55 protein-coding genes and 1 pseudogene (1 of these 56 running past the window's edge) are annotated in these 57,671 nt (G+C 38.5%); 40 read left to right on the top strand and 16 right to left on the bottom strand.

Annotated features, from left to right (window positions below; translation table 11 throughout):
• The 5 genes from GN217_RS02965 to GN217_RS02945 all read left to right on the top strand — a co-directional run.
• Positions 1–452: the 3' portion of a peptide ABC transporter substrate-binding protein gene (locus tag GN217_RS02965; protein ID WP_156855128.1), read on the top strand. 1,282 nt of this gene lie to the left of the window's left edge; the window shows 452 of its 1,734 coding nt (coding positions 1,283–1,734); its start codon lies beyond the left edge, outside the window; the stop codon is at positions 450–452.
• Between the two features lie 129 nt (positions 453–581).
• Complete coding sequence (gene opp3b, locus GN217_RS02960; RefSeq protein WP_156855126.1) at positions 582–1,514, top strand: oligopeptide ABC transporter permease; 933 nt, start codon at positions 582–584, stop codon at positions 1,512–1,514.
• Positions 1,511–2,530, top strand: coding sequence for an oligopeptide ABC transporter permease (opp3C, locus tag GN217_RS02955; protein WP_156855124.1), 1,020 nt, complete (start codon positions 1,511–1,513; stop codon positions 2,528–2,530). Before opp3b ends, opp3C begins: the two co-directional genes overlap by 4 nt.
• An 18-nt stretch (positions 2,531–2,548) precedes the next feature.
• Positions 2,549–3,607: an ABC transporter ATP-binding protein gene (locus GN217_RS02950; RefSeq protein ID WP_156855122.1), complete on the top strand. Its 1,059-nt coding sequence runs from the start codon at positions 2,549–2,551 to the stop codon at positions 3,605–3,607.
• Between the two features lies 1 nt (position 3,608).
• A complete protein-coding gene (locus GN217_RS02945) occupies positions 3,609–4,550 on the top strand; it encodes an ABC transporter ATP-binding protein (RefSeq protein ID WP_156855120.1) in 942 nt (313 codons plus the stop codon).
• Positions 4,551–4,735: 185 nt separating this feature from the next.
• Here the strand turns inward: GN217_RS02945 and queF are convergent, their stop codons facing one another.
• From queF to GN217_RS02925, 4 genes are all read right to left on the bottom strand, one after another.
• Positions 4,736–5,224 (bottom strand): preQ(1) synthase, encoded by a 489-nt coding sequence (gene queF / locus GN217_RS02940; protein ID WP_156855118.1) that lies wholly within the window; start codon positions 5,222–5,224, stop codon positions 4,736–4,738.
• Complete coding sequence (locus GN217_RS02935; protein ID WP_156855250.1) at positions 5,197–5,790, bottom strand: VUT family protein; 594 nt, start codon at positions 5,788–5,790, stop codon at positions 5,197–5,199. The genes queF and GN217_RS02935 overlap by 28 nt, the downstream gene beginning before the upstream one ends.
• Entirely contained in the window at positions 5,790–6,449 is a 660-nt protein-coding gene (gene queC, locus GN217_RS02930) for a 7-cyano-7-deazaguanine synthase QueC (RefSeq protein WP_255454341.1), read from the bottom strand. Before queC ends, GN217_RS02935 begins: the two co-directional genes overlap by 1 nt.
• Positions 6,450–6,880: 431 nt before the next feature.
• Positions 6,881–7,570, bottom strand: a complete 690-nt coding sequence (locus GN217_RS02925) for an SDR family oxidoreductase (protein ID WP_156855114.1) — start codon at positions 7,568–7,570, stop codon at positions 6,881–6,883.
• A gap of 335 nt (positions 7,571–7,905) precedes the next feature.
• Here GN217_RS02925 and GN217_RS02920 point away from each other — a divergent pair, with 335 nt between their 5' ends.
• Together GN217_RS02920 and rbsK are read left to right on the top strand one after the other, a co-directional pair.
• On the top strand, positions 7,906–8,877 hold the full coding sequence (locus GN217_RS02920; RefSeq protein WP_156855112.1) for a LacI family DNA-binding transcriptional regulator: 972 nt from the start codon (positions 7,906–7,908) through the stop codon (positions 8,875–8,877).
• Positions 8,878–8,893: 16 nt separating this feature from the next.
• Positions 8,894–9,805, top strand: coding sequence for a ribokinase (rbsK, locus tag GN217_RS02915; protein WP_156855110.1), 912 nt, complete (start codon positions 8,894–8,896; stop codon positions 9,803–9,805).
• 258 nt (positions 9,806–10,063) lie between these two features.
• On the opposite strand, the gene GN217_RS02910 is transcribed toward rbsK, so the two are convergent.
• The 3 genes from GN217_RS02910 to GN217_RS02900 form a co-directional block, all read right to left on the bottom strand.
• Positions 10,064–11,209: an acyl-CoA dehydrogenase family protein gene (locus GN217_RS02910; RefSeq protein ID WP_156855108.1), complete on the bottom strand. Its 1,146-nt coding sequence runs from the start codon at positions 11,207–11,209 to the stop codon at positions 10,064–10,066.
• A 343-nt stretch (positions 11,210–11,552) separates the two neighbouring features.
• Positions 11,553–12,833: an L-lactate MFS transporter gene (locus GN217_RS02905; protein ID WP_156855106.1), complete on the bottom strand. Its 1,281-nt coding sequence runs from the start codon at positions 12,831–12,833 to the stop codon at positions 11,553–11,555.
• Between the two features lie 275 nt (positions 12,834–13,108).
• On the bottom strand, positions 13,109–13,687 hold the full coding sequence (locus tag GN217_RS02900; protein ID WP_156855249.1) for a uracil-DNA glycosylase: 579 nt from the start codon (positions 13,685–13,687) through the stop codon (positions 13,109–13,111).
• A gap of 138 nt (positions 13,688–13,825) precedes the next feature.
• Between GN217_RS02900 and GN217_RS02895 the strand changes: the two genes are divergently transcribed.
• The 3 genes from GN217_RS02895 to manA all read left to right on the top strand — a co-directional run bounded on the left by GN217_RS02895 (position 13,826) and on the right by manA (position 18,913).
• Entirely contained in the window at positions 13,826–15,754 is a 1,929-nt protein-coding gene (locus GN217_RS02895) for a BglG family transcription antiterminator (RefSeq protein ID WP_156855104.1), read from the top strand.
• Positions 15,755–15,894: 140 nt separating this feature from the next.
• Positions 15,895–17,844 (top strand): PTS fructose transporter subunit IIABC, encoded by a 1,950-nt coding sequence (locus GN217_RS02890; RefSeq protein ID WP_156855248.1) that lies wholly within the window; start codon positions 15,895–15,897, stop codon positions 17,842–17,844.
• A 112-nt stretch (positions 17,845–17,956) separates the two neighbouring features.
• A complete protein-coding gene (manA, locus tag GN217_RS02885; protein ID WP_156855102.1) occupies positions 17,957–18,913 on the top strand; it encodes a mannose-6-phosphate isomerase, class I in 957 nt (318 codons plus the stop codon).
• 162 nt (positions 18,914–19,075) lie between these two features.
• On the opposite strand, the gene GN217_RS02880 is transcribed toward manA, so the two are convergent.
• Positions 19,076–19,930, bottom strand: a complete 855-nt coding sequence (locus GN217_RS02880; RefSeq protein WP_198042570.1) for an ROK family protein — start codon at positions 19,928–19,930, stop codon at positions 19,076–19,078.
• Between the two features lie 336 nt (positions 19,931–20,266).
• Between GN217_RS02880 and GN217_RS02875 the strand changes: the two genes are divergently transcribed.
• The 5 genes from GN217_RS02875 to GN217_RS02855 all read left to right on the top strand — a co-directional run bounded on the left by GN217_RS02875 (position 20,267) and on the right by GN217_RS02855 (position 25,844).
• On the top strand, positions 20,267–20,575 hold the full coding sequence (locus GN217_RS02875; RefSeq protein WP_156855098.1) for a PTS sugar transporter subunit IIB: 309 nt from the start codon (positions 20,267–20,269) through the stop codon (positions 20,573–20,575).
• A 22-nt stretch (positions 20,576–20,597) separates the two neighbouring features.
• Positions 20,598–21,881, top strand: coding sequence for a PTS cellobiose transporter subunit IIC (gene celB, locus GN217_RS02870; RefSeq protein ID WP_156855096.1), 1,284 nt, complete (start codon positions 20,598–20,600; stop codon positions 21,879–21,881).
• An 83-nt stretch (positions 21,882–21,964) separates the two neighbouring features.
• Entirely contained in the window at positions 21,965–22,270 is a 306-nt protein-coding gene (locus GN217_RS02865; protein ID WP_156855094.1) for a PTS sugar transporter subunit IIA, read from the top strand.
• 16 nt (positions 22,271–22,286) lie between these two features.
• Positions 22,287–23,675, top strand: a complete 1,389-nt coding sequence (locus GN217_RS02860; protein WP_156855092.1) for a glycoside hydrolase family 1 protein — start codon at positions 22,287–22,289, stop codon at positions 23,673–23,675.
• A gap of 243 nt (positions 23,676–23,918) precedes the next feature.
• Positions 23,919–25,844, top strand: a complete 1,926-nt coding sequence (locus GN217_RS02855) for a BglG family transcription antiterminator (RefSeq protein ID WP_156855090.1) — start codon at positions 23,919–23,921, stop codon at positions 25,842–25,844.
• A 376-nt stretch (positions 25,845–26,220) separates the two neighbouring features.
• Here GN217_RS02855 and GN217_RS02850 read toward each other — a convergent pair whose 3' ends face one another.
• Positions 26,221–27,150 (bottom strand): DMT family transporter, encoded by a 930-nt coding sequence (locus GN217_RS02850; protein WP_229782565.1) that lies wholly within the window; start codon positions 27,148–27,150, stop codon positions 26,221–26,223.
• A gap of 228 nt (positions 27,151–27,378) precedes the next feature.
• On the bottom strand, positions 27,379–28,875 hold the full coding sequence (locus tag GN217_RS02845) for an aldehyde dehydrogenase family protein (protein WP_156855089.1): 1,497 nt from the start codon (positions 28,873–28,875) through the stop codon (positions 27,379–27,381).
• A gap of 385 nt (positions 28,876–29,260) precedes the next feature.
• Between GN217_RS02845 and GN217_RS02840 the strand changes: the two genes are divergently transcribed.
• From GN217_RS02840 to GN217_RS02750, 19 genes are all read left to right on the top strand, one after another.
• Positions 29,261–30,211, top strand: a complete 951-nt coding sequence (locus GN217_RS02840) for a hydroxyacid dehydrogenase (RefSeq protein ID WP_156855087.1) — start codon at positions 29,261–29,263, stop codon at positions 30,209–30,211.
• 304 nt (positions 30,212–30,515) lie between these two features.
• A complete protein-coding gene (locus GN217_RS02835) occupies positions 30,516–31,211 on the top strand; it encodes a CoA transferase subunit A (RefSeq protein ID WP_156855086.1) in 696 nt (231 codons plus the stop codon).
• Complete coding sequence (locus GN217_RS02830; RefSeq protein WP_156855084.1) at positions 31,189–31,818, top strand: 3-oxoacid CoA-transferase subunit B; 630 nt, start codon at positions 31,189–31,191, stop codon at positions 31,816–31,818. Before GN217_RS02835 ends, GN217_RS02830 begins: the two co-directional genes overlap by 23 nt.
• Before the next feature lie 37 nt (positions 31,819–31,855).
• Positions 31,856–32,857 (top strand): TAXI family TRAP transporter solute-binding subunit, encoded by a 1,002-nt coding sequence (locus GN217_RS02825; RefSeq protein WP_370459700.1) that lies wholly within the window; start codon positions 31,856–31,858, stop codon positions 32,855–32,857.
• A 44-nt stretch (positions 32,858–32,901) separates the two neighbouring features.
• Complete coding sequence (locus GN217_RS02820) at positions 32,902–34,851, top strand: TRAP transporter permease (RefSeq protein WP_156855080.1); 1,950 nt, start codon at positions 32,902–32,904, stop codon at positions 34,849–34,851.
• 71 nt (positions 34,852–34,922) lie between these two features.
• Positions 34,923–35,768, top strand: a complete 846-nt coding sequence (locus tag GN217_RS02815) for a 3-hydroxyacyl-CoA dehydrogenase (protein WP_156855078.1) — start codon at positions 34,923–34,925, stop codon at positions 35,766–35,768.
• A gap of 10 nt (positions 35,769–35,778) precedes the next feature.
• Entirely contained in the window at positions 35,779–36,561 is a 783-nt protein-coding gene (locus tag GN217_RS02810; protein ID WP_156855076.1) for an enoyl-CoA hydratase/isomerase family protein, read from the top strand.
• Positions 36,562–36,573: 12 nt separating this feature from the next.
• Positions 36,574–37,725, top strand: a complete 1,152-nt coding sequence (locus GN217_RS02805) for an acyl-CoA dehydrogenase family protein (protein WP_156855074.1) — start codon at positions 36,574–36,576, stop codon at positions 37,723–37,725.
• Between the two features lie 12 nt (positions 37,726–37,737).
• Positions 37,738–38,925 (top strand): thiolase family protein, encoded by a 1,188-nt coding sequence (locus GN217_RS02800; RefSeq protein ID WP_156855072.1) that lies wholly within the window; start codon positions 37,738–37,740, stop codon positions 38,923–38,925.
• 76 nt (positions 38,926–39,001) lie between these two features.
• A complete protein-coding gene (locus GN217_RS02795) occupies positions 39,002–39,997 on the top strand; it encodes an NAD(P)-dependent oxidoreductase (protein ID WP_232334310.1) in 996 nt (331 codons plus the stop codon).
• A gap of 4 nt (positions 39,998–40,001) precedes the next feature.
• A complete protein-coding gene (locus tag GN217_RS02790; RefSeq protein WP_156855070.1) occupies positions 40,002–40,403 on the top strand; it encodes a PaaI family thioesterase in 402 nt (133 codons plus the stop codon).
• A 27-nt stretch (positions 40,404–40,430) separates the two neighbouring features.
• Positions 40,431–40,655, top strand: coding sequence for a hypothetical protein (locus tag GN217_RS02785; protein WP_156855068.1), 225 nt, complete (start codon positions 40,431–40,433; stop codon positions 40,653–40,655).
• Positions 40,656–40,791: 136 nt separating this feature from the next.
• Entirely contained in the window at positions 40,792–41,550 is a 759-nt protein-coding gene (locus GN217_RS02780; RefSeq protein ID WP_156855066.1) for an IclR family transcriptional regulator, read from the top strand.
• A gap of 66 nt (positions 41,551–41,616) precedes the next feature.
• Positions 41,617–41,787 carry a hypothetical protein gene (locus GN217_RS02775; RefSeq protein ID WP_156855064.1) on the top strand — a complete coding sequence of 57 codons (171 nt, stop codon included), beginning with the start codon at positions 41,617–41,619 and terminating at the stop codon, positions 41,785–41,787.
• 401 nt (positions 41,788–42,188) lie between these two features.
• Positions 42,189–43,151: an ornithine cyclodeaminase family protein gene (locus tag GN217_RS02770; protein ID WP_156855062.1), complete on the top strand. Its 963-nt coding sequence runs from the start codon at positions 42,189–42,191 to the stop codon at positions 43,149–43,151.
• 61 nt (positions 43,152–43,212) lie between these two features.
• Positions 43,213–43,428 (top strand): hypothetical protein, encoded by a 216-nt coding sequence (locus GN217_RS02765; protein ID WP_156855060.1) that lies wholly within the window; start codon positions 43,213–43,215, stop codon positions 43,426–43,428.
• Between the two features lie 15 nt (positions 43,429–43,443).
• Positions 43,444–44,886 carry a sodium:solute symporter family protein gene (locus GN217_RS02760; protein WP_156855058.1) on the top strand — a complete coding sequence of 481 codons (1,443 nt, stop codon included), beginning with the start codon at positions 43,444–43,446 and terminating at the stop codon, positions 44,884–44,886.
• Between the two features lie 133 nt (positions 44,887–45,019).
• Positions 45,020–45,610, top strand: a complete 591-nt coding sequence (locus tag GN217_RS02755) for a hypothetical protein (protein WP_156855245.1) — start codon at positions 45,020–45,022, stop codon at positions 45,608–45,610.
• Positions 45,611–45,728: 118 nt separating this feature from the next.
• Positions 45,729–46,286, top strand: a complete 558-nt coding sequence (locus tag GN217_RS02750) for a flavodoxin family protein (RefSeq protein ID WP_156855056.1) — start codon at positions 45,729–45,731, stop codon at positions 46,284–46,286.
• A gap of 74 nt (positions 46,287–46,360) precedes the next feature.
• On the opposite strand, the pseudogene GN217_RS02745 reads toward GN217_RS02750, so the two are convergent.
• Positions 46,361–47,509: pseudogene (locus GN217_RS02745) on the bottom strand (CdaR family transcriptional regulator); the annotation flags it as partial.
• Positions 47,510–47,702: 193 nt separating this feature from the next.
• Between GN217_RS02745 and GN217_RS02740 the strand changes: the two are divergent.
• The 5 genes from GN217_RS02740 to GN217_RS19160 all read left to right on the top strand — a co-directional run bounded on the left by GN217_RS02740 (position 47,703) and on the right by GN217_RS19160 (position 52,455).
• Positions 47,703–48,869 (top strand): NAD(P)/FAD-dependent oxidoreductase, encoded by a 1,167-nt coding sequence (locus GN217_RS02740; protein ID WP_156855052.1) that lies wholly within the window; start codon positions 47,703–47,705, stop codon positions 48,867–48,869.
• Positions 48,870–48,907: 38 nt separating this feature from the next.
• Positions 48,908–50,266: a sodium-dependent transporter gene (locus GN217_RS02735; protein WP_156855050.1), complete on the top strand. Its 1,359-nt coding sequence runs from the start codon at positions 48,908–48,910 to the stop codon at positions 50,264–50,266.
• Between the two features lie 50 nt (positions 50,267–50,316).
• Positions 50,317–50,718: an acyl-CoA thioesterase gene (locus GN217_RS02730; RefSeq protein ID WP_198042568.1), complete on the top strand. Its 402-nt coding sequence runs from the start codon at positions 50,317–50,319 to the stop codon at positions 50,716–50,718.
• Positions 50,719–50,895: 177 nt separating this feature from the next.
• Positions 50,896–52,227, top strand: coding sequence for a 4-aminobutyrate--2-oxoglutarate transaminase (gene gabT, locus GN217_RS02725; RefSeq protein WP_156855046.1), 1,332 nt, complete (start codon positions 50,896–50,898; stop codon positions 52,225–52,227).
• 18 nt (positions 52,228–52,245) lie between these two features.
• On the top strand, positions 52,246–52,455 hold the full coding sequence (locus GN217_RS19160; protein ID WP_156855244.1) for a dihydroxy-acid dehydratase domain-containing protein: 210 nt from the start codon (positions 52,246–52,248) through the stop codon (positions 52,453–52,455).
• Between the two features lie 520 nt (positions 52,456–52,975).
• Here the strand turns inward: GN217_RS19160 and GN217_RS02715 are convergent.
• The 4 genes from GN217_RS02715 to GN217_RS02700 all read right to left on the bottom strand — a co-directional run bounded on the left by GN217_RS02715 (position 52,976) and on the right by GN217_RS02700 (position 56,168).
• Positions 52,976–53,263, bottom strand: coding sequence for a YxcD family protein (locus tag GN217_RS02715; protein WP_156855044.1), 288 nt, complete (start codon positions 53,261–53,263; stop codon positions 52,976–52,978).
• The gene (locus GN217_RS02710; protein ID WP_156855042.1) at positions 53,251–53,706 is read right to left on the bottom strand and encodes a hypothetical protein; all 456 of its coding nucleotides are present in this window, start codon (positions 53,704–53,706) and stop codon (positions 53,251–53,253) included. The genes GN217_RS02715 and GN217_RS02710 overlap by 13 nt, the downstream gene beginning before the upstream one ends.
• Positions 53,707–53,826: 120 nt before the next feature.
• A complete protein-coding gene (locus tag GN217_RS02705) occupies positions 53,827–55,083 on the bottom strand; it encodes an Nramp family divalent metal transporter (protein ID WP_156855040.1) in 1,257 nt (418 codons plus the stop codon).
• Positions 55,084–55,229: 146 nt separating this feature from the next.
• Positions 55,230–56,168, bottom strand: a complete 939-nt coding sequence (locus tag GN217_RS02700; protein ID WP_156855038.1) for an agmatinase family protein — start codon at positions 56,166–56,168, stop codon at positions 55,230–55,232.
• Positions 56,169–56,603: 435 nt separating this feature from the next.
• On the opposite strand from GN217_RS02700, the gene GN217_RS02695 reads away from it, so the two are divergent.
• Positions 56,604–56,795, top strand: coding sequence for a gamma-type small acid-soluble spore protein (locus GN217_RS02695; protein ID WP_156855036.1), 192 nt, complete (start codon positions 56,604–56,606; stop codon positions 56,793–56,795).
• A 51-nt stretch (positions 56,796–56,846) separates the two neighbouring features.
• On the opposite strand, the gene GN217_RS02690 is transcribed toward GN217_RS02695, so the two are convergent.
• Complete coding sequence (locus GN217_RS02690; protein WP_255454340.1) at positions 56,847–57,089, bottom strand: alpha/beta-type small acid-soluble spore protein; 243 nt, start codon at positions 57,087–57,089, stop codon at positions 56,847–56,849.
• Positions 57,090–57,671 lie beyond the last annotated feature (582 nt).

Below are 57,671 nucleotides of genomic sequence, written 5' to 3'. Positions count from 1 at the left end.
CTAAGAAAACAAGTGAATATTTCCAGAGCCAACTCGAAACAAATCTAGAAGGTTTGAAACTTGAGTTAAGAAACGTACCATTTAAAGTGCGTCTGCAAGATACGACCAATCAGGACTATGACATTGTCATGCATGGTTGGGGACCAGACTACTTAGACCCAATGACATTCCTTGATCTATACGTTACAGATGGAACGAACAACAATACTGGTTATTCAAATGAAGAATATGATCAATTAATTGAAGACGCGAAAGTGAAATATGCGAATGACCCTGAAAAACGTTGGGAAGCAATGTTAGAAGCTGAAAAGCTATTGATTCAAGAGGATACTGTAGTTGCTCCAATCTATCAAAGAGGACGACTTGTTCTTATTAAACCAAATGTAAAAGGTTTTGAAGAGCATTTATTCGGACCGGACTATACATTGAAGAACGTGTATATGGAAAACTAATTTTGCTATCAAGTGAACAGCAACGGTTAAAGGAAAAGAGAGTATTCCGTAAAGATACTCTCTTTTCCTCATGTATGCACCTTTTTTATTAGAAAATTTCTATTTATTAGCATATAGGAGGAAACACCAATGGCGAAGTATCTCATAAAGCGTATAATTTATTTGGTTATTACGCTGTTTATTATAGCTTCATTAACATTCTTTTTAATGAAGTTCTTGCCTGGTAGCCCATTCCAAAATGAAGAAAAGCTCACGGAAGATCAGCGAGTAATCTTAGATGAGAAGTATGGGCTAGATAAGCCGATTCCTGTGCAATACGCCAATTATATGATGAATGTTGTGAAGGGTGACTTAGGTGTGTCGTTTCAGTTCGACAATCAACCCGTGACAAAACTTTTAAAGAATCGTATGGGGCCATCCTTACAGCTTGGTTTTCAGGCGATGTTTATTGGAACCATTATTGGTATATTACTTGGCGTTTTAGCTGCTATGTTTCAAAATACATGGATTGATTATGGCAGTACATTTTTAGCAGTCTTAGGGAAATCAATTCCCTCTTTCGTATTTGCAGCACTCTTGCAGTATGTAATCGGAGTTAAGCTCGGATGGCTGCCTGTTGCATCCTGGAATGGATTTGCTTCGTCAATTATGCCAACGATTGCTCTGGCGATATTCCCTATTGCAACCGCGGCCCGTTTTATGAGAACAGAGCTGATTGAGGTCTTTAGCTCGGATTATATTACTCTCGCAAAAGCAAAAGGGAACTCAAGAATGGAAGTATCCTTCAAACATGCTATCCGCAACGGATTAATTCCTCTTGTAACCGTACTTGGACCTATGGCTGTAGGATTGATGACGGGGTCGATGGTCGTAGAACAGATATTTGCGATTCCGGGAATCGGAGAACAGTTTGTAAAATCAATTATGACAAATGATTTTCCAATTATCATGGGAACAACCATCTTTTTTGCCTTCTTGTTGACAGTGATTATTTTAATCGTGGACATATTATATGGAATTATTGATCCAAGGATTCGTTTACAAGGAGGGGATAAATCATGATGAATGTTCCGGAAAAAATTGAAAAACATCGATTTGATCCCGCTCCAAAGGATCATTCTGATTTAGAAAAGATTGAGAAACCACAACTTTCATTCGGTAAAGATGCATGGCTACGGGTCCGGAAAAATAAAGCAGCAATTGTTAGTGCAGTCTTATTATTGCTTATAGTTGTGATGGCAATTATTGGACCGTCCCTTTCAAAATTTGACCCCTATGCGCAAAACGTTGCCCATGGGAATCTTCCTCCTCGTGTGCCTGTTTTAGAGGATATTGGGATATTTGATGGCAGTCAAAAAATCGGCGGTGTAGAAACAAATAAATATGAAGAACTTGGTATAGAAGAGTATTATTGGTTTGGAACGGACAGTCTGGGACGTGACCTGTTCTCCCGTGTCTGGGTAGGAACAAGGGTGTCACTTTATATTGCCCTTTTAGCGGCAGTAATTGACATGGTAATTGGTGTTGTCTACGGATTAATCTCCGGTTTCAAAGGCGGCAGAGTTGATAACGTGATGCAACGTATCCTGGAGGTAATATCTGGTATTCCTAACCTAATTGTCGTCATATTAATGCTTTTAATCTTAAAGCCAGGTATTATGTCGATTACAATAGCTTTGGTTATCACCGGCTGGATAGGTATGGCAAGGGTTGTAAGGGGACAAGTGCTTAAGTTGAGGAATCAGGAGTATATACTTGCCTCAAGGACACTCGGAGCAAGTAACTTCAGATTATTATTCAAACATTTACTACCCAATTTATCCGGGGTTATTATCATTAATACCATGTTCACGATTCCTAGTGCCATCTTTTTTGAAGCCTTCCTAAGCTTTATCGGAATTGGTTTACAAGCACCAGAGGCATCTCTTGGTACACTAATTGAGGATGGATATAAAACATTTCAGTTCTTACCTCATTTAATGGTTATTCCGTGTATTGTTATTTGTATTATCTTAATAGCTTGTAATTTAATGGGAGATGGACTTCGTGACGCGTTTGATCCAAAAATGCGTGATTAATAAATGAGGTGAAACGACATGAAAAAGATATTGGAAGTTTCAGATCTGCATATTTCTTTCCATACATTCGCAGGGGAAGTGCAGGCCATCCGTGGCGTGAACTTTGATCTTTTTGAAGGAGAAACACTTGCTATAGTTGGAGAGTCTGGATCTGGAAAATCGGTAACAACGAAGTCGATCATGCGATTGTTACCACCTGACAACTCGGAAATAAAAAAAGGGAAAATTCTTTTTAAAGATACAGATATTGCTCAAGCAACGGAAAAACAGATGCAAAAAATTCGTGGAAAAGATATTTCAATGATCTTTCAGGATCCCATGACCTCGTTAAATCCAACGATGACAATTGGAAAGCAGATTATGGAACCACTTTTAAAGCATCAAAAGTTGAGTAAAGACAAGGCAAGGGAACGGGCTTTGAAACTGCTTGATCTTGTAGGTATTCCAAAACCGGAAATTCGTATTAAACAATACCCGCACCAATTCTCAGGTGGAATGAGACAGCGTGTTGTAATTGCGATTGCACTTGCTTGTGCTCCGAAAGTGTTGATTGCGGATGAGCCAACAACGGCCTTAGATGTTACCATTCAGGCGCAGATATTAGATTTAATGAAAGAATTGCAAAAACAAATCGAAACATCGATTATTTTTATCACACATGATTTAGGTGTTGTTGCTAATGTTGCTGATCGTGTAGCTGTCATGTACGGGGGTAAGATTGTAGAAATTGGCACCGTAGATGAGATATTTTATAATCCACAACATCCTTATACATGGGGGTTAATAAGTTCCATGCCAAGCTTGGATTCAGGAGATGAGGAGTTATTTGTAATTCCTGGTACACCACCAGATTTACTGCATCCGCCAAAGGGAGATGCGTTTGCTCCAAGAAATCCATATGCTATGAAAATAGACTTGGAGGAAGAACCGCCAATGTTTCAAGTTTCGGATACCCATTTTGCTGCTACCTGGTTGCTTCATCCCGATGCACCTAAAGTAGACCCTCCAGCAGCAGTCAAAGAAAGAAAGGCTATATACCAAGCGAAACAAGCGGCTTCTTTAAAGGGGGGACAGTGAAGTGGCGGAATCAGAAAAGTTGTTAGAAGTTAAAAATCTTAAGCGACACTTTAACGTTGGCAAACCAAGTGAAGTCAGAGCAGTGGACGATGTCACTTTTGATATATATAAAGGAGAAACATTAGGACTTGTTGGCGAATCAGGATGTGGCAAATCAACTACTGGAAGGACCATTATCCGTTTGTATGACGCAACAGACGGTGAAGTGCTTTATAGAGGCAAAAATGTACATGGGAAAAAGTCAAATTCGGAAATGAAGGAATTCAACCGTAAAATGCAGATGATTTTCCAGGATCCTTACGCCTCATTAAATCCAAGGATGAAGGTATCAGACCTGATCGCTGAGGGGATTGATATCCATCGTCTAGCCAAATCGCCTAAAGAGCGTATGGAAAAAGTTCATTCGCTTTTGGAAACAGTTGGTTTAAATCGAGAACACGCGAACCGTTTCCCGCATGAGTTCTCCGGGGGACAAAGGCAAAGAATAGGTATTGCGCGGGCATTAGCAGTGGAACCGGAATTTATTATCGCGGATGAACCCATTTCGGCTTTGGATGTATCAATCCAAGCCCAGGTAGTTAACTTACTCAAAAAACTACAAAGGGAAAAAGGACTAACTTATTTATTCATTGCCCACGATTTATCGATGGTGAAATATATTAGTGATCGAATCGGTGTGATGTATTTTGGTAAATTAGTCGAACTTGCGCCTGCCGAGGATTTATACCGCAATCCGATGCATCCATATACACAGTCATTACTTTCCGCAATCCCGTTACCGGATCCGGACTATGAACGCACCCGTAAACGGCAATCATACAATCCTGCAATTCATCAGTACGCTGAAGGTGAAGAAGTGACCATGCGAGAGGTTGCTCCAGGACACTTTGTCAATTGTTCGGAAAAAGAATTTGAACAGATCCAGAAAGACTATAAAATTTAATAAGCTTTGAGCGTGGTATCCACTATGATCCGTGCCACATTTTAGTAAACTTGATTGTTAGCTAGATTCCTCGAAGTTTATTCGCTAAACATAAAATACCTCCATCAATAGGATGATGGAGGTATTTTATGTTTAAGCAGATTCTATATCTAACTGCATGTAGAATAATAAATGGGGATTTCACTTCATCTATTATCTACTTTCTCCGGATACATATCATGCTTAAACATTCGTTCTCTTGCCATTTCTTCATATATCGTATTGGGCTTTCCGTAATTGCAATACGGATCAATGGAGAGTCCTCCGCGTGGGGTGAATTTTGCCCAGACTTCGATATACTTCGGATCTAATAATTTAATCAAGTCTTTCATGATTATATTTGCACAGTCTTCATGGAATCCTGGTTGGTTCCTGAAACTGACCATATACAGTTTCAGTGATTTGCTTTCCACCATCTTAACATCAGGCATATACGAAAGGTAAATCGTGGCATAATCCGGCTGTCCTGTCATCGGACAAAGGCTTGTAAATTCAGGGATATTGAATTTAACGAAATAATCATTTTCTCTATGTTGATTTTCAAATGTTTCCAAAATGTCGGGATTGTATTTGTAATTGTATTCCGTATTTTGATTTCCTAGTAATGTTAAATCGTTTGTGTCACTTTTTCGCATGCTTTATCCTCCTCTAATTTCCTATCCGTAATATTCGGTTCATACAGATCCATTTTTATAACGACTTTCCTAATTCCACCAGCAACTACTAATTGCATCACAACCTTGGCAACCCATTGACCTAATATGGCATAGGGCACTAGATTCCACGGAACGAATTCCAGTCCAAGCGGTCCAATACCGATAATGACAAAGATTGCTGAATCCAAAAATCCTGCAACGATACCTGAATACATGACCCTTTTTACAAATGGTAATTTAAACCGTGTATAAATTTCGGTGTCGGCTGTCTCGGAAATAATGAAGCTTAATGTACTTGCAAAAACGACCCATAATGGATCCCCTATTAAATAGCTTGAAAGAGCTGAGAGTAACAGGGCTAGCCCAATGAGCAGATAGGTCCGTAATCTGCCGAATCTATTTTGCACCATATCTCTCATGACAAGGGTTAATCCGATCAGCAAGGTACCATACGGGATGATGAGTGGACCTAGTTCCAAGGGAGCGAATCTTGCAGTAATGACATTGGCTAAAATGATAGATAATAGGTAGATAGCTATTCGAATCATACTACATGTCGCCCTTGTAGATAGGTTTCTAACCCATCATTTCTTAGTTTACAAGCAGGGCATTCACCACAACCATCCCCGATAATCCCGTTATAGCATGTCAACGTGTTTTCCCTAATATACGCTAGGCGATCCATCCGATCTGCCATTTTCCAAACCTCTGATTTATCTTTCCACATGAGAGGGGTGATTAATTTAAAAGGAAAATCCATTGCAAGATTTAACGACGTGTTGAGTGATTGAATAAAAACATTTCGACAATCCGGATATCCGCTGGACTCTGTTTCACTGACCCCGGTGATAATATTTTTTATGCCCATTGATTTTGCATAAATGGCAGCAAATGAAAGGAAGATATGATTTCTTCCTTCTACATATGTATTTGGTATTGTTCCTTCTTCTATTTCCATATCTTTTCTCGTTAAGGAATTTTCAGTTAATTGATTCAGTAGATCCATCTGAATAATTTTCTGATTGACACCGAGATCCTTTGCTATTTTCTTCGCGCATTCGACCTCCGATTCATGTCTTTGCCCATACAAAAAAGTGACGGTTTCCACTTGATCGAATTCTTCCAATGTCCATAACAAGCATGTGGTCGAATCCTGTCCGCCACTAAATACAACCATTGCCTTTTCCATTGTACATTCCTCCATAGTTTTTATTTAAGAGGGGATGGTTTCGAACCCTCTATGAGTAGTTAGAACGAGATATCCATTATTGTTGGTCTTCCTATTCTAACCGTTTCCTTTATAGGATGGATAATAAAGTAACCAAATTTTTATATTCACCATTATAAGGAAAGAAAAGTGGAAACGCAATAGTAGTAAAAAATTGTATGGAGTTGTGTTAATTCTGGCGTTGGGTGTACTGAATTATCGAGGACGCTGTCGTAAGTTAAATTTCTAACTCAAACCTTCTGCGTCTGCCCCGAACCCTAGCATTCTCTTTTCGTTTTTTCAGTATGGATAACCATCTCGCAGTTATCCGTACTGGTTATATAATTAAGGATTGTTCAGTAAACCCTTCCTAAAACATTAAATCCTATTCCTTTAAAAGCTTATAAATACAACACTGTCCACTACTACTATTTGTTAGTAATTGTGATCTCCGTTACAGTCAAATTATCACGCGGTTCAACATTGTTCATAATAATTTCTGCTACGTCGTCCGGATTCATTAAGTGTTTTGTTTCTTCTTCCGTATAAATCCCATCCCAAAATTCAGTTTTCATGCCTCCCATGTATGCAGCATAAACATGAATATTCGTATTTTTTAATTCGGCTACTAGGCTCTCTGTAAATCCTCGTACTCCAAATTTGCTAGCACAGTATACCGATTCGTTTATTTTACCAGTCTTTCCTGCTGTTGAGACAACGTTAATAATTCTTCCTTGGTTCCTTGCTTTCATCTCTTTTAGGGCTTCTTGCGTACAAAAGATGGTTCCTTTCAAATTAATATCAATCATTTGGTTTATATGGGTTTCTTCGATATTTTCAGCGAGATCAAATACACCTAGCCCAGCATTATTTATTAACAGATCTATGGTACCGACTTCACGCTTAATGGAATTAAAGACATTTACTACCTCTGTTTTAGAGGAAACGTCAAGCTCGTAAATTGTATAATCTGATACGAGTGACTCTGAAACCTTAAGAAGCTTCTGTTTCGTGCGTCCTAATAAAACAACATGAAACCCTAATTTCGAATATTTTATTGCTAAAGAGGCACCTAGTCCGCTTCCTGCACCTGTTATGATCACATTCTTTTTCCTCATCTTTACATTCATTCTCCTTTGTGAATAAAGTATTTTAAGTAATATACGTTTGTTTTTAATCGCTAGCCTATGTCAAAATAGAATAATGTGTAACCCTTTACACATATATGATAAAATACTTCTAATTTGATTTCAACTCTCTAATGTAATTGTTTATAATTATTTATTTCCAGTTGAACATGGAATGATTCAAATTTAAAATAAGTATCTGCTCGTAATATCATCATATCGTATTGCAATAATGTTTTATAACAATATATAGCTTATAATAGAGATTAAACTATGATCCTATCTTACTTAGTCTTTACATAGGATCTAAATAGGTGGGGGTTTGTATGGTTACGATAAAAGAAGTGGCAGAAGAAGCAGGGGTTTCGGTTGCAACTGTTTCCCGGGTAATCAATCAAAATGGTTATGTTAGTGAAGAAACTTTGGAAAAAGTAAAAAGTGTAATTGACAAATTAAATTATAAGCCGAATTCAATAGCTAGATCACTTTATCATAAAACTTCAAATATGATTGGTCTCATTATTCCTGACATAACTAACCCTTTTTTTCCAGAATTGGCAAGGGCAGTTGAAGATGTTGCAATGATGTATGGATTTAAAGTTGTACTTTGCAACTCAGATCAAAACCCAGAAAAAGAAATGAAATATCTCGATTTGTTTAAGGAAAAATATGTTGATGGCATTATCTTTACTACACAATCACAAGAATCAACGGTTTATTCAGATTTAAATGTCCCTATAGTTGCTTTGGACCGTATTGGAGATACGACGATCCCTTCCGTTGTTTCAAATAACTATAAAGGTGCTAAGAAAGCTACTGAGCTATTGTTGCAAAAAGGTGTAAAAAATATTGCTCATATTAGAGGTCCAAAAAATATCGCACCTTCAGAAGCACGTTATCACGGTTTTATCGATGCCGTGGAAGGAAAAGGAGTTAATTATACGATAAGTGAAGCTGAATTTCAGCTGAAAGATGCGGAAAGAAAAGCCGAGCAATTCTTTGAAACTCACACAGGTATAGATGGAATTTTTTGTAGTAATGATACAATTGCAGCTGGGTTTTTGAAAGTAGCTTTAAAAAAAGGAATTAAAGTACCCGAAGACCTTCAAATTGTTGGATTCGATGGATCGTTTTTTGGCGAATTTATTTATCCAGAATTAACGACTGTATCCCAGCCTATATATGATATGGGAGCAGTAGCTACTCGATTATTAATAAAAATAATTCAGGGCAATCAACCGGAAAAGTTACTATATGAAATGCCAACGACAATTATAGAGAGAGGTACGACCAGATAGTAATGGAGGAGATTGTATGAAGAAACCAGTGGTTTCAGTAGTTGGAAGTATAAATATGGACTTAGTGGTGAGTGCCTCCAAGCGTCCCACAGCCGGTGAAACAATCTTAGGGAATGACTTCCATATTATTCCAGGCGGGAAAGGGGCGAATCAAGCTGTTGCCATTTCGCGTCTTGGAGCTGAAGTTCATATGATTGGAAGAGTTGGAGAAGATACGTTTGGTGCCAATTTAATAGAATTTCTAGAGAAGGAAAGTATATTCTTAGGTGGAGTAGAAACATTACCTGATATATCTTCAGGAGTAGCAGTTGTTACTTTAGCAGATCAAGACAATGATATTATTGTCGTACAAGGAGCCAATAAATATGTAACACCTGATTATATAAGAAAGTTCGAAAAGCAAATTGCGGAAAGTGACGTTGTGCTTGCCCAACTAGAGATTCCTATTGGATCAGTAGACGAGGCTGCAAGGCTTTGTCATAAGTATGGAACTACATTTATCTTAGATCCAGCTCCTGCCCAAGAACTTCCTTCTTCATTAGTAGAATATGCGGATTATATTACACCTAATCAATCAGAGCTTTCTCAGTTAACGTCAGAAGGAATGATGAGTTTAAAACAATACCCACAAAAACTGATTGTTACAGAGGGGAAAAGTGGAGTTATGTATTTTGATGGAAATGATATTATTAAAATAGCTAGTTACCCTGTTAAAGCAGTAGATACTACGGGTGCCGGTGATACGTTTAACGGAGCATTCGGTTATGCTATCAGTCAAAAATACGATATACAAACTGCTTGTGAATTTGCAAATGCAGCAGCAGCTTTATCTGTTACGAAGCTGGGAGCTCAAGGTGGAATGCCAACGATGGATGAGGTTAAAGAATTTCTTTATAAAAATGGAAAAGGAGATATTGTAATTGCTTGAAATAATTAAAAGAGAGAAGTACTAAAAGTGTGGTATCTAAATTATTCTATTTACATAGCATTTTGTATGTAAAAAAGCTAGAGTCAATGAAAGTTTTTCATTGACTCTAGCTTTTGAATTTATTTTCCCTTTAAGCACCAACTACTATCTCTTCGGGGCCAGTTTACGATAAAGGCATAAAGTATACCAATTAGAAGCAACGATGCGGGAATGTTAAGGGAGGGGGGAACGAGAGTCCCCGACATTCCCCCATGTAACTTAATTAGTTTTCGTTTGAGCTAAATTCATAATCGTCATATCATCCATCGGCGGATTATGAAGGCCGGCACGAACATCGCGGTAATAGCGTTGTAATGGATTATTCTCTGACAGACTTCGGGCACCGACAATACGCATCGCTAGATCCACTACATGAATTGCCTTGTTGACAACGGATAATTTTACGGCGCCAAGCTCTGGCCCCATTGTTTGCCTCATGCTTTCATCTGCTCCGTCCCATTTTCTAGCTACAGAGAAAAGGAAGTGTTTTGATTCTAATATCGCTAATTCCATTTCTCCCATCTTCTGTTTGACGTTTGGCAAGTCGGAAATCGTTCCAGATATGCTGTTAGGTGAATAGGTTCTTGCAAATTGATTAGCATAATCCTGAGCAGCGCGGGCGATACCGAGATAACAGGCTGGAATATGAAGCAGCCAGCCCGTTGCCTTTCTCTTTCCACCTGTGAGCTCTTCCACGAGATCATCCTTTTCTACCTGCACATTTTCGAGGACGAGGTCGTGACTGCCTGTCCCTCTCATAGCAATGGAATCCCAGGTTTCATCAATGCTTACTCCTTTAATATCATGTTTAATTAAAAAGTTACCTATTTTCTCCGTCCCATCAATTGAGGCACTTACTACAAAATAATCAAGAATTGGAGCGAGGGTCGTGAATGTTTTTCTGCCATTAATTACCCACCCTCGTTCGGTTTTCTTGGCATACGTTTCCGGCTTTCCTCCACGTGTCGGACTGCCAGTGGCCGGTTCGGATGCTGCATTATTCAGCAAGGAACCAGCTGCAACCACGTCTTTTGCTACGCTTGCAAACTTATCCTTATCCCAGATATTATTTTCGCCAAGATGTTTCATGATTCCCATATGCCAGCCAATGGAAAGGGCTGTTGACCCGTCTGCTTTACCGATAATCGCTTGCAGGTAAAGCATTTCACTGAGAGAAATCTCGCCACCACCATACTTTTTAGGTAATGTAAGAGCTGGATAACCGATACTTTTTAGTGCGTTGAAGTTTTCATAAGGAAAAGTGCCTTTCTTATCATACTGTGCAGCTCGTTCTGTAAAGGGAGCAACTGTTTTCTTGAGTAAATCAGCACGTTCCTCCATCGTTTGTAGCTCTGTGATTTTCATTCCATATCCCTCCGTTAGTTTGAGTAACCTTCCGTAAGTTGTAATCCTATTAATTTACTTGGTTTTATACAATTTATTATGTCATTAGGAGGTAGAAAGTTCAATAAATAGGTGGATTGGTCTCCCGTGATGGTAAGCAAAGTATGCCATTGACACGTTATATTTACTTAGGATGCTAACACGAATTCGTGGTGAATGTGAATTCGTGTATTAACTATATATTTAACTAACAAAATCAACACATACATAAACTGAAACTTCATTCAGTGAAAGAAAAACAAAAACTCCGACTGAATGAAGTTTCAGTTTATAAGAAGGTACATGGATACCTTTGCCTAATCGTTTACTTATTCAACACACTTCCCTTTTCATAAGCAAGTGGTGTTACTTCCTTCTTGTTTCGGATTCTTCTTATATCTAGTCGTATCCATAAGGAGAGTGCTAAGGCGATGACGAATAATAAACTAAAAATCATCATGGTCAGATCGTAACTATTGGTGGAATCATAAATCAGGGACAAGAGAAGCGGTCCAGCTAAACCAGCCATTGCCCAGGCAGTCAAGATGTAACCGTGTATAGCGCCCAGCTGCTTTGTACCGAATAAATCTCCAATATACGCTGGAATCGAAGCGAATCCTCCACCATAACACGAAAGAATTGCAAACAATAAAACTTGGAAAACGATTGGGTTGCTTGCAAAAGGTAATACAAAGAATGCAGCAACTTGAATAACAAAAAATACGGTGTATACATTTGGGCGTCCAATATAATCACTTAACGAGGCCCAGCCCAGTCGACCGGCGCCATTAAACACACCCATGATACCGACCATCGTAGCTGCAGCAATCGCGGTCATCCCTGTGATCTCCTGTGCCATTGGAGATGCAACTGCAAGAATCGCAATGCCACATGTAATATTGATAAATAACATGAACCAAAGAAACCAGAAACGTCGTGTTTTAATTGCTTCATTTGCTGTTAACTGAGATAGATCGGGTTTGATCTTTTGGTTACTAGATTTCTTTTCCTCAAATCCTTTTGGTACCCAATCTTTTGGTGGCGGCGCTAAATAAAGGGAGGAAAGGTTCATGACAGTAAAGTATATTACTCCTAATATAAAGAAGGTGGCGGGAATATTGATTGCGTCAATTAACGCTGCAGCAAGAGGACCGGAAATCATTGCCGCAAATCCAAATCCCATAATAGCCAGTCCAGTAGCAAGCCCCCTGCGATCCGGGAACCATTTCACAAGTGTAGAAACCGGTGCGATGTAACCAATTCCGAGCCCAATCCCACCAATAACACCATAGAATAAGTATAATAATAGTAAGGATTCTGTTAATGTAGCAAGTCCCGAACCAGCGACTCCAACGCTGAAAAATAAGGCAGAAAGCATCCCGGATTTTTTAGGACCATGCTTCTCTACAAATCTACCCATAAAAGCGGCGGACATTCCTAAAAAGAAAATTGCGATACTGAATGCTGTAGATACCTGCGCCGTGTCCCATCCGTACTGCTCGACCATAGGATTTGTAAACACACTCCATGCATAAGCAGAACCAATGGAAAGATGAATACCTAAGGCTGAAGCAGCAATTAACCATCTGTTTTTAACTTTTCCCATCTAACATCCTCCTTTTTTAATATATGGAAAATTCTTGGTTGATATAATATTCTCTATCTATTAATCTAAAATATACACCAATTTGTAAGCGATTTCAATTCCGGATTTTATTTTATTTTTGTCTGTCCACAGCTGAATAATGATAGACCTTTCTGTAATAATTAATGGTGAATTCTATGATGAAGAAGTTAAACTCGGATTTTTAGTTGGAAAGGAGGTCGGCAAGCCTGTTTTATTCCGAGCAAGGTTTTACAGTAAAGAAATGGATTAGGTCTTCAAGACTGCATTTTACGGTAGTGATTGGCAATAAAAGTTAAATCCTCAATGAATAATGAGCGTAAATTCGGGCGGCGTCTGACAGCTAATGGATGATAAGCCACCGCTGTCTTAAACCCATGTATTTCATGCATGAAGCCGCGCAGTGATTTTACATCTACATCGGGATCTTGGAAAAAAGATTGGACTGCAACATTTCCTAAACAGAGAATAAAATCTGGCTGTTTAAGTTGAAGCTGTTGAGTCAAGTGCATCATGCAGACTTGTCGGACTAGCTCTTTATCATAAGCACGTACCGGCCTTCTTTTTAAAATGTATGTAATATACAATTCCTCCATTTCTAGTCCAACCTCTTTGGCACCCTGCTGAAGTGTCTGCCTTGTGCCACAAACAAATGCATTACCTTCACGATCTTCACGTGCACCAGGATTATCAAGAATAACCATAATAGGTGCATTTGGATGTCCTTCACCCCACACCATACGTGAGCCTTGTAGGTATAACCCGCATTCCTTGCACTCTCTAACGTCTTTTGGGACCGGTTCCTCAGGCCACGGCATCGGACAAAAATCAGACAAAGAATTCGCCTCCTTTTGCTTGCAAAATGTATACATCTTAATCTGCCCAAATATCCTCAGTTCATAACTTCCCCTGTAGATATTCATTGCTTCTTCATCACCTATTAGTCTAAACTCTTACATAGGAGTAGATAAACTATGAATGAAAGACAAAAAGAACTTCTAAAAATACTTTTAACTGAATATCAAGTCCCGCTCCTTATCCAAGAACTTGCCTCGCGACTAGATTGTTCAGAGAAGACAGTGCGAAATGATTTAAAACAAATTGATTTATATTTAGTCGAGGTGTCAAATGGCAGTATCGAGCGAAAGCCAGGTGTTGGTGTTACGCTTGAAATGGATGAAACGGAACGTATAGAAGTATTGCACTTGCTTTTATCAACGTCTCCTTTTCAAGGTAAGGGAGAGCGAATTATAGAAATTGCTTTTCAATTACTTACAAGTAATAATCCGGTTACAATCCAAGCCTTTGTAAATAAATATTATGTGGCAAAGACTGTGATTAAGAAAGAATTGGACAACATACAGCATTGGTTAGCGTCTTTTGACCTGGAATTGATTTCTAAACCAGGGCTTGGGCACATGATTAAGGGGACAGAATTGCAGAAACGCCAAGCATTATCACGGCTGCCGCTACTAGTTTCAACGGCCGATCGAAAATACGTCCTTGATTTATTTTTGCCCCATGAGATTACGACAATTAAGAAAGCGTTGCGTGATCTGCGGCTGAACTATCGTTTATCTTTTACAGATGAAGCAATGGAGAGTCTCCTTGTACATGCTCTCATTATGCTAAAGCGTACGAGACAAAAATCGCCTGTGCTTGTTAATGAAAAAGAAAAAGTACACGTTTTTGGTCAGGAAGAGTATCGCTATGCTGTCTCTTTTTTTGAACAACTGGAAGCCGTATTTCGAATTTCTTTTCCTGAAGATGAACGTGTTTATTTTACTTGGCATCTTATAAGCAGTAAGGTGACTGAAGACGGTCTAAATGATAAATTAAGTTCCGATTCCTTTTTACTGGAAGTAGTATCTAATCTAATTAGGAAGCTAAGCAAACTAACATTGTTTCCATTTAAAAAAGATGCGGTACTAGAAAAAGGATTAGTTGTGCATATGCATTCTGTGATTAATCGCATCCGATATGGTTTTCCCATTACGAACCCAATGTTACTTGAAATTAAAAAGATGTACCCGTACATGTTTAGCATGATTATTTTGGCATTGGGAGAGATAAGGCAAACATATAATCTTGATATTAAAGAGGATGAGGCTGCATATCTCGTTTTACATTTCCAAGCCTCTATAGAAAGAATGGAAGGATTCGAAAATGAACGTAGGAAAACTTTAATTGTTTGTCATATGGGTGTAGGGATGTCCCATTTACTTGAGGCTAAAATTGCTCAAAATTATAAGGGAATTGAAATTGTCGCTTGTATAAGTAGAGCAGAGATAGATCAAGTTTTAAAGACAAAAGAAGTAGATTTTATTATTTCTACCGTTCCACTAGAAAAAGTGGAGGTACCCTTTATTGTTATTTCTCCTTTGCTGGAGACAAAAGATAAGGAAAAGCTTAGTCAGTTTTTGGATGAGCTAGATCATAAGGTTGAAAAAAGTAGCGGTTCTTTAATTCAAAGCTTCATCTCTAAAGATTTGTTCTTCCTCGAAGTGGACAGGGAACATCGTTATGAAGTAGTTGAGTTACTCGGAAATGCACTGATTCAAAAAGGATATGTAAAGGAAAACTTTACTCATAGCGCACTACTTAGAGAAAGAAAATCTGCAACCTCAATTGGCGGAGGTATTGCTATACCACACGCTGATCCTGTTCTTATAAAAAAATCGGCGATCGCAGTAGCTGTTTTGAAGGATCCGATTGAATGGGGAAATGAATTTGTCTCTGTTGTCTTCATGCTTGCAATAGCAAATGCCGATCAAAAAATAACTAGGGAAGTTATCGGACAAATTGCAGCAATCAGCGAGGAACCGTTAATAGGGAAGGAACTAGCAAATGTGCAAAACATGCAAACATTTATAGACGTTTTAGAGAAGAGAGTAGGTTATTAAGCCTGCTTTCTTTTTTATGTATGGTAAGGTCTAATTGATCATTTATTACCACTAGTTCCGGTAAAAATAAAAACTTATTCATGGACAAGCTAGAGTTATAATAAGTTTAGAACGCAATTACTTTTCAAGGAGGATACATGATGAAAGTATTAGCTGTGACAGCTTGTCCAGTTGGAATTGCTCATACGTACATGGCTGCAGAAAATTTACAAAAAGCAGGCGAAGAAATGGGTATTGACATAAAAGTGGAGACGCAAGGATCAATTGGTGTAGAGAATCCATTAACGGAACAAGATATCGAAGAAGCAGATGCAATTATTATTGCTGCTGATAAAGAGGTATCAAAGGAACGTTTTGTAGGGAAGAAACTGATTGTGACAGGTGTACAGGATGGAATTCGTAAACCAAAGGAATTGATTGAACAAATCCAAAGTGGTGATGTAGCTATTTATCGTCCTGCATTAAGAGATGCAGAAAATATTAAGAACGAACGTAAGAAAAAGGAAAATCCTATTTATAAACATCTAATGAATGGTGTTTCCTATATGGTGCCATTTATTGTTGTCGGTGGTTTATTGATTGCGATTGCATTGACACTTGGTGGAGAGCAAACTCCAGGTGGAATCGTGATACCGGAAGATTCGATCTGGAAACAAATTGAATCTCTTGGCAGTACAGCATTTATGTTTATGGTTCCGATATTAGCTGGATTCATTGCTGTAAGTATTGCTGATAGACCGGGCCTTGTACCAGGTATGATTGGTGGTTATATTGCTGCTAACGGAAGTTTTTACGGTAGTGAAGCTGGCGCAGGTTTTATCGGTGGGATTATTGCTGGTTTTCTAGCTGGTTATGTTGCATTAGCTATTAAGAAAATTAAAGTACCAAAAGCTGTTCAACCTGTTATGCCGATCATATTTATTCCAATTATTGCATCCTTTATTGTTGGATTATTATTTATCTTTGTTATCGGTGCACCAGTTGCACAAATCTTTGAGGCGTTAACGGTATGGCTTGCAGGTATGGAAGGATCAAGCTCGATTTTATTGGCACTTATTCTTGGTGCGATGATTGCGATAGATATGGGTGGACCATTCAATAAAGTTGCTTTCTTATTTGGATCTGCCATGATAGCAGAAGGTAACTATGAAATTATGGGACCAATTGCTGTTGCTATTTGTATCCCACCAATTGGAATGGGACTAGCAACGATGATGAATAAGAAAAAATATCTAGATAATGAAAAAGAAGCTGGAAAAGCCTCTTTTACGATGGGCCTTTTTGGCATTACAGAAGGTGCGATACCATTCGCAGCACAAGATCCACTTCGTGTAATACCAAGTATTGTTGTTGGTTCTATGGTTGGATCCGTTATTGCGATGATTGGTAATGTAGGTGATCGGGTTGCCCATGGTGGACCAATCGTAGCTGTGTTAGGTGCGGTAGATAATGTAGCGATGTTCTTTATTGCATCCATTATTGGAGTTATTGTAACGGCATTTATGGTTAACTTCTTGAAGAAAGACGTGGTTGACGAGTCAACTCTTGCAGTGGCAGGTGGAGGTACGATCGGTGATTTAAATGAGGAAGTTCAAGAAGATGCTGAATCCGAGGAAGTTGAAATAGAAGAAATCAATAAACTAACCTCTATTACGAATGTTGATTTAATTGAAACGGATTTAGCTGGTGAAACTCGTGATGATGTTATCGATGAGCTTATTGGAAAGTTTGATGCATCCGGAATTTTAAATTCGAAAGAGGTTTTTAGACAAGCAATTTTAAATCGTGAAAGTCAAAGCACAACAGGACTCGGTATGAATATCGCAATTCCGCACGGCAAGTCAAACACAGTGAAACGCCCTGCGGTTGCATTTGGTATTAAGCGAGACGGTGTTGACTGGCAAAGTTTAGACGGAACGAAGGCGAAGCTCATCTTTATGATTGCAGTACCAGAGGAAAGTGCTGGAGACACTCATTTAAAGATTTTACAAATGTTATCCCGTAAATTGATGGACGAAGAGTTTAGAGAGCAGCTTTTGAATGTGCGCAGTTCAGAAGAAGCTTATGAGCTGTTAGATACGATAAGCTAGTTTGAGGGGCTATCTACTAAAATGACAGAAGGGAACCTTGTGTTTTCTTCTGTTCCTCTTATGATAGAATGACACTGTACATAAAAGAAAAATTAGATTAATGGAGGTCACTATGTATAACGAACCTATTTTTCTACAACCTGTATTTCAAGAAAGAATCTGGGGTGGACAAAAACTAAATACACAATTTAATTATGACATTCCTTATGAACACACTGGTGAGGCTTGGGTTGTCTCTGCTCATCCTAATGGTCCAAGCATTATAGAGAATGGTCCATTAAAGGGAAAGACTTTAGCAGATGCTTGGATGTCGCATGGTGAATTATTTAATAGGCGTAAAGACTATGAGGGTGATTATCCTTTATTAGTAAAAATTTTAGATGCAGCTGATAATCTGTCCGTGCAAGTACACCCGAATGATCAATTTGCACAAGAAGTAGAAGACGTACCATATGGAAAGACAGAGTGCTGGTATGTTTTAAGTGCAGAAGAGGGTGCGGAGCTTGTGTTAGGACATCATGCAACGACACAAGAAGAACTTGAAGATATGATCAATCGTGGTGAATGGGATCAATTGTTACGCCGTGTCAGTGTAAAGGCCGGAGATTTTGTATATGTTCCAAGTGGTACGATTCATGCAATTGGAAAAGGTATTGTAATCTTGGAAATACAACAAAGTTCAGACATTACGTATCGAGTATATGATTATAACCGAACAGATGTAGCGGGGAATAAGCGTGAACTGCATTTAGAACGTGCAAAACAAGTAACAACAGTTCCACATCAAGATGCAGAGGTAGAACAAACGGAAAATGTGGTAGGCGATTTAACAGTTAAGAAATTGGTGGAAGAGAAGTATTTTTCTGTGTATCACTGGGAGTTAAACGGTAATGCTTCACTTACAATGGATAAGGACTTTTTACAGGTTAGTGTCATTGCAGGTCAAGGAAAGCTAACAGTGAATGGTCAAGATTATAAAATAGAGAAGGGGAATCACTTTGTAATCCCGCATAGTGTTGAAACTTATGAGCTTTCCGGTGAAGCGGAGTTGGTTGTTTCTCATACTTAAATGGAATAAGCCTTATTACATAGAACAGTAATAAGGATGTATGAACAGAAACCAACTGATAGTTCATGAAAATCACCCTACAAAAAAGGTTCCGTCACAAATGATCGGAGCCTTTTTTCGATACTCATGACTGTTTATGGGCTATGTCTCAGTTTTTCCCATTCACTCCAACAAAGCCAGTGCAATAGCACCTTTAATCCCCTGTTCATCATTTAATGTAGGTGCTACAATCATTTCATCCAAATTTTCAAGCTGCATGTATGTATTCGACAATGCCATTACTTTTTTACGAATAAGTGGATATAGCTGCTCCTGTTTCATTACGCCACCACCAATGATTACTTTTTCAGGAGAAAGAATAAGAAGATAATTAATGATAGCTTGTGCTAAATAGTCTGCTGTCATTTCCCATGCAACATGATCTGTTCCTAATAAATCTCCTTTTTTACCAAAGCGCTTTTCAATCGCTGGGCCTGAAGCTAAACCTTCTAAACAGGTACCATGGTAAGGACAGTTTCCTTCAAAATTATCATCTTTTCTTTGCTGAATAAAGATGTGTCCCATCTCGGGATGATTTTTGCCAATATAAGTTTGGCCGTCTTTCACAAATCCGGCTCCAATACCTGTGCCTACAGTGATATAAAGGACACTAGCAGCATTTTTTGCAGCACCATATTTGAATTCTCCTAATGCTGCAGCATTGACATCCGTATCTAACGTTATTGGTATATTATAATCTAGTTTTAGCTGATCTAATAGACGGTACTGCTTCCATTCTAGCTTCGGTGTGTTTAAAATCCTGCCAAATGTTTTACTTTTTTTATTCAAGTCAACAGGGCCAAAACTTCCTACGCCTAGTGCTTGGATATTATAATTGTTGAAGAATTGCTTTGCTTCACCCAGTGTATTTACAGGGTCTTCTGTAGGGAATGTTACCTTGTCTAAAATATTTCCTGATTCATCTCCAACAGCACATACAAATTTGGTACCACCTGCTTCAATCCCACCTATAAGCATGTTTCTCATCTCCTAAGTACTAGTTTTCTTACTCAATATAAAATAACATGAAAGCGCATAAAGAAAAAGAATAACTTAGGTGAGAAGTGTTTTAAAGAAACTACCAAGAAGAATCTTTATGATTTGACTTGGAGGCATTGCACAAGCAAAAAACTAAAACAGATTGTTATTATGCGGAGTCTGTTATAAATTTACGAGAAGTGAAAAAGTAGTGAGAGCGTTTAATAACTTCCCCTTCCTAGAGGAAAAACAATGCGTGTTAATGAAATCGCTTTAGCGTTACTATAAATAATAGATAGGAAATAAATTACATTAGAAACTAGGAGGAATTATCAAATGAAAAATATATTATTAGCATGCTCGTCAGGAATGTCAACAAGTCTTTTAGTTAACAAGATGAAAGAAGCAGCTGCTTCTAGAGGAGTAGAAGTCAATATTTGGGCTGTTGCACAAGATAAAGCACCAACTGAAATCGAAAAGGCTGATGTTCTTTTAATCGGCCCGCAAATGAGATTTATGAAGAAGAAATTCTCAGTAGTGGCAGAGAAGGCTGGAGTTCCATTAGATATTATTGATCCCATGGCTTATGGTCGTGTAGATGGAGAAGCGGTTTTAAATAAAGCATTGGAGCTAATTGGTGAATAATTATTAAGAGGGGGAGCAAAAAATGAACAGGTTTATGGAAGTCTTGGAAAATATACTGTTACCAATTGCAGACAAACTTAACAATAATAAATATTTGACGGCATTACGTGACGGCTTCATGGTTTCATTACCATTAATTATTTTTGGTTCAATATTCGTTGTGCTCGCAAATCTGCCATTTTTAGATAAATTGATTGGGGAAAAAGCATTTGTAACCTATCAAGATGCATTAGGGCCTGCTTCAGCCGCAACCTTAAGTATTATGGGTTTGTTTGTCATTATTGGTATTGGATATAAGCTAACCGAGCAATATGGTTTGGAGGCTATTTATGGTGGGGCGGTTGCTTTAGCTTCATTCTTAATCTTAACACCGCAAGTGGTTGAGGGAGTGTCAGGTGTTATTCCAACAGTAAGCTTAGGTGCACAAGGGATGTTCTTAGGAATCATTACAGCATTCGTTTCGGCTGAACTATACCGGTTTTTTACACAGAAAGATTGGACAATCAAAATGCCACCAGGCGTTCCAGATGCAGTTTCTAAATCATTTAGTGCGTTAATTCCAATCACATTAACATTATCATTCTTTTTAATCATTCGTATTATTTTTAGCTATACACCATTTGAAACCATACAGAACTTTATCTATACCATCATTCAACAGCCATTGACTGCTCTAGGTAGTGGCTTGCCAGCAACTATTGTTGCAGTACTTTTAATTCAAGTTTTCTGGTTCTTTGGTTTACATGGTCAAATTATCGTAAACTCTGTATTTGATCCAATTTGGTACGCATTAAACGATGAAAACCTACAAGCGTTCCAAGCTGGTCTTGAGTTGCCAAACGTTGTAACAAAACAGTTTATTGATACTTTCTTGGTTGGTATGGGTGGGACTGGTATGACGTTAGCGGTCATCATCCTTATCTTTATGATTGGGCGAAGCAGGCAGTTAAAAGAGTTAGGAAAGCTTGGTGCGCCAGCGGGTATATTCAACGTAAACGAGCCAATTATCTTTGGATTACCGATTGTTATGAATCCATTAGTTCTGATTCCTTGGATTATCTCTCCGGTTGTTATAACAATTATTACGTATATTGCGATGTCAACTGGAATCGTACCGAAGCCAGCTGGAATTATTGTCCCCTGGACTACACCACCGCTTATAAGCGGATTTTTAGCAACAGGTAATGCATGGCAAGGTGCGGTACTGCAGGCATTTAATATAATGGTCGTAATGGTAATCTGGTGGCCGTTTTTGAAAATTCTAGATAAAAACTATTATGAGAAAGAGAAAAGCGGGAATAAGTAAATAAAAAAATGGCCCGATTTTTAAAATGGGTTTCATCTTATTTGGGATGTATGATGCTAGCAACTTATGAGAGGTGAAGGAGTATGGACAACATAACAGAAATTGCATTTCAAATCATTTTATATGCAGGAAATGGTCGTTCTAGTGCGATGGAGGCTATTCAAGATGCCAAAGAGGGGATTTTTGAAGAGGCTGATCGAAAAATTGTAGAAGCGGGTGAAGAACTAACGAAGGCACATGATTTTCAGACAAAGCTATTACAAGAGGAAGCTAATGGAGGAGGGGCGAATGTGAATGTTATTTTAATTCATTCACAGGATCATTTAATGAACGCTATGACTATACGGGATCTAGCAGTAGAATTCATTGAAATCTATCGCAGAAAATAATAAGGAGGCACATAAAATGTCAATTCAATATAAGTTCCCAGAAGGATTTTGGTGGGGAAGTGCAACCTCGGCAACGCAAATGGAGGGGGCTGCCAATGAGGAAGGAAAGGGAAAAAATATCTGGGATCATTGGTACGAAATTGAACCAAATCGCTTTTTTGAAGGCGTAGGACCAGAATCTACTTCTGACTTTTATTACCGTTATAAAGAGGATATCCAATTAATGAAGAAAATTGGTCACAACACATTCCGGCTATCAATCTCTTGGTCTCGGCTAATCCCTGGTGGACGAGGTGAAGTCAATCAAGAGGCTGTGAATTTTTACAATAATGTTATTGATGAACTACTTGCTAATGGGATTGAGCCTTTTGTAAACCTATACCATTTTGATATGCCATTTGAGTTACAAGAAGAAGGTGGCTGGGAAAGCAGATCTGTTGTTGATGCATATGCAGCATATGCTAAAGAGGCTTTCCATCTATTTGGTGATCGTGTTTCGAAATGGTTTACTTTCAACGAGCCAATTGTGCCAGTTGAAGGCGGTTATCTATATGACTTTCATTATCCTAATGTAGTGGATGGAAGACGAGCGGTACAAGTTGCTTACAACACAATGATTGCTCATGCAAAAGCAGTGGAAGTTTTCCGTACATTTGCGATTAAAGATGGAAAGGTAGGTATAATTTTAAATCTAACGCCATCTTATCCGCGTAGTCAAAACCCTGCTGACTTAAAAGCATCTCATATTGCAGATTTATTTTTCAACCGTAGCTTCTTGGATCCAGCAGTCTTAGGGGAGTATCCTGAAGAATTAATCGAAATTTTACGGGAACACGGTCAATTACCTATTACAGAAAATGGAGATAGTGAGCTAATTAAAGCAAATACTACTGATATTCTGGGTGTCAATTATTATCAACCACGTCGTGTAAAAGCAAAAGAGCATTTGCCAAACCCACATGGACCTTTCATGCCTGATTGGTTCTTCGATAACTATGAAATGCCGGGGCGTAAAATGAATCCTTATCGCGGCTGGGAAATTTACGAAAAAGGTATCTATGATATTATGATTAATTTAAAAGAAAACTATGGCAACATTGAATCCTTCATCTCGGAAAATGGTATGGGAGTTCAGGATGAAGAACGCTTCTTAGAAGAAGGAGAAATTCAAGACGACTACCGAATTGACTTTATCCGTGAGCATCTAAAGTGGTTGCATAAAGCAATCCAGGAAGGGTGTAACGCAAAAGGCTACCACCTCTGGACATTTATGGACAACTGGTCTTGGATGAACGCTTATAAAAATCGATATGGATTCTTTTCAGTCGATGTAAAGACAAAGGAACGCACACCGAAGAAAAGTGCATACTGGATTAAAGAGGTGTCCGAGCAAAACGGGTTTTAATAAGAATCAAGTAGTATTTCTTTTGTTAGTAAAGTCAATATTAGTAAAATAAGAAGAAGGTATTGATGACTCTATTATATTAGTATTTTTTCTAAAAGGTTCTGGCTCGAGATGTGTATCAGAGCCTTTTATCACGTATTAACGGTCTGTAATCCCCACTGAATGAATTTCACTTTACGGTTAAAATAATGATAAAGGAATCATGTTAATAGGAACTGGTACACCGGAAGAAGGTGGAATAAGATGCTAGAATATAGAACAAAAACGATATTACGAGAATTAATCGCAGTTGAAGCTCCCGTTACCGGTAGTTACTTAGCTTCTTTAACTCAAGTAACAGTTCGAACCACGAGGGAAGATATTAAAAATCTTTCGATGCTATTAAAGGGAAATGGGGCTATTATTGAGTCATTAAAAGGGAAGGGGTATCAGCTGAAAATTATAGATGAACAACTTTTCCGAGACTTTTTAACAGAAATATCAAGTAATAGCCAATCAATGAACGAGTTTGTTCCAGATACACCTGAGGAAAGAACGAAATATATCATTATACGACTTCTACTTAATAAGAATTATATTAAATTAGATGATTTAGCGGATGAGATGTATATCAGTAGGTCTACTATTCAAAATGATTTAAAGCAAGTAAGAAAAATATTGCTTAAATACGAACTTAGCTTAGAAGTACGTCCGAATTATGGTTTGAAAGTGAATGGAAATGAAATGAAACTTCGCTTTTGTATGGCTGAATATATTTTTGACTGGAATGAAGATATTGGGGAGCAACTGATGGACCCATATCTCGCTTCCTTTGATCAGAAAGTACTTGATGTTTTTTTGAAGATTATCATAGAGCAAATTAATTCCCATTCTATCACTCTTTCAGACATAGCGTTAAATAATTTACTCGTTCATATTGCCATTGCTTATAAGCGGATAAAAAGTGGTAATCATGTGAAATTATATAATATGGACTTACAGGATATTTTGAACCAAAAAGAATATAAAGTTGCGCAGGAGATCGTAGAAGAGATAGAAGAAAAGTTCCAAGTTGAATTTCCGCAATTAGAGGTAGCCTATATTGCCATACATTTACTTGGGACAAAAATGCTTTCTCAGGCGAATCATGCTGTTGAAGAGGTAATTGATAAGGATATCTTTCATCTTGTTAAATCGGCGTTGAATAAAGTCGAGCAAGAATTGAACCTTGGAATTGATGAGGATAAGGAGTTAATATTTGGGTTATGTCTTCATTTAAAGCCGGCTGTTAATCGGTATAAGTATGGCATGAATATACGGAATCCAATGCTGGAAGATATTAAAAAGAATTATCCATTGGCATTTGAAGCGGCTGTCTATGCCGGAATAATAATCGGAGAAGAAACAGGAACTGAAATAGATGAACCTGAGGTTGGCTATATTGCCCTTCATATAGGAGCAGCGATTGAAAGAAGGAAGTTGAAAAGTGGACCAAAGCGCTGTTTAATCGTATGTGCGTCTGGCTTTGGAACAGCACAATTAATCTATTATAAATTGAAAAATCAATTCGGTGAGGATTTAGATGTTGTTGGGACAACGGAATATTATAAATTACGTGATTATAATTTGTATGATATAGATTTTATTGTCAGTTCGATTCCAATTCAAGATAATATTCCAGTACCAGTTATTCAAGTTAATGCCATTTTAGGAGATCGCGATTTAACGAAGATTGGACGATTTGTGGGAGAGCAAGGCCAATCGATGAATCGTTATTTTAGTGAGGAGTTAACGTTTCTTCGGAAAAAACACCAAACCATGGATGAGGTTTTGAGTTTTCTAAATGATGAATTGCTTAAGAGAGGTATAGTAGACGAGACGTTTCTAGAAGCGGTTTACGAAAGAGAAAAAGTGGCTCCGACTTCATATGGCAATTTAGTAGCAATACCACATCCGATAACACCAAAGACTAAAAAAACCTTTCTAACTATATGTACTTTAGAAAAGCCAATAAGATGGGAAGACAAACCGGTTCAATTTATTTGCCTTCTATGTGTTAAGAAAAATTCCCAAGAAGACCTACAGGCAATGTATGAAATGCTTGGTGAGATAATTGACAGTAGCACAATGGTTGAAAGGCTGATTAAAGCTAGAAATTATAAGGAGTTTGTTGGGAGTTTTTTAAGCTAAGGGATGGTGTTATAATGTGCCCGAGCGAAATATCACTCTGCAACAAGTTTTCTCATTTTCATTTCGTTCTCACCCATCCAAATCAACTGCATTCCCCACATAATCCCGTAAAAAAAATAATAGAAATACCATAGAGAGAGGTATACACTGCAGTATAAAAAACTACCTAATTAGAAGATAGCACGATAATTAGGTAGTTTTATAGTCCAGCGCTCCTCATCGTACAACTCGCGAAGTTAAGAATGATATTCATTTCATCAATTTTTCGGGTAAACAATCGAAATTCAAGTTGATAAATTTGTAGGAAATATATTCTTGAGGTAGAGGGGGTATATTACTTTAAATCCCTCCTTATCCTTCCCAGTTCTAGTTATCATCATCGTTTCTTGAATATATGCTTTCTTCTTCGCTGAATCATCCATGCTTCCAAACCTCCGGAACCAAAGATTACACCTGAAACAATAAAAATGAGTCCGATAAAATGCGAAAATAGTATGGCTTCATTTAGGAAGATTGCTGCCCCAATAAGGGAGAAAAATGTATTTAAATTTAAAAATATAGACGTTTCCGCTGGTCCCAATTGACTAATGGCATAATTGTAGGTCATATGGCCAACTCCAGTTGCAATAATAGCTGAAAAAAGAAACACGAGCCAGATGGAGTAATCAACATTGCCTAAAGAAGCGATCCCCTTTGGCTCTGTCCCAAGACTAATCAGAAATAGAACGATAGAGCCAATCACTAACATGTAACCAGTCAGCAGTCTTGGATCCATTGTTTCTGCTGCTTGCTTGATGACGATAAAACTAAGTGCCTGAGCAAGGATCGCCAATAAAATATAAAAATCGCCGATGTTAATTGTATTTAGTCCTCCATTTCCTGCTAACACTGTGAAGCTCACACCGATAAAACCTAAGATAAAACCGATAAATTGAAGTATCGTTGGTTTTCGTTTTAAAATGATCGTTGCAAAGATAACGGTTAAAACTGGTCCCATACCTAAAATCAACCCAGCATTTGTCGCACTTGTCATCGTTAAGCCGCTTGCTAAGAAATAATGATGCATGACCACACTAAAGATAGATCCGCCGACTACATAAAACCATTCTTTATTCTTGGGAAGTCTTACCAACTTTGTAAAGGTTAATATGATAAATACAACCAACCCAGCAGTTAAAATTCGTAAGGAGGTAATTGTAATTGGCATAAAGTTTTCAACAATTACTTTAAGGGCAGATACATTTATCCCCCACATAAGCATGACGAATATAACGACAAGATACGTATTGCGTGTCTTCTTATTCAATCTTGAAGCACCACCTGAGGATTTAATAGAATCAACTACCAACTACCAATCTGTATGGGCAGGATATGTTTTATGTTAGTCTATCATATATTATTTGGATTAGAGAAAAAAATACAAAAAAAGGCCAACGACCGATACCTGTTCAATAACCAAAATCAGGTGTTGATTGTTGACCGTTAAAGCATAGGTTGTTTGAATTTATCCGCGTGTGCAATTACTTTTTAAAAATTACTCTACATCAATCTGGGCACGTTGTAATTTACCGCTATAATCTACATAGACTGCTTTCCATTCTGTGAAAACATCTAAAGCTTGAACACCAGAGTCACGATGACCATTTCCAGTACCTTTTGTTCCACCGAACGGCAGATGAATTTCTGCTCCAGTTGTTCCTGCGTTTACGTATACAATTCCAGTATCTAAATCTCTTTGCGCCTTAAATACTTTATTCACATCCCGAGTGAAAATAGAGCTGGATAAACCGTATTCCACACTGTTATTGACTTCTATAGCCTCTTCAAACGATCTAACCGGAATTAATGATACAACTGGACCAAAAATTTCTTCTTGAGAAATCCTCATATCAATTGTTGCATCCGTAAACACAGTTGGTTCAAAGTATAAACCTGCAGCATACTCATCCCCAGTTAGTTCATTTCCCCCAGCAATTAGTTTTGCGCCTTCATCTTTGCCGATTTTTATATAGGACTTAATTTTTTCCAAACCAGCTTTATTGATGATTGGTCCGACCTTAACGTCATCATGCAAGCCATTTCCAATTTTTAACTCTTTTATTTTCTTTAATATGAGTTGTTCGAGGTCCTCTTTCACAGCTTCATGTACAATTACACGGCTACATGCTGTACATCTCTGTCCGCTCGTACCGAATGCACTCCATACGATTCCTTCTGCAGCAAGTTCCAAATCTGCATCATCCATCACAGTTACTGCATTTTTGCCACCCATTTCAAGGGAAACTTTTTTCAATTGCTCTCCGCATTTAGCTGCGATGCGTCTTCCTGTATCATTCGAACCTGTAAATGAAATGACCCGAATATCTTTATGGTTCACAAGAGCATCTCCAACTGTTCCTCCAGATCCAAATACAACGTTTAAAACTCCCTTAGGAAGACCAGCCTCGATAAAAATCTTCATCAGTTCATTCGCCATTAAAGGTGTTTCTGTTGCGGGCTTCCAAACGACAGCATTACCTGCAACAATTGCCGGAAAGGATTTCCATGTAGCAATTGCAATTGGGAAATTCCAAGGTGTGATCAGACCAACAACACCAATTGGGGCTCGTACACTCATTGCGAATTTATCTTTTAATTCGGCATTTGTTGTCTGGCCAAAAAGACGACGTCCTTCCCCAGCCATATAATATGCCATATCGATTCCTTCTTGAACTTCTCCACGAGCTTCTTCGAGTACTTTTCCATTTTCCATCGTGAGCAGCTTAGATAAATGTTCTTTCTTTTCTTTCATGATCCTGCCCACTTCAAATAAAACTTCTGCTCTCATAGGTGCTGGCACGAGTGCCCATTCTTTTTGTGCAGCTTTTGCAGCTTTCACTGCCTGATCCACATCCTCCTGAGAAGAAAGAGGGACTTTAATAATACTTTCTCCAGTTGCCGGATTAATTACATCTGTTGTTTCATTCGCTTCAATCCACTCACCATTAACATAATTCATCAGCACTTCTTTATCTAACAATTTTTCTGTCATTTACACCTCTCCTTATCCAACTTTGTATTACTTTACCTAAAGATTTTAATTCACCATAGCGCACATTCCTTTTAATTTCTATGGTTATTATGCACAAATAATTAGGAGAAGGGGCAGAATCTGGTTTCGAATTAGCAAAAGAACGGAAAAAGGGAGCTGTTCCTCTGTTCTAAAATTAATTGTATGAGTTACACAAAATATCTAGCGATAAAGTGAAACTTCATTCGGTTGGGGTTTCCTTCCCTCCTGTTTAGAGGTAGGGGTATTACAGACCGTTAATGCGTGATAAATAATATACGTTGTCAAATTGAAAGTTGGGCAGTATAATAAAAAAATGATACATAATTTACAGATAATTCTATCATAAGAGGGGAGAGGGAGTTACATGAAAATTCTTGTAACAGAACTAATGTGGGAAGACGGGATTGAAGAATTGAGAAGAAAGGGATATACGGTGGATTACGATATGGAATTAAGCCGGAAAAGAGAGGAATTGCTGCGTTTACTTCCGGGATATGATGCCTTAATCGTTCGTAATGAGACGAAAGTAGATACAGAGTTTCTTGAAGCTGCAAAGAAAACGCAGGTAATTGGCCGTCTGGGTGTCGGGCTTGATAATATCGATTTGCAAGGTGCGAGGGAAAGGGGTATCCCTGTAATCTCTGCTCGGAATGCAAATGCTACTTCTGTTGCAGAATACGTAATGGCGGCGATGCTTGATGCTTCTCGACCACTTGCAGCTGCGGATGCAGATGTACGTGAGGGAAACTGGAATCGTAAATTCTTCACAGGGTATGAACTGAGTAAACGGACACTTGGACTTGTCGGTATGGGGGAAATCGCTCATCGTGTAGCGAAGCGGGCAAAAGCGTTTGGAATGAACGTGATTGGTTATGACCCGTTTATTGCTCCTTTTGATCATGTCATTCAGGAAACCGGAATCAAACAAGTGGAAATGGATGAGTTACTAAAGGAGTCCGACTTTGTTTCCATTCATGTACCGTTGAACAAAGCAACAAAACACCTGATTAATCGTAAAAAGTTCCCGCTAATGAAGCCACATGCATATGTAATTAATTCAGCAAGAGGCGGAATTATTCATGAAGAAGATCTGGTCGAAGCAGTGGAGGCAAAACAAATTGCTGGTGCTTACCTTGATGTGCTGGAAAAAGAACCAGTGCAAAAAGATTCTCCGTTAGCAAGGGTTGACTCTATTAAGCTTTCGCCACATATCGCAGGGTTAACGATTGAAGCCCAATCTCGGACAGCGATGCTAATTGCTGAAGAAGTAGATCGGGTAATGAATGGCGGACAGTCACTTTGTCGAGTAAATTAATTAAAGTAATATGAAAAAGCAGCCGATGAAAGGCTGCTTTTTTATTACCAAACTTTCGCACTGATTAACTTCATAAAATGATTTAATCTTTAAATAATCCCTTTATAAAGATTTGTTAAAAAATTTTGACGAGTCATTGACATTTTACAAATCGATGACTATAATAAAATTTAACATAATGTAGAATAATCATTCCGTAAAGTGGAATAAAATCTAATGCTATTTTCTATTAAAGATCAAGTGACGATGAAGTGTTTCAATGATTCATAGGATATGAGATTTTAGTAATGAAGGAGGAAACTTAGTGAATAAATTAATTGATAAGTCGGAAATAAACAAATACATAAAGGACGGTGATACTTTACTTGTCGGTGGTTTCGGACTATCAGGAACACCATTCACACTAATTGATGAGTTAGCGATATTAGGGAAAAAAGAATTAACAGTTGTCAGTAATAATCTCGGTGAAAAGGATAAAGGACTTGGAATACTTTTGCACACGGGGAGTTTGAAAAAAGCGATGGGCTCCTACTTTACATCCAATCGTGATGCAGTGAGTGAGTGGTCAAAAGGCAATTTGGAAATAGAATTAATTCCACAAGGAACATTGGCGGAGCGAATCCGTTGCGGTGGAGCTGGGATTGCAGGGTTCTATACGAAGACAGCTGCCGGAACGAAGCTTGCTGAAGGAAAAGAGGAAAAGGTTTTTGATGGGGAAACTTATATATTAGAAAGAGCAATTAAAGGGGACGTTTCCTTAGTTAAAGCTTTGAAAGCGGATACACTCGGAAACTTAATTTATGACCATACCGGAAGAAACTTTAACCCGGTAATGGCAACTGCAGGAAAAATCGTGATTGCTGAAGTTGATGAAATTGTCGAAGTCGGTGAATTGAAACCTGATGAAATAACGACTCCACATGTATATGTTGATTATCTCGTGATGAATGAATATGAAAAGATAGGGGGTAAATACGTTGTCCCAACAAGATCGAATTAAAATAGCTAAACGAATTTCAAAGGAATTACCGGATGGCGCTTCCATTAATCTAGGTGTTGGGATTCCTACACTTATTCCTGATTACCTTGGCGATAAAAAAGTAGATTTACATTCAGAAAATGGACTTCTTGGAATGGGGCCGACACCGGATGAGGAAAATATAAATATGGATTTGATCAGTGCAAGCAAGAAACCGATTACCATGGATAAAGGCGCTTGCTTATTTGACAGCGCAGATTCGTTTGTTATGATTCGTGGCGGTCATATAGATGTAGCTGTTATGGGAGCGCTGCAAATTGATCAATATGGAGAAATTGCAAATTGGGCGATTCCTGGAAAGGATATTTTGGGTGTCGGTGGTGCGATGGATTTAGTTGCTGGTGCGAAGAGAATTATTATTGCTTCCATGCACCAGGCGAAAGACGGTTCACCAAAGTTTGTAGAAAAACTTACTTTCCCAACTAGTGGTAACGGAAGAGCAGATTTACTTGTTACGGAACACGCGGTATTTAAGTTTACTGAAAATGGCGCAGAACTAGTAGAACAGTTGTCAGATTTGAGTTTAGAAGAGTTAAAGGACATAACTGGTGCAAAGTTCACCTATTAAAAAAATTAGATTGCTAAATGAAATGGAGGAGATGAAATTGAGAAAGAAGATTTTCCTATTTATAGTTTCAATACTTTTGTTAGCGTTAGTCGCATGCGACAACAATGGGGATGAAGCAAAATCAGATAACACGAAGGAAAATGGAAATATTACAACTCCGGATTCGATTGGATTCGGTGCTGCTAGTGTAGGTGGATTCTGGTATACGCTAGCAGGAGCGATGGGCGATCAAATGAAAGAAATATTTTCAGATTCAACGGTTTCTATTGTAGAAGGTGGCTCAATTGCGAATCTAATGGGACTTGGAAATGGTACGTTCGATGTAGCTTTTACGAATAGTGAAGCAATTTCTGAGGCGAATAATGGGGAGGGTGAATTTGATGAACCGATTGATAACTTCAGTACGATTGCAACATTGTATCCGAACCCACTTCAAATTGTAGTGCGAGCTGATTCTGATATCTATTCGATTAAGGATTTGAAAGGAAAAAAAGTGAGTCCAGGAATTAAAGGATATAGTGGAGAAATTGCTTTTCAGAAAATATTAGGCTTAGTTGGTATGAGTTACGATGATTTAAAAGGAATTGAATATATCGGGACAGAAGATGCATCTGAGTTAATGCGTGATAACCACCTTGATGCTTGGGTAGGAGTGCTAGATACACCAGCTGCTACTTGGCAAGAGCTAGATACGACAGTAGGTATTCGCCTTATCTCATTAGAACAAGAGACGATTGACGGATTGAATGAGGATAATCCAGGTTATATCCCTCATACGATTGAAGCAAGAACCTATCCGAATCAGGATGAGGATGTTGAGACGGTAGCACCTTACACTGTACTTCTGGTAAATGACGATACGATGTCAGAAGAAGATGTATACAATTTGACAAAGTTAGTAGTGGAAAAAAAGGAAGTCTGGCAAAATCTATCAGCTACATTTAATGACTTTAATGCAGAGTATTCGGTAGAGAACAACGTAGGCGATATGCACCCAGGTGCAGTAAGATACTATGAAGAAATCGGGGCGATGGAATAATCGGTATCTAGGATACGTATCTAAGTAAAGGAAGGTGAAAATAAATGGAAAAGTCGAATCAACAAACACAATTAGATGTGGAAAAACACGAAGATTATGATGATGATGGACAAGCAAAGCTTCGATTACTGGGGGGGAAAGCTGGCCTCATTATTTCAATACTTGCAATTGCAATGTCCTTATTCCACTTATACACTGGATTATTCGGTGTATTTGAATCGATACTACAAAGGTCTGCGCACCTTGGGTTCGCATTGATGCTAGTCTTTGCTATCTATAAGCCAGCATCTAAAGCCGCCGATTCAAAAAGTATTCCATGGTATGACTGGTTACTTATTTTATCATCTGGTTTGATTTATAGTTACTTTGTATTTAATGCAACAGATATTGCAGCTAGAATGACTTATATTGAACCTCTATCTGGGCTGCAGATCGGACTTGCTATTGTAGGTGGATTGATCTTAATTGAAGCTACAAGAAGAGTAATTGGGAATGTACTTGTCATCATTATTGCTCTATTTTTACTTTATGGCATCTTCGGGGATAAACTACCTGGGCCAATCGCGCATGGTGGATTCGATTTGCAATGGATTACCGATCATTTATTTTTCACAACGACAGGTGTATTTAGTACACCACTTGGAGTATCCGCTACCTTTATCTTTCTGTTTATTTTATTCGGGAAATTTCTGGAAGTATCTGGTGCAGGTCAATTTTTTATCGACTTATCTGTATCAGCGATGGGGAGATATCGTGGGGGCCCAGCTAAGGTTGCTGTTGTAGCAAGTGCTATCATGGGAACAATTTCAGGGAGTGCAGTTGCAAACACAGTTACAACAGGAGCTTTTACCATTCCTATGATGAAAAAGACAGGGTATAAAGGACACTTTGCAGGAGCAGTTGAATCAGTTGCCTCTACAGGTGGACAAATAACACCACCAATCATGGGTGCATCAGCATTTATTATTGCAAGTTATTTGGGAGTTCCATATATTGAGATTGCTATTGCAGCAATTATCCCTGCAGTACTGTTTTATATTAGTGTGTTTATGCAGGTCGATTTACGAGCAAAGCGAATAGGATTACACGGCCTTAACAAGGAAAATCTAGAAAGTATGTGGTCAGTATTTAAGAAAGGTTTCATTTTCTTCCTGCCTCTTATCGTTATTGTTGTAATGTTAGCTGGTGGTAGTTCTCCAATGAGAGCGGGTTTATTTGCTATCGGTGCCACGATACTAGTTGGGATCATTAACCGTATTGCAAAAATGGATCTCAAATCCATTGTAAAGGCATTGGATCTTGGAGCAAGAGCTTCATTAGAGACAGCCATTGCATGTGCTGCCGCTGGTTTAATTGTAGGAGTTATTGGATTTACAGGAATTGGGCTACAGTTTAGTAGTCTTATTATCAGTCTTGCTGGTGGAGTACTATTAATTACATTGGTACTAACAGCGATTACAAGTATTATTTTAGGGATGGGGCTTCCAACAGTAGCAGCATATATTGTACAAGTTCCATTAACCATTCCAGCTTTAATAGAACTAGGAGTTTCGCCACTTGCTGCGCATTTCTTTGTATTCTACTTTGCGTCTATTTCAGCAATTACACCACCCGTTGCACTTGCAGCATTTGCAGCATCTGGAATTGCTGGTTCAGATCCAATGAAGACTAGTCTATCAGCTTTAAAACTTGGTATTGCTGCATTTATAGTACCTTTCATTTTTGTATATGGGGAACAACTTTTATTAGTTGGAAGTCCAGGGGATATCATTCTCGCAACGGTTACTGCAATAATAGGAATTATCGGAGTTGCGGCAGCTGTTGAAGGTTGGGTGTTAAGAAACGCTTTCTGGTATGAACGAATTCTCTTGTTTATAGGTTCAATCATTATGATTATGACTGGAATTTGGACAGACTTAATAGGAATTGTCATACTGGCAGGTATCTATCTATTGCAACGTTTTTATCGCAAAGATTTATTAACAGGTATATAAAAGTCTGTTAATAGCTGTAAACTTCAGTTTGATTTTGAGTTTTATAGAAGATTATATAAAAGGATGATTACATGAGAAAAGTTACCGTTGTCGGTTCGGGAGTAATGGGAACAGGAATTGCCTATGCATTTTCCATTAGTGGGTATGATGTATGTGTCAATGATATAAATGAACAGGCTTTAAATAAGGCAAAGGAAAATATTTATGCATTAATGGATGGGAGTGTTAAAAAAGGCTATTTAAAAGAAGAAGTCTATCAATCCGCAAAAAATAATTTGAAATTTGAATCTGATTTAAAAATGGCAGCCGACGGAGCAGAACTAGTAATCGAGGCTGTTTTAGAAAGAATGGATGTAAAGGTTGATGTGTTCAAGCAATTAGATGAAATCTGCGGTCCTGACACGGTACTTGCAACAAATACATCCACGATGAGCCCAACGGAAATTGGTGCACAAACATCGAGGCCGGATAAAGTAGTTGCGATGCACTTCTTCAATCCAGTGCATAAAATGAAGCTAATTGAAGTTATTCGCGGATTGGAAACATCGGATGACACGATGAAATATGTACATGATACAGCTGCAAAAATTAATAAAACTACCGTTGAAGTCAACGAATTTCCGGGATTTGTCACTTCTCGCATGAATTGCTTGATCGGCAATGAAGCAATGAATCTATTAATGGAAGGTGTAGCTTCAGCGGAGGATATTGATAATGCGATGAAGCTAGGACTAAATCATCCAATGGGTCCTCTAGAGCTTGCAGATTTAGTAGGGCTCGATACGAGATTAAGAAACATGGAATACTTATATGAAACCTTGGGTGAGAAATACCGTCCATGTCCACTCTTAGTGAAATATGTGAAAGCAGGCCGTTTAGGTAAGAAGTCAGGTCGCGGCTTTTATGAATACAGTTAGGAGGAAAAACATGAGGACTGAATATAAAAGTGTGAAGGTTGAATTGGAAGACGGAATTTTTTGGCTAACATTGAATCGTCCAGAAGCACGGAATGCATTAGATGCAAACATGCTTTATGAAATAGATGCAGCGATACAGGAAGCTGAAGCACATAAGGATGTAAAAGTGATTGTCATTCAGGGAGCTGGCGAAAAGTCATTTGCAGCAGGAGCCGATATTCGTCAGCTAAATGAAAGAGACCCACTGGAAGCACTTGTACCGGGGATGCAAGGCGTATATAGCAAAATTGAGAGTTGCACGAAAGTCACCATTGCTGCTGTTCGCGGCTTTGCATTGGGTGGCGGCTGTGAGCTTGCGATGGCATGTGATATCCGTCTGGCAACAAAAAATGCTAAATTTGGATTGCCAGAATTGAATTTAGGGATTGTTCCGGCAGCCGGCGGTACACAGCGTTTGTCACGTATGGTTGGAAAAGGTAGAGCATTGGATATGATATTAACCGGAAAGATTATTGATGGTGAAGAAGCGGAACGAATTGGACTTGTATCGTATTTCGTTGAAGAAGAAGCGCTTCAGGAAAAAATTCAGGAAGTAGCTGAACAGACGTTGAAAAAAGGTCCTGTTGCAGTAATGCTTGCAAAACGCGCTGTACATAAAGGTTATGACATTGATACAGATACTGCGCTATGGATGGAAAAATTGTCCCAAGCTGTAGCTTTCGGGACAGAAGATAAGCATGAGGGAACATTGGCTTTCCTCGAAAAAAGACAAGCAGAATTTAGAAATCGATAAGGAGAGGTTAGGATGGACTTTAAATTTTCTGAGGATATTGAGTTTTTAAGACAGAATGTACGTAAATTTGTAAGAGAAGAAGTAGAACCTGTTGCTATGGAAATCGAGGAGAAGAATGAAATCCCAGAAAGAATTGTTGAACAGTCAAAAGAAATGGGGTTATTCAGCTTAGGAATCCCTGAAGAATATGGCGGACTTGGTTTAGATATGGTAGGAAAATGTGCGATTTACGAAGAGCTTGGTAAAACACATAACGGATACACAACATTGATCGGAGCGCATACGGGGATCGGTTCCGTTGGTATTGTGGAACTTGGAAATGAGCAACAAAAAGAAAAATTCCTGCCAAAATTAGCTTCAGGTGAATGGATAGGATCCTTCGCGCTTACAGAGCCTAGTGCTGGTTCAAATGCAGCTAATATGAAAACAACGGCCGAGAAAAAAGGCGATAAATATGTCATTAACGGTTCAAAGCACTATATTACGAATGCAGTAGATGGTCATGTATTTACTGTCATGGCAGTGACCGATCCTTCAAAAGGCGCAAAAGGGATTACATCATTTATCGTTGAAAAAGACACACCAGGGTTTATCGTAGGTGCTGTGGAAGACAAAATGGGACTTCGTGGTTCCCATTCTGCAGAGCTTTTCTTTGAAGATATGGAAGTTCCTGCAGAAAACATACTTGGAGAAGAAGGAAGCGGCTATGTAAACGCGTTAAAAATTTTAGCAAATGGCCGCGCAGGTCTTGCAGCGCGTAACCTTGGATCAAGTAAACGTCTATTGGAGCATTGCTTGGATTACGCACAGGAACGTGAGCAATTCGGTAAACCAATCATTGAAATGCAGGCGATCCAGCATATGCTTGCAGAAATCAGCAAAGAGATCGCTGCATTAGAAGCTCTAACGTATAAAGTTGCTTGGATGACAGATCAAGGTCAGCGTGTTGTTAAAGATGCAGCAATTGCAAAATTATATGGTTCGGAAGTTTACAACAAAGTAGCTGATTTAGCTGTACAAATTCACGGGGGAATTGGTTATATGAGAGATTATCCGATTGAGCGTTATTACCGTGATGCACGAATTACGAAAATCTATGAAGGAACATCTGAAATTCAAAAAAATATCATCGCTGGTGAATTAAAACGCGAATTGAAGAAATAGGAGTGTTAGGGAATGAATGAATCGTATATTGTTGGCTCAGTAAGGACAGCTGTCGGTAAAATGGGCGGGACATTAAAGGATGTACCTGTTGATTATTTAGCTGAAAAAGTAATTCGTGAATTGATGGAACGAAACGGTTCAGACATTAGCGTAGATGAAGTCATTCTTGGCCAGGCAAAACAGAGTGCAGATACTTCCAATTTGGCACGTCTTGCTGCATTGCGCGCTGAATTACCGGTTGATGTGAGCGGCTATACCGTTCACCGCCAGTGTGGTTCAGGACTGCAGGCAATTAATAATGCTGACATGCAAATAAAACTTGGATTATCTGACGTCGTTATTGCTGGTGGGGCGGAAAGCATGAGTACGGCACCTTACTATTTAAGGAATGCTCGCTTTGGTTACCGTGCTGGAAATGGCGTCTTGCTTGATCCGAACACAGAGAGCCAGCCATGCTCTCAGCCACAGGAGAAATATGGTAATCTGACAATGGGTCTCACTGCTGAAAATCTGGCGGAGCAGTACAAGATATCCAGAGAAGAGCAGGATGAATTTGCACATCGCAGTCAAACATTGACAGATGAGGCGATTAAAGCGGGACGTTTTGAAAAAGAAATTGTTCCTTATGAAGTAAAAGAACGTAAAAAAACAATTATCTTTGATACAGATGAACATCCATTCCTGACTTCACTGGAAAAACTTGCTACATTACCAGCCGTGTTTAAAAAAGGTGGTTCTGTAACTCCAGGGAATGCAAGTGGGAGAAATGATGGGGCTTCCGTTGTTCTCATGATGAACAAAGAGAAAGTGAATGCGTATGATCTAAAGCCAAAAGCAAGAATTATTGGTCAGGCTACAAGTGGTGTATCACCTGAGATTATGGGTATTGGACCAGTTGAGTCAACCTATAAAGCTTTAAAACAAGCAAATCTTAAAATGGAAGACCTTGGTTTAATTGAATTAAATGAGGCTTTCGCGGCACAATCACTTGCGGTGATCAGAGAAGCGAAAATGGATATCAATAAAGTGAACGTAAATGGCGGGGCAATCGCACTTGGCCACCCAATCGGTGCAACAGGGGCTATTCTGATGACAAAGCTTCTTCATGAAATGGAAAGAAGAGGGGAAAGATACGGTCTTGTAACACTTTGTATTGGTGGAGGGCAAGGGATTTCCACAGTGATTGAATATCTGGGTTAATTCATTCGGATGGTGATTCAAACGAATCACCATCTGATTTATAACAAGGATATATATAAATCAAGGAGGTAACTTTGTGAAATCCATACATATTGTACAAATTCTCTCTATGTATCATACAGACGGGGAAGATGTTTTAAATGAAAATGCAAAGGTAACAAAGTTTGATACCTTTGATGAGAAGGAAATTATATCATTCTTAAATAATAACAAAGTCGATGGCATCATTCTTCGGGCACCAGCCCGGATTACGCCTGCTATTTTAGATGCATGTGAAAATGTGAAGGCGATATCCGGAGCAGGAGTAGGACTGGATAATATCGATGTTGATTATGCAACAAAAAAAGGAATCCGCATCCTTCATGCGCCAAAAATCAACACCAATTCGACGGCTGAACATGCGGTAAGCTTGATTCTTGCCGTAATGAAAAATATTGTAAAGTTCAACGATGAAATGGAAAAAGGAAACTACTCCTATCGGGATGGAAAATATACGAGCGAGCTGAAAGGGAAGACCCTTGGGCTTGTCGGATTTGGCTCTATTTCACAGAGAGTAGCCAAGATTATGAAGCATGGATTTGAAATGAATGTAACAGCATATGTGAGAAGAATTCCGGAAGAAAGGCAGAAAATAGCAGATGCAATCGGGGTTGAACTTACAAAAGATATGGGAGAAGTATTTAAGAATAGCGATGTAATTAGTTTGCATATCCCATTAAATGAAAATACAGATGGCAGTATCGATAAAACATATTTTGACATGATGAAGTCAGATGCGGTGCTGATCAATACGGCACGTGGTGGTGTGATTAATGAAGGTGATCTGGTAGCTGCAATTAAAAATAAACAAATCCGTGCTGCGGGTGTAGATGTGTTCCGAGTCGAACCGGCTCCGGCAGATCATCCATTTCTTGGTGTGGAAGAGATCATCAAAACACCTCATATTGGTGGCATCAGTCTGGAAGCAGCGAAACAAACAAGTACAACGATAGCCTCCAATCTGATTAAAGCAGTTGAAGGGGAACAATTACCGACAATCGTCAATTGGGATGAGCTGTCTGCAGGAGAGTGAAAAAATGGATACTGAAAAAATATTACAGGATTTTGAAGGAAGTAATTTTTGGCAGTTTATTGGTCTAGAAATGGAAAAGGTGGAAAAGGGAAGTGTGACACTGAAGCTTCCTGTTATTCCTTCATTTTTTAATGTAAAAAATTCCGTACATGGTGGAATTTATGCTTCAATCCTTGATACTTCGATGGGGTTCTCAGCTCGTTCTCTTGGATTTGATGAAGTAACGACACTGGAAATGGATGTTCATTTTTTAAAGGGCGTCAAAGAAGGAACAATTTATGCGACGGGGAATGTGATTCATCAGAATCGTTCCACCGTGCTGGTCGAGGCCGGATTATATGATGAAGAAGGCGATAGACTTGCCCATTCAACAGGAACGTTCCGCGTTGTGAAATTTGCTAAATAAGCCAAGTGAATTTGAATTAAACTCAGAATGACAAAGATCATGCAGGAAGAGCTGGTTGATCAATGTTTCGTTATATTATTTTCAGCAGGTATACTTATTCATTACTTTTACGGAAACAGTGGGCTCGATTTATTGGAAGGTCTTACGCAAAATCTTGCCATCTTGTCTACTATTTTACTTACTCCGCTGATTTTTCTACCGCTTGAAGGGGAAGGAGTAATCAGCACAGAATCAGCTCCTGCGTGCATGTAAATGGAATAAGAGTAGGGATTGGTGGAATGGGAAATATTTTCTGGCTACCTTTATAATAGCAATGGGATATATCTCAATTATAATATAGTTTCAAGCATGTTATTTAGTATCAAAAAAGTAACTGAGGTGGTTAATATTGAGCAAAAGTTTAGTAAGAGCGATTCAAGTACTCGATTGTTTTTTAGAACAGCCGGTCATGACAATTAATGAATTGGCTGAAAGGGCGAATATGCCCAAGACCACAGTATTTCGGCTAGCTGGCGGATTAGAGGAAGCTGGATTACTGATAAAAGACAGAAAAACAAGTCATGATGTAACCTACCGGATGTCTCTGAAGTTCCTTACATATGGTAAACATGTAAGTGAACAGCTGGAATATAATAAAATCGCACTTCGTTATATGAAGGAATTAAATGAAGAAATCGATGAGCTTATCCACGTTACGATCATGGAAGGTAATGAAGCAGTTTATGTAGAAACAGTGAATAGCTCCAAGCCAGTGCGCCTCGTCGTAAAAGTTGGTGCGAGAGCGCCTTTATATGCTGGTTCAGCTCCAAAATTGCTCTTATCAAGTATGACCGATGAAGAATTAGACGTTTATTTAAACGAGGTCGAACTGAAAAAGCGTTCATTAAATACACTGACAGATAAAGAAAAAATAAAAGAAGAAGTAGAAAAAATAAGGAAGCGTGGCTATTCCATCAGTTATTCGGAAAACTTCGAAGCGACAGTTGGGATGTCTTATCCAATTTATAACTACGACGGAAAAATGGTTGCAGCAATCGGGATAAGTATTCCGGATATAGACCATACGAAGGAGAGGGAAGAATTTCTGTTGGATAAACTGGAGAAAACAGCATGGAAAATATGGGAGGAACTTGGTTATACAGACTAATAGTTTAAGCAGGCTCTTGAAACTGTAACCCATTGTATTCTTATGGAGAGGAGTCTGGTCTGAAAATTGAAAGTATCTGCATCTCGTCTGAAAGAATTTTACGCAGATGTTCCAGAAAAAAATCTGATACGTGCAAAAGAAGCAGAAGTGATTGCTGATAGTCTTGTTGATGCTGATTTAATCGGGATCAAGTCACATGGTATAACAAAAATAAAGTTAGTCATGACGGAAGAATAGACCGGGAACACGTTGGGAATAACGAACTGAAACTGAGGTGTTCTCATCAGGATACCGATAGCTCCAAACAGATATCCGAAAATATATGTAGCTTTGGAGTTATGCGCGTATTCCTGATGGAGCAGGCATTCGTCTGGCACCTGTTTAACTATCTTTATTTTTGCAAGCGCTTCCAATTCGATGTGTGCAAAATGACCAATAATTTATTTCGTTTTATTTTTTCTGTTATGGTGTTATTTCAATTTGTATCTTTGAAGAACAAAAATTAACGAAGTATTTAAGCGTTTTTTTTAGGCAAACTGACTATAGAAATGTTATCTGAAATGGGTTATAAATTAAAATAGTTCAACAATTCCAATGAAACGTTATCTAACTGATTAAGTATATAGGGAGGTTATATTTTGTTGTATTTAAATGAACAAGCTATTCGAGATGCGGTTACGATGAAGGATGCAGTAAATGCAATAGACACAGCCTACAAGCTTTATGAAAAAAATGAATTTCAGATGCCGGAAAGACTGCAGGTGAAGGAAAATGACAATACATTGTTGTTAATGCCAAGTATTATCGAAGGTGCAATCGGGACCAAGCTTGTCACAATATTTCCAAATAATATAGAGCATCCAACACTGCACGGGCTGGTTATTTTAATTGACAGTAAAACAGGTCAGATTAAATGTCTAATCGATGGTTCTTTCCTGACAGGATTGCGGACAGGCGCAATAGGAGGATCAGCAGTTAGAAATTTGACAGATGAAGGTGTTTCTAAACTAGCTGTTATCGGAACAGGAGTACAAGGTTTGTATCAAACAATTGCAGCCTGTATTGAAAGAGAATTTAAAGATATATATTTATACAATAGAAGTCCTGAAAAGATTCCAGCATTTCAAGAGGAGTTACGAAGCTGGCTTGGGGAGGACATTCGGTTGCACGCAGCAGATTCCCGGGAAGCAGCTGTACGAAATGCAGAAGTAATTATTACGGCGACCACTTCGGATAATCCAGTTTTACCTGATGATAAAGAACTTCTAAAAGATAAAGTCGTCATAGGCGTTGGTTCATTTCAGCCGACCATGCGTGAATTTCCAGAGTCTCTCTATGAATTAGCGGATAAAATATATTTGGATACAGATCATGCCATAGAGGAATCTGGTGATATTATTCATCCGTTGGAACAAGGCTGGATTAACGAAGAGAAACTAGAAAATATGGCATCCTTTATAGCGGGTTCAAAGAAAGTTAATAAGGAAGCAGGAAGGAGTGTTGTCTTTAAATCAACAGGTATGGCGTTATTTGATGTGGTTGTCGGAAAGTTGGTGTATCAAAAGGCGCTGGAAAAAGGGGTTGGTATGAAACTGGATTGACAGATAAGATTCAGTTCCATTTAACATTTGGATACTAAAAAAATGCAAGGGGGAAAGTGAAATGAATTCAAAGCTGAAAGACCCTGGAATTATTTTATTGTATGTACTAGTAGCAGTGGTCGCAATCGTACTGATATGGTGGCCAACGGACATTTATCTATTGGGTATTTCTTTAGCTGGTTGGTTAATGTTTTCCACTTATCTCATCTGGTTTTTATTAGCTATCATTTATGTGTTATGGATAGAAAGGGTACAAAAAGAAAATGAAAATGAATAGATAGGGGGGACGACAATGCAATTAACTGAAACAATTATATTGGTGATCTATTTAATCTTAATGACGTTAATGGGTATTTATTTTACAAAACGTGCTCATACATCTGAAAGTGATTATTGGACAGCAGGTAGACAAATAAATACATTTGTCGGTGCATTTGCATTATTTGCCGCACTTGCAAGCTCTAGTTCATTAATGGGAGCGGTTGGATCAGGAGTCTCACTGGGCGTTCCGTTCCTTTTTGCCTATGGTTTTGGTGCGGTAGCTATTCTTCCATTTACAATGTTTCTCGTTTCTGGGCAAATAAGAAGGTCTGGTGTTGCTACATTACCGGAGTTTTTTAAACAAAGATATGGGAATAAGGTACAACTATTAGCTGTAGCGATTGTAGTTATCGGGATGACATTTTACATGGTGCCGCAATTAACCGCTTCCGGATTAATTGGTTCATATATACTTGGTGTTGAATATACAACCGCAGTTATTGTACTTGGTATCGGCTTCACGCTTTACGCTGCCCTTGGAGGTATGTGGGCAATCACTTATACCGACCTCGTCCAGGGAGCACTTATTCTTGTAGGTATGTTCATTCTGTCAATTATTATTTTAATACAGCATAATGGTTTTGGCTCGCTTTTACAGGATGCTCTGGCGGTTACACCCCATTTTGGAGATATAACACAACCATGGATGTCCTATTTTGGTTTGTTTTTAGCTTTCCTTTGGTTTGGTATTGTTTCCCCATCCGCGGTTATGCGCAACTTCGCTTCACGCGATGCTCGAGTAGCCCGTCGCTCGGCAATGTGGGCTTGTTTGCTCTATTTGACCATATTTATCTTTGGATTCATTGTTGCTTCTGCAGGAGCTACTCTAGGGATTGCTGAGAGCCTGACGAATCAGGATATGATTTTTATTTCAGTGATTGAGCACTATATGACACCAATACTGGCCGGAATCATGTTTGCGGGATTGATTGCAGCTATTATGTCGTCTGCTGATGCAATGCTACTAGCAATTTCCGCTGGTGTCGCCCGCGATATTTATAAAGAATATATTAAGAAAGATGCCTCGGAAAAACAGGTTACAAGGTTAGGTTTCGTTGTTATGTTCATTGCGAGTTTAATAGGAATTCTTATTGCTATCAATCCTCCTCAGCTGATAGCAATTATGGTTGGCTGGGTTGGTGGAGGTCTTCTTTCCACATTTGGTTTTCCGCTTGTTCTTGGTATCTGGTGGAAACGGGCAAATACAGCTGGTGCACTTGCAGGAATGATTGGTGGAGGATTGACTTTTGTTATTCTCGTTATTACGGAGCCGTTTGGAGTAGTGGCCGAGCCGATCATTGCAGCACCTGTTTCGTTAATTTTATTAATAGTTGTAAGTTTAATGACACCACCGCCACCAGAAGAAACGCAAAAACAGGTAGATCGTTATCATGGCGAAAGAATAGTATCTTAAATTGTTTTGCTTTTGAAAGCTAAATTGGGATAAAGCCTGTCTTCGTGAAAAGTATGGGGCAGGCTTTATTTCTAAAAGTTTCCATCTTTCGTTTCATTACAGCTTGTTGCAGGAAAAGAAAGGAGAAATAATGATGCAAGCAACTGAAATATCTACAAAAAAAATTCAGCGTATCGGCAGTGAAACAATTTCCGATAAGATTCTTTATAAAGCAATCTATAAAAGTATTGGTGTGAAGAGAAGATTTAACAAGACATGGAGCCCCGATTATATTCGTAATCACCTTGTGAAAAAGGAACTAATCTATCACCCGTTCTGGATCGTAAAAAACTTAGTGGTTGCAGCACGCCCGCCATTTCCTCCTAAAAAAACTCCAAATATTATTTTTATTGATGCCGTGTCAGGATACCGTGGTTTGTTTACAAAAATTCCTCCAATAAAGGACGAAGAAGTGGAGATGGATGCACTAGTAACAGTGCAGCTACCAGAGGAAGAATTAGATAAATATATAAAAAACGTGCAGCAAAAGCAAATCAATCGTTCCTATGTTTTAAAAAAACCGCACCATGAAGTGAAGGAGGTTTCCCTTGTTTATTTGCCGATATGGAAGGCGAAAATAAAGGGTGATCAAATAAATGAAACCTTCTATATTAATGGGAATTCTGGTGAATCGGAGAAATATATGAGCGAACGGTGGAAGAACAGAAAGGATTTGCTTGAATAATTACTGTGTGAAAAGGCCTATATGGATATTGAATACAAGAAATTGTGACTTTGTATTTAATATCGATTGTCATTTACTCTGGAACTAACAGGATAAAATCAAGCAAGGAGGAATGATAATGAAAGTATTTGCTCTATATGGCAGTTCTCGAAAAAATGGTAACTCTGATTTGCTTGCTGATAAGGTGCTCTATAATATCAAGCATACCAAGCGTTATCTCACTGATTATAATATTACACCAATTGACGATAAGAGACATGAGCCGGAAGGGTTTTTAGAACGGGTGAATGATGACTATAATGAGTTGGTTTCTGAAATGCTTGATCATGATGTTGTCATCTATGTTACACCTCTGTATTGGTATGGGATGTCTGGTCTGATGAAGAACTTTATTGACAGATCTACAGAAAGCATGCGTATTCCGGAACGCAACTTTACGGAGAGAATGAAGGAGATGAAACATTATGTAGTTATTGCGGGTGGCGATTCGCCTTATGAAAAAGGAAAGCCATTAGTGCAGCAATTTGCATATATTTTTGATTTCATGGGTACCAGGCTGGAAGGTTGGATTATTGGTGATGGAAATAAGCCTGGAGAAGTATTGGAAGATAAAGTTGCCATGGAAAATGCAAGTAAAATGAATGCAGAGGTTAAACAACTATTCTCACATAAATAAAAAAGCGGCAGGAACGATACACATATATATGGAAGCTGTGTAAACGACCTGCTGCTTTATTTTTTTAACGCCAAGTAGAGAAGTATGCAGTCCTGAAAATTACTCGTGTTGAGCCCAGTCATTTCCTCTATTTTCTTTAATCTGTAAATAAGCGTATTTCTGTGAATGAACAGTACTTTTGCTGTTTGGCTAATATTCATATTGTTTTCGCAGTATGCTATAAAGAGATCCGCCATTTCCTTAAATCGATCATGTTCCATAAGAGTATGGATCCGAAATTGAATTTTGTTACGATATTCTTTAGATGTTTCTAGTGGTAATTGTTCTAAAATGATTTCCCAATCAAATATGGTATGTATGTTTGATTCGAGGCTACGTTCTTTGGCGAACTGTATTAGTTTCACTGCCTCATGGTAAGACTCACTTACTTGTTCAATAGCAGGTGAAAGACTACCAGCTGCAATTGAAGGGTCTTTAATTGAATATATCCTATATAATCTGATTAATTCCCTGCTTTGTTTCTCAAATTGCTGCAGGAGCTCCCTGTATTCCCCCTCACTCCCCACTTGCCTCACAACAACTATTTTTTCGCTATTTAAAAATGTAGCTAACCCACAATTAGTGCATATATAGGCTTCCTGAGTGCATCTTAACAGGTTATCTTTCAGCTGGTCGATGGAAATATGTTTTTTAGCGCTGTGCAGTAAGGAATTGCCAATATCAATGACAATACAAAAGCTCTTTTTTCCATAAGGAATGCCAAGCACCCCACAGTATTGTTTGACCCTTTCTGTTTGGACTACTTCATTTAACAATATATATTGTGCAAATGTTTCCCTGGTTTTTGCCTTCATATCCGTTATTTGCCGATGAAAAGTTTCCTGCCACATTATTTCAACATAATTTTTAATTAATAATCCATAAGGTTTGACTTGAGCGGGCGGCCCAATTATTCCCAAGACTCCAACTGTTTTGTGATCAAATTGAAGCGGAAATGCGATGCCCTCATACACATTAACCATATTTTTTATTTGTACTTTATCAAATATAATGTGATCGTTCTTTTCAATTACTTCTTTTGAAGGCAAGTGGTAGGTGCCAACCCTGCTGGAGTCCGTAGAACCAATAATATAACCATTGTGATCGCTCAGGCTGATAGCAAATGGTGAAATTTTTGAAACCGCTTCCACCACTTTTTGTGCAAATTGTACTAAGAGGTCCACTACACACCACCCTTTCAATCTTCTGTTTTTGTATTTATATCATATCATAATAAAGATAAATAGATAAGGTTAAATATTTAGAAAGCTTAAATATTTAGGCGGATTGTCCATAGTATAAGAGAAAAAAATAAGGTATAACTAATGAAAATTGTAAATAAACAATGGATATTATTCTTACTGAGAGGTGGTTTATATGTCAAAGAAAACAGATATTATAATTGTTGGTGGTGGTGTCATTGGTTCCAGTATTGCTTATAATTTATTGAATGACGGATTTACAGGTGAAATTACCGTATTTGAAAAAGATAAAGTATACGAGTTTTCTTCGACTCCAAGAAGTGCCGGAGGGATCAGACAGCTATTTACAACAGGAATTAATATACAAATTAGCAGGTATAGCTTAAAAAAATATATGACATTCGCGGAAGATATGGCGATAGGAGGCGAAAAAGCGGAAATTGATTTTAAAAATCCGGGTTACCTTTTTCTCGCTAAAAATGAAAACATCAGTCAGTTAAAAAGGCAGATGGAGCTGCAGCGAAGTTTCGGGGTACCTTCAGAGTTTCTTGAACAAGAAGAATTGTTATCAATCATCCCAGAATTAAATAATGAAGATTTGCAGGGAGGACTTTATTGCGGGGAAGATGGATACTTAGATCCGTATTCTGTCATGCAGGGTTATGCTCGAAAAGCAAAAGAGCTGGGAGCAAATTATGTGTATGAAGAGGTCGATGTTGTTACGACGGAGAGCGGAAAAGTAACTGGTGTGCAATGTAAAAATGGAGAGAGATATGAGGCCCATACGGTAATAAATTCAGCAGGTCCATGGGCACCTGAGCTAAGTAAAAAGATAGGACTGCCAATTCCGGTAGTTCCGCTCAAGAGACAAATCATTCAATTTGATATTGCTGAACCGTTGAAAAACAAATTGCCGTTAACGGTAGACCCGACCGGTGTTTATTTCAGGCATGAAGGATCATCGATAATTTCAGGATTTGGTGAGAAGGTGAAGCCGGGCATTGATTTCAGGTGGAATCGTTCTTTTTTCGAAGAGCAGCTATGGCCGGTATTGGCTACGCGGATATCCAATTTTGAAAGAGCAAAAATAACCGCTGGATGGGCGGGTATGTACAGTCATAATACAGAAGATCAAAATGCGATTATCGGAGGTCACCCGAAAATGAAAGGATATTTTATGGCAGCTGGGTTTAGTGGTCATGGCATGCAGCAAGCGCCAGCTGTAGGGAAAGGTTTGTCTGAGCTGATTCGAACAGGAAAATATGAAACATTAGATCTCAGTCCACTTCGATTTGAACGTTTTGCGGAGAATGAATTGATAATTGAAGGCGCAATCGTTTAGTTACTAAGTATACGAAAAATAATAGGGAGGGGAATTTCATGAGTGATCCTACAACGGATAAAAAAAGAGAAACATGGGGATCAAGATTTGGGTTTATCATGGCCGCTGCAGGATTTGCCATTGGTTTAGGGAACATATGGCGATTTCCCTATTTAGTAGGTGAAAACGGTGGTGGAGCTTTTCTATTAATCTATATTGCTATTATTATTGTCATTGGGATTCCCTTATTTTATGTTGAAGCAGGTCTTGGTAGAAAAGCACAGTCTGGTGCTATTACCGGTTTGCGTAAACTAACTAAAAAGGGCAGTACTTGGGTATCGATAGGATGGCTTGGCGTGTTTACGTCGTTACTTATCTTTTCGTACTATCTGATGATCATGGGCTGGCTATTTGCTTATTTTGTAAAGGTAGGTCTTGGTACATTTCAAGGGGTTACATTTGATCAGGCAGCCGATATTTATGATAAGTTTGTCGCAAACCCATGGCTTGTTACTGGATACGCAATTATCCCAATGTTGATTCTTGCGTTTGTAGTAGTGAAAGGATTGAAAGATGGCACAGAAAAATTTGTGCGACTATTAATGCCTTTACTCATCATCATGTTACTAGCTCTAAGTGTATTTTCACTTTCTTTAGAGGGTTCATGGGAGGGGGTTGTATGGTATTTGAAACCAGACTTTTCACAAATTAGTGGAGATTCTGTACTGCAGGCTTTGGGGCAGGCTTTCTTCTCCATTGGTATTGGGATGGCTGCTGCCTTCACTTATGGAAGTTATCTGAAGAGAGAGAAGTCCAATCTAGTTGTAGACGGAGTGTGGGTAATTTCGCTTGACACATTTGTTGCTTTTATCTCAGGAATGGTCATATTTCCGGCAATATTTGCTTTTAATGTTGCCCCAAATTCAGGACCAGGTTTGATTTTCCTGACATTGCCGACTATATTTGATCAAATGCCTGGTGGAACAATTTTTGGTCTTTTATTCTTCTTCCTGGTTATAGTAGCCGCACTTACAACGGGGGTTGGTTTTGTGGAAACATTAGCAGCTAATGCATCCGAATTATTTAATCTGAATCGTAAAACAAGTGTTTGGCTTGTGAGTATTGCTAGTTTGGTGTTGGCAATTCCGTCTATTTTATCACAGGGACCATGGTCAAACATTCAGATTTTCGGTATGGATATATTCACATTTATTGATTACTTCTCTGGCAATATAATGCTTGTCGTTGGTGCACTTTTGCTTTCTTTGTATGTTGTATTTAAGTGGAAAACGGAGAACTTCATCGATGAAATCAATATTGGAACAACAGGAGTGAAAATTCCTTATGCTGTTAAACCAATCTTTGCTTTTGTTATTCCGGTGGTAATCGCTGTAATTTTCATAACTGGTATTCTATAAAGAACTAAAGTTTTAAATATAAAAAATGGATTGCTGGGGAGAGAGATATTTTGAATATTGGAGAAAAACAAATTATTGTAAGTGAAAAGGATATTGATGGACTCAACCATGTAAATAATAGTGTATACCTTAATTATCTGGAGAGCGGAAGAGAAGCATGGTACATAAAGTACGCTGGTTATTCTTATGATGATTTTCATAGAAATAACCTTGGGACGGTCGTTTTGAGGATTGACATTATGTATAAAAAGGAAGCGGTAATTCACGATCAGCTTCAAGTGATTACGATACCGAAGGAGCTTGGGAATACGAGTTTTGTATTTGAACAAAAAATAATGAATCAAAATGAAGAAGTGGTCTGTGAAGCGACAATTACGAAAGTGATGATCGATTTCACTACAAGGAAAAGCAGACCAGTGATTGAAGAGATTGCACGGAATTTTAGGCAATAGAAAACATAACCTAAATAGATAATAGCTATAGTCCACATCAAAAAACACTATTACAAGTAAAACGTATCTACGTGATACCATTTGCGGGAAAATATTGATATCAAATTGCGTATCAGGTTGAAAGTTCTAATAAAAAGCTTTATTAAATAAGAGTAAATAACATGTGGGGGGATAGTAATGGGTTATATAGAATTAAAAACAGAAATTCCAGGACCAAGGTCAAAAGAATTATTAAAGAAGCGTGAAGATTCTGTTGCGAGAGGTTTAGCAACAAATTTATCCATAGGAATTGCTGAAGCTGATGGAGCTATGGTAATGGATATAGATGGGAACTGTTTAATTGATCTTGCGGGAGGTATTGGAAGTTTAAATGCCGGACACACCCCTAAAGCAGTAGTGGATGCACTAAAGAGACAATTGGATCATTATATAAATCCGGTATTTCCCGTCGTTTTGTATGATTCCTATATTCAGCTTGCAGAAAAACTTAATCACTTAGTTCCCGGTAATTTCTCAAAAAAAACCGTTTTATTTAATAGTGGTGCAGAAGCGAATGAAAATGCTATAAAAATTGCGCGGAGATATACAAAACGTTCAGGGGTCATTTCATTTGAAAGAGGATTTCATGGAAGAACCTTTATGACCATGTCCATGACAAGTAAGGTAAAGGGTTTTAAAAAAGGATTTGGTACAATGGCGACGGAAGTATATCATTTACCTTACCCATATCCTTACCGGGATACTCGGACGACAATAGAATTATTAGATGCTATTGACAATCTGTTTCAAATGACAGTGGATCCATCGGAAATTGCAGCTATTGTAATAGAACCAGTCCAAGGGGATGGGGGGATTGTTGTCCCTAATAGAGAGTTTTTTGAAGGCATACGAAAATTGTGTACGCAACATGGAATCGTATTTATAGCTGATGAAGTGCAGACCGGATTTGCACGTACAGGTAAGTTCTTTGCAATGGAGCATTTTGGAGTAGCTGCAGATATTACAGTAATGGGAAAATCGATTGGTGCTGGAATACCTTTATCTGCGGTGACAGGTAATGCGGAGATAATGGATGCTCCGGAGAAAAAGGAGTTAGGTACAACATTGGGTGGGACCCCTTTAGGTTGTGTTGCTGGACTTAAAGTAATTGAGGATATTGAGAATAACAATTTGATGGATAGAGCTCAAGAAATAGGAAATAAAATTCGTTCTAAACTAACATTCCCATCAAAATTTGTTGGTGAAGTTCGGGGACTAGGGGCGATGATTGGTATAGAGTTTGTAAAAGATTTGGAGACAAAAGAACCCTACCCGGAGTTAGTGAAGAATGTCGTTCGAAAATGTCACGAAAACGGGGTGATTGTAATTACCGCAGGATCTCGTGGTAATATAATCCGTTTACTTCCACCATTAATCATTAATGATAAACAATTGAATGAAGCATTAGATGTAATAGTTAATGTGATTAAACAAATAGAAAATGAAGAAACATTAACACATATAGAATAGGTTATGATTCAATAATTTATCCCAGAGAGTCTTACTTGTCGTTTATTTTTAACTTCCCAAAATAAAGTCGAAAATCAACAAAAATCAACATATGATCCTATCGTTGATGTAACGGAAGATCATATTATTGTTTTACAAAATGCTGGACCAAAGGGCGGACCTGGAATGCCGGAGTGGGGAATGCTCCCTATACCGAAGAAGCTTATTAAAAAAGGGGTGCGACTTTGATTATTTAGAAACAGGATTTGGCGCCCCGACGAGAGAACCAGAGATCAATTAATCATATATTTGAATTGTAACATGAAATTCCGGAATAAAGACTGGATAAAGTAAATTGTGAGGTTAACATGTATAAAGCCATTAGTGTTGCATAAACAATAAACTCAGTATCAAATATTAATCGAATGAGTTTGTGCCAAGCCTTTCTCAGTACCCTTTTCACCCTAGTGTTTCAGACATTCTATTTTTGTACGCTTTTTCAGCTACCGCGCGAATGTCTTCGCTTGGTTCCCGGTCATTTTAAAGTTACGTTCTAATATCAAGAACGTAACTTAAAATGCGAGGATGGTTATCTAAAACTTTTGGCTAGCTTCCCAATCGCGGATGAATGAGGTTTGTATACACCGATTGAATCACCTGGATACCAATGCATGCCTCGCTTTTTCATACGGCAAGTAACGCGACGTTTGTTGGATTCCATTTGGTGACTTCCGGTGGGTGGTGAGGGGGTGTCTTCCAATTTTACAGCTTACCCAACGAATGCAATAATCCCCGCCTCATCATCTAATTCCAGTTTAATCCCTGCGAAAGGATCCTCATTAAGGAATTCATCTAGCCATAACCGTAGTGCTTCGATAATGTTTGACATTACGAGTACTTGTTTCCTGCCATTCCAGAATGATTCTGCAGAAAAGCCAGTATCATCGTCATACATTAATTCCACCTCGACTTCTTCTGGTTTTATGTGTTTTTTCCGAGAAACATAAACGCAAATTGCGTTAATAATATCTTGTTCAGGAAGGACTAATTTCTCCATACATTAGCTTCCTCTTTTCTTTTCCTTTTGAAAAAGTGATAAATTTTTACTGCCACTGAGATCAAGAAAATAATTGCGAGACCGTTGATTAACAAGCCTAGCATAGATCCTAAGATACCCATGTTACCAAGCAGCCCACCGAATAATAATCCAGCAAGCCCACCGAGCATGAGGCCCTTCATTAGACCACCTGACATCATGCCGCCTTTATTGTTCGTATTTTGTTTTGTCGTGGATTTGTTCACTTTAGAATCTTTTTTATTATTTTGGAAGAAGGAATTATTGTTGTTAGAGTTGATGCCGCTATTTCCTGGGTTAAATGACTTTTTCCCGGATTTATAACGTTTCGCCTCCACCGTTGTGTCCTGATCTTGGAAAACAACATCTCCAATTGGTGAAAATACTAGTGCGATGGCACATAATGCTACGATAATTTTCTTCATTAATCTTTTTCCCCCTGATGATATCTTTGTATAGTCATCCTCCCATTATAATATAGCTTTTTCCTTTTGTCTGTTTGGAGGAAGGAAATGGCTTTATATAAAAGAACGAAATCCGTTCCATTAATTAAGAAAAGTTAGGATAGCATCAACCAAACTGTAGGTACCAAGTCCGGTACAAATCAGTGCTACTATTCCGCCGATAATATTAGCCTTTAAAGAGTTTGTATAGTTGCCGAGACGCTTTTTGTTATTCATGATAACAAGGAGAGTAATTGCAATCACAGGGAGCAGGATACCATTCAAGGCTTGTGCGAATAGCAGAACGCTCAGAGGATTAAGTTCAAGGGCCGAGCAGATGATCCCAATTGATATAATGATGACAAACACGATTTTAAAGCGTTTGTCTTTCATATTGTTGCCCCATTTTAAGACACTGCTTACTGTCATCGCTGCACCAAGTGGAGCGGCAAGCGCAGAAGATAAGCCAGCTGCAAATAAACCGATACTGATGAAAATCAGTGCCCACTCTCCCATGATTGGTTCGAGCTGAAGTGACAAGTCAGCGCCACTTTGTATTTCCATACCTTTGATCGTCGCACCAGCTGTAATCAGTACCGCTGCAGTAATCAATCCTCCCACACAAATGGATATGATCGTGTCCCATCGCGAATCTTTTAAATCAGACGGCTTGTTCCAGCGTTCCTGCACATTTGAAGCATGAAGAAAAAGGTTGTAAGGGACGACGGTTGTACCGATTAATGCGATAATCATAATGATGGAACCGGGAGGGATGTTTGGGATAAAAGTTCCATTGAATAATTCTCCAATAGCCGGCTGTGTCATAAACATGGTCGTAATAAATGTAATAGACATAATGACGATGAGGAAAATCATCAATTTTTCTATCAGTTTATAACTGCCGGAAAGGCCGAGAAATAAAATAATGACTCCTACAATTGGTCCAAGTACATTCGTTGGTATTCCGGTAATAGTGGAAATGCCTAGTGATGTGCCGAGCAGATCACCCGCCATATAAGCGGCACAGCCAACACTGATAGCAATAATCACAAGCCACATGGAGCCGTATTTCAATATTGGATTTATGAATTGTTCGCGGACCGCATCCCCAAGCTCTTTCCGCGTAATGATTCCGAGCCTTCCTGTCATTTCCTGAAGCACAATTGTTGCGATAATGGAAAAAACGATCGCCCACAACAATGCGAAGCCAAATGATGCTCCTGCTCGTGTCGCAGTTGTTACGGTGCCAGGACCAATAAAGGAAGCAGTGACAATTGCCCCTGGCCCAATGATATTCAATCTATCTTTCCATGTTCTTTTCCCTGAATCAGAGTTACTTATTCTATTAGGTATTGCCATATTTTTTCTCCTCCACCTTCATTTCATCTTCGGTTCTGTTACTTTTCGACCCCAGCAAATATTATTTAGCTCTTCTCACTGGGGCGTCTATATTTAAAAACAGCACAAGTATCCTTGTTTATACTTGTGCTGAACTGCCAATATCACTATTTGCTATTAATCAAACCCGCGAGCGCATATAAAATAACTGTAGAAACAAAGTGGGCAGAATTTTGATTTGCGTCCTGCTGCGGATATACTTCCACAAAGTCCATGCCAATGACGCCTTGCTTGCAGATTTCGTGGACGAGTGTTACAAGTTCAAAAGAAGTAAGTCCATTTCCATCAACAGGACCGCCGGGATTAAAAGCAAAATCTAAAACATCACTGCAAATGCTCAAGTACACACAGTCCACATCTTCCTTCGCTTGGGCATGAAGTTCACGGGCAAGCTCCGATAAATCATGATGCTTTCGGATATCGTTGATTGTTACCGTAACAGCACCTGCATCGCGGGCATTCCGACCTGCTTCAGGCTGATTTCTCGGTCCATGAATACCTGTGTGAATAATACTTTCATTGCGTACACCTTCCTGTTCATATAAACGGGCAAAAGGACTGCAACGCGCATACTGGTCACCTTGATGGGAAGGAAGGTTGTCGAAGTGCGCATCCAGATGAATGATGCCGACTTTCTTTCCTTGTTCTGTAAGTGCCCTTAAGATGGGGTAAGTGATGCCATGATCTCCGCCGAGACCGATTAGAAATTTCCCGCTCTCCCAAAGCTTACCCGAGAAATTTGTAATTCGTTGCATCGTTTCTTCCACATCAGCGGGAACAACATCTACATCACCAACATCCCCAAGCTCGATATGTTCGAATACGTCAATATGGTCGAGCTCCGGCAAGTAGCCACTGTACCTTGCAGATGTCAGCCGTATTACTTTCGGTCCAAGTTCACATCCTGTGTAATCGCCCCATGTAACTGCACCTTCCCATGGAACTCCGTATACGATAGCGTCAATGTCTCCTAATGAATCGAGAGAAGAAGAAAGATTCTTTGCCCCGAGAAAAGTTGGTGTGTTTCCGTAAAGATAATTATTCAACGTGTATCCCTTCCTTTTTTGAATAATGGAGCAGGCTGATTCACGTGTAACGATTCACCTGCATCATACTTGTTTGGTTGGCTGTTTCATTAATAAGTATTGCTTGTTAAATATCTGGTTTCCCTTCCATTAAGGAGATGAAACTCGGAAAGGCTCATATCCCCACCATTTGGCTTGGAATATGAATATTTATATGATTGAGAAAGGGAAATATGAGGGAATTCGTCCGTTGAATGGTGAGGTTTTTGAAGAGGTCTTCATTTAAAAAATGATAAACCGCATGAAATGGGATAACAACCAATTCATGCGGCTTTTTTAGATAATACTAAAATCGATTTATACCCATTCTCAGTCAATGGTTATAGGTAAATGTTTCCTTTATAAATAAAACATCTCCGCAAAAACTAAGTTCACCGAAAAAAGCGAGGTGACTTTATGGAAAATAATACAAAATATACAGCATCCGGTACCAATATTGAAGAAGTAAAACGGGCAAATGAAAATTCTGGTATGTCATATAACGAAGCAAAAGAGTATATTGCAAGGACTACTGGTGGCCATGGAACTGAAATTTATAGCAATACAAACGCTGAACAAGTTCGGAAAAAGAATCAACAAGGACAATAAAAAAAGCTAATCCTGCTGGTTCATGTGTTAAAACCAGCAGGAGAGTCTTAATTATTTGTTTGCAATCTGCTCTTTTGCTATTTTAACCATTTCTTTAACCATATTGCCACCGATTGGTCCGCCAACTTTTCCTGCTTGCTCAGAGGTAAGATGTCCGTTATTTCCTTTTTGTAAAGGTACGCCTTGTTCTTCAGCAACTTCGTATTTTATCGATTCTGGATTATTAAGATCTACGTCATATCCAGCTTCCTTCATTACACGTCCTTTAAACTGACTGAGATTTTTCTTTGCCACGTAAAACACCTCCTTAGGAATAGAATTTCCGAAAAATTTTGGTTTATCCTGTTAAAGGTTTTCAATTATTTGTTATCAAAATCTAAAGTGGCTAATATGGATAATATAGTGATGTTTCTTTAAGGGGATAATTGCTTGTCGGGGGCATTTATGCTGTTTTTTTAAATTTAAAAAGCACGAAATACGGTAGAGTGGAATTCACATGGAAAGGAGATTATGATGCAAAGTAATATAGGTAAACTTTACTTGAAGTTGTGTGAAGATTATATTAAAAATTAAATCATTCTGGTATAAGTGGTGAAAGACTGGCTAAACGATTGGATGAACTTTCACAGCTTCCTTCTTGAGTTTACTTTGACATCGATTCCAAATAAGTATATCATTTCGGTAAAATGATTGGTTCAGAGAGAACCGATACATCTAGAAAAGACCATTATCTATCAAACTCTGATCATAGGAGCATTCCTGTAATGAAGAAATTTGAGGTTTGAACAAAAAAGAGCCTCTCTGGTATAGTACTGGGTGTCAATGCGCATTGACCCCTAAATTAAAACATACCAAGGAGAGGACTCACCATGAATT

The sequence above is a fragment of the Oceanobacillus sp. AG genome, from assembly GCF_009746545.1.
Taxonomy (GTDB): domain Bacteria; phylum Bacillota; class Bacilli; order Bacillales; family Amphibacillaceae; genus Oceanobacillus; species Oceanobacillus indicireducens.
Note: the sequence above shows the minus strand (reverse complement) of the source record. Positions and strands in the feature narration are given on the sequence as shown.

What these genes read in the sequence shown, in the direction of transcription:
- opp3b (WP_156855126.1), top strand. Translation starts at nt 582, where the DNA reads ATGGCGAAGTATCTCATAAAGCGTATAATTTATTTGGTTATTACGCTG.
- opp3C (WP_156855124.1), top strand. Translation starts at nt 1,511, where the DNA reads ATGATGAATGTTCCGGAAAAAATTGAAAAACATCGATTTGATCCCGCT.
- GN217_RS02950 (WP_156855122.1), top strand. Translation starts at nt 2,549, where the DNA reads ATGAAAAAGATATTGGAAGTTTCAGATCTGCATATTTCTTTCCATACA.
- queF (WP_156855118.1), bottom strand. Translation starts at nt 5,224, where the DNA reads ATGCGAAAAAGTGACACAAACGATTTAACATTACTAGGAAATCAAAAT.
- queC (WP_255454341.1), bottom strand. Translation starts at nt 6,449, where the DNA reads ATGGAGGAATGTACAATGGAAAAGGCAATGGTTGTATTTAGTGGCGGA.
- GN217_RS02925 (WP_156855114.1), bottom strand. Translation starts at nt 7,570, where the DNA reads ATGAGGAAAAAGAATGTGATCATAACAGGTGCAGGAAGCGGACTAGGT.
- GN217_RS02920 (WP_156855112.1), top strand. Translation starts at nt 7,906, where the DNA reads ATGGTTACGATAAAAGAAGTGGCAGAAGAAGCAGGGGTTTCGGTTGCA.
- rbsK (WP_156855110.1), top strand. Translation starts at nt 8,894, where the DNA reads ATGAAGAAACCAGTGGTTTCAGTAGTTGGAAGTATAAATATGGACTTA.
- GN217_RS02910 (WP_156855108.1), bottom strand. Translation starts at nt 11,209, where the DNA reads ATGAAAATCACAGAGCTACAAACGATGGAGGAACGTGCTGATTTACTC.
- GN217_RS02905 (WP_156855106.1), bottom strand. Translation starts at nt 12,833, where the DNA reads ATGGGAAAAGTTAAAAACAGATGGTTAATTGCTGCTTCAGCCTTAGGT.
- GN217_RS02895 (WP_156855104.1), top strand. Translation starts at nt 13,826, where the DNA reads ATGAATGAAAGACAAAAAGAACTTCTAAAAATACTTTTAACTGAATAT.
- GN217_RS02890 (WP_156855248.1), top strand. Translation starts at nt 15,895, where the DNA reads ATGAAAGTATTAGCTGTGACAGCTTGTCCAGTTGGAATTGCTCATACG.
- manA (WP_156855102.1), top strand. Translation starts at nt 17,957, where the DNA reads ATGTATAACGAACCTATTTTTCTACAACCTGTATTTCAAGAAAGAATC.
- GN217_RS02880 (WP_198042570.1), bottom strand. Translation starts at nt 19,930, where the DNA reads ATGCTTATAGGTGGGATTGAAGCAGGTGGTACCAAATTTGTATGTGCT.
- GN217_RS02875 (WP_156855098.1), top strand. Translation starts at nt 20,267, where the DNA reads ATGAAAAATATATTATTAGCATGCTCGTCAGGAATGTCAACAAGTCTT.
- celB (WP_156855096.1), top strand. Translation starts at nt 20,598, where the DNA reads ATGAACAGGTTTATGGAAGTCTTGGAAAATATACTGTTACCAATTGCA.
- GN217_RS02865 (WP_156855094.1), top strand. Translation starts at nt 21,965, where the DNA reads ATGGACAACATAACAGAAATTGCATTTCAAATCATTTTATATGCAGGA.
- GN217_RS02860 (WP_156855092.1), top strand. Translation starts at nt 22,287, where the DNA reads ATGTCAATTCAATATAAGTTCCCAGAAGGATTTTGGTGGGGAAGTGCA.
- GN217_RS02855 (WP_156855090.1), top strand. Translation starts at nt 23,919, where the DNA reads ATGCTAGAATATAGAACAAAAACGATATTACGAGAATTAATCGCAGTT.
- GN217_RS02845 (WP_156855089.1), bottom strand. Translation starts at nt 28,875, where the DNA reads ATGACAGAAAAATTGTTAGATAAAGAAGTGCTGATGAATTATGTTAAT.
- GN217_RS02840 (WP_156855087.1), top strand. Translation starts at nt 29,261, where the DNA reads ATGAAAATTCTTGTAACAGAACTAATGTGGGAAGACGGGATTGAAGAA.
- GN217_RS02820 (WP_156855080.1), top strand. Translation starts at nt 32,902, where the DNA reads ATGGAAAAGTCGAATCAACAAACACAATTAGATGTGGAAAAACACGAA.
- GN217_RS02815 (WP_156855078.1), top strand. Translation starts at nt 34,923, where the DNA reads ATGAGAAAAGTTACCGTTGTCGGTTCGGGAGTAATGGGAACAGGAATT.
- GN217_RS02810 (WP_156855076.1), top strand. Translation starts at nt 35,779, where the DNA reads ATGAGGACTGAATATAAAAGTGTGAAGGTTGAATTGGAAGACGGAATT.
- GN217_RS02805 (WP_156855074.1), top strand. Translation starts at nt 36,574, where the DNA reads ATGGACTTTAAATTTTCTGAGGATATTGAGTTTTTAAGACAGAATGTA.
- GN217_RS02800 (WP_156855072.1), top strand. Translation starts at nt 37,738, where the DNA reads ATGAATGAATCGTATATTGTTGGCTCAGTAAGGACAGCTGTCGGTAAA.
- GN217_RS02790 (WP_156855070.1), top strand. Translation starts at nt 40,002, where the DNA reads ATGGATACTGAAAAAATATTACAGGATTTTGAAGGAAGTAATTTTTGG.
- GN217_RS02785 (WP_156855068.1), top strand. Translation starts at nt 40,431, where the DNA reads ATGACAAAGATCATGCAGGAAGAGCTGGTTGATCAATGTTTCGTTATA.
- GN217_RS02765 (WP_156855060.1), top strand. Translation starts at nt 43,213, where the DNA reads ATGAATTCAAAGCTGAAAGACCCTGGAATTATTTTATTGTATGTACTA.
- GN217_RS02760 (WP_156855058.1), top strand. Translation starts at nt 43,444, where the DNA reads ATGCAATTAACTGAAACAATTATATTGGTGATCTATTTAATCTTAATG.
- GN217_RS02755 (WP_156855245.1), top strand. Translation starts at nt 45,020, where the DNA reads ATGCAAGCAACTGAAATATCTACAAAAAAAATTCAGCGTATCGGCAGT.
- GN217_RS02750 (WP_156855056.1), top strand. Translation starts at nt 45,729, where the DNA reads ATGAAAGTATTTGCTCTATATGGCAGTTCTCGAAAAAATGGTAACTCT.
- GN217_RS02740 (WP_156855052.1), top strand. Translation starts at nt 47,703, where the DNA reads ATGTCAAAGAAAACAGATATTATAATTGTTGGTGGTGGTGTCATTGGT.
- GN217_RS02735 (WP_156855050.1), top strand. Translation starts at nt 48,908, where the DNA reads ATGAGTGATCCTACAACGGATAAAAAAAGAGAAACATGGGGATCAAGA.
- gabT (WP_156855046.1), top strand. Translation starts at nt 50,896, where the DNA reads ATGGGTTATATAGAATTAAAAACAGAAATTCCAGGACCAAGGTCAAAA.
- GN217_RS02715 (WP_156855044.1), bottom strand. Translation starts at nt 53,263, where the DNA reads ATGGAGAAATTAGTCCTTCCTGAACAAGATATTATTAACGCAATTTGC.
- GN217_RS02710 (WP_156855042.1), bottom strand. Translation starts at nt 53,706, where the DNA reads ATGAAGAAAATTATCGTAGCATTATGTGCCATCGCACTAGTATTTTCA.
- GN217_RS02705 (WP_156855040.1), bottom strand. Translation starts at nt 55,083, where the DNA reads ATGGCAATACCTAATAGAATAAGTAACTCTGATTCAGGGAAAAGAACA.
- GN217_RS02695 (WP_156855036.1), top strand. Translation starts at nt 56,604, where the DNA reads ATGGAAAATAATACAAAATATACAGCATCCGGTACCAATATTGAAGAA.